General features: G+C 45.0%; 47 protein-coding genes, 1 other RNA gene and 2 pseudogenes (2 of these 50 only partly in view). 33 read left to right on the top strand and 17 right to left on the bottom strand.

Translation table 11 applies throughout. The features are described from left to right. Together MADE_RS08735 and MADE_RS08740 are read left to right on the top strand one after the other, a co-directional pair. Positions 1-389: the 3' portion of a 2OG-Fe(II) oxygenase gene (locus MADE_RS08735; protein WP_012518262.1), read on the top strand. 283 nt of this gene lie to the left of the window's left edge; 389 of the gene's 672 nt are visible here — the last part of the coding sequence; its start codon lies beyond the left edge, outside the window; the stop codon is at positions 387-389. Positions 390-674: 285 nt separating this feature from the next. Next, complete coding sequence (locus MADE_RS08740; protein ID WP_012518264.1) at positions 675-2,360, top strand: response regulator; 1,686 nt, start codon at positions 675-677, stop codon at positions 2,358-2,360. A 128-nt stretch (positions 2,361-2,488) separates the two neighbouring features. On the opposite strand, the gene MADE_RS08745 is transcribed toward MADE_RS08740, so the two are convergent. Further along, positions 2,489-5,080, bottom strand: a complete 2,592-nt coding sequence (locus MADE_RS08745) for an ExeM/NucH family extracellular endonuclease (protein WP_012518265.1) — start codon at positions 5,078-5,080, stop codon at positions 2,489-2,491. 320 nt (positions 5,081-5,400) lie between these two features. Beyond that, entirely contained in the window at positions 5,401-6,729 is a 1,329-nt protein-coding gene (locus tag MADE_RS08750) for a DUF2252 family protein (RefSeq protein ID WP_012518266.1), read from the bottom strand. Positions 6,730-7,040: 311 nt separating this feature from the next. Here MADE_RS08750 and ahpC point away from each other — a divergent pair, with 311 nt between their 5' ends. The 4 genes from ahpC (at position 7,041) to MADE_RS08775 (ending at position 11,732) form a co-directional block, all read left to right on the top strand. After that, positions 7,041-7,598 (top strand): alkyl hydroperoxide reductase subunit C, encoded by a 558-nt coding sequence (gene ahpC / locus MADE_RS08760; RefSeq protein ID WP_431603865.1) that lies wholly within the window; start codon positions 7,041-7,043, stop codon positions 7,596-7,598. Between the two features lie 176 nt (positions 7,599-7,774). Beyond that, positions 7,775-9,364, top strand: a complete 1,590-nt coding sequence (gene ahpF, locus MADE_RS08765; RefSeq protein ID WP_012518269.1) for an alkyl hydroperoxide reductase subunit F — start codon at positions 7,775-7,777, stop codon at positions 9,362-9,364. A 328-nt stretch (positions 9,365-9,692) separates the two neighbouring features. After that, positions 9,693-10,229, top strand: coding sequence for a hypothetical protein (locus tag MADE_RS08770; protein WP_015067055.1), 537 nt, complete (start codon positions 9,693-9,695; stop codon positions 10,227-10,229). Positions 10,230-10,238: 9 nt separating this feature from the next. Beyond that, positions 10,239-11,732, top strand: a complete 1,494-nt coding sequence (locus MADE_RS08775; RefSeq protein ID WP_012518271.1) for a PepSY-associated TM helix domain-containing protein — start codon at positions 10,239-10,241, stop codon at positions 11,730-11,732. Positions 11,733-12,055: 323 nt separating this feature from the next. Here MADE_RS08775 and MADE_RS08785 read toward each other — a convergent pair whose 3' ends face one another. Then, positions 12,056-12,634, bottom strand: coding sequence for a demethoxyubiquinone hydroxylase family protein (locus MADE_RS08785; protein ID WP_012518273.1), 579 nt, complete (start codon positions 12,632-12,634; stop codon positions 12,056-12,058). Positions 12,635-12,866: 232 nt separating this feature from the next. Between MADE_RS08785 and MADE_RS08790 the strand changes: the two genes are divergently transcribed. The 3 genes from MADE_RS08790 (at position 12,867) to MADE_RS08800 (ending at position 16,318) form a co-directional block, all read left to right on the top strand. Beyond that, the gene (locus MADE_RS08790; RefSeq protein WP_012518274.1) at positions 12,867-13,940 is read left to right on the top strand and encodes an SMP-30/gluconolactonase/LRE family protein; all 1,074 of its coding nucleotides are present in this window, start codon (positions 12,867-12,869) and stop codon (positions 13,938-13,940) included. Positions 13,941-14,246: 306 nt separating this feature from the next. Continuing rightward, entirely contained in the window at positions 14,247-15,914 is a 1,668-nt protein-coding gene (locus MADE_RS08795) for a S41 family peptidase (RefSeq protein ID WP_012518275.1), read from the top strand. After that, positions 15,914-16,318 carry a hypothetical protein gene (locus tag MADE_RS08800; RefSeq protein WP_012518276.1) on the top strand — a complete coding sequence of 135 codons (405 nt, stop codon included), beginning with the start codon at positions 15,914-15,916 and terminating at the stop codon, positions 16,316-16,318. Before MADE_RS08795 ends, MADE_RS08800 begins: the two co-directional genes overlap by 1 nt. Before the next feature lie 73 nt (positions 16,319-16,391). Here the strand turns inward: MADE_RS08800 and MADE_RS08805 are convergent, their stop codons facing one another. Beyond that, positions 16,392-18,767 (bottom strand): YgiQ family radical SAM protein, encoded by a 2,376-nt coding sequence (locus MADE_RS08805; protein WP_012518277.1) that lies wholly within the window; start codon positions 18,765-18,767, stop codon positions 16,392-16,394. A 317-nt stretch (positions 18,768-19,084) separates the two neighbouring features. Here MADE_RS08805 and MADE_RS08810 point away from each other — a divergent pair, with 317 nt between their 5' ends. After that, on the top strand, positions 19,085-19,549 hold the full coding sequence (locus MADE_RS08810) for an EVE domain-containing protein (protein ID WP_012518278.1): 465 nt from the start codon (positions 19,085-19,087) through the stop codon (positions 19,547-19,549). Positions 19,550-19,634: 85 nt separating this feature from the next. Here MADE_RS08810 and MADE_RS08815 read toward each other — a convergent pair whose 3' ends face one another. Continuing rightward, positions 19,635-20,045 carry a hypothetical protein gene (locus MADE_RS08815; protein ID WP_012518279.1) on the bottom strand — a complete coding sequence of 137 codons (411 nt, stop codon included), beginning with the start codon at positions 20,043-20,045 and terminating at the stop codon, positions 19,635-19,637. A 166-nt stretch (positions 20,046-20,211) separates the two neighbouring features. Between MADE_RS08815 and MADE_RS08820 the strand changes: the two genes are divergently transcribed. From MADE_RS08820 to MADE_RS08855, 8 genes are all read left to right on the top strand, one after another. Continuing rightward, a complete protein-coding gene (locus tag MADE_RS08820) occupies positions 20,212-22,551 on the top strand; it encodes a TonB-dependent receptor (protein ID WP_012518280.1) in 2,340 nt (779 codons plus the stop codon). 16 nt (positions 22,552-22,567) lie between these two features. Beyond that, positions 22,568-24,721 carry an FAD-dependent oxidoreductase gene (locus MADE_RS08825; RefSeq protein WP_012518281.1) on the top strand — a complete coding sequence of 718 codons (2,154 nt, stop codon included), beginning with the start codon at positions 22,568-22,570 and terminating at the stop codon, positions 24,719-24,721. 29 nt (positions 24,722-24,750) lie between these two features. Then, entirely contained in the window at positions 24,751-25,632 is an 882-nt protein-coding gene (locus tag MADE_RS08830; protein WP_012518282.1) for a DUF547 domain-containing protein, read from the top strand. Beyond that, positions 25,619-26,944 carry an ABC transporter substrate-binding protein gene (locus MADE_RS08835; RefSeq protein ID WP_012518283.1) on the top strand — a complete coding sequence of 442 codons (1,326 nt, stop codon included), beginning with the start codon at positions 25,619-25,621 and terminating at the stop codon, positions 26,942-26,944. The genes MADE_RS08830 and MADE_RS08835 overlap by 14 nt, the downstream gene beginning before the upstream one ends. Next, entirely contained in the window at positions 26,944-28,689 is a 1,746-nt protein-coding gene (locus MADE_RS08840; protein ID WP_012518284.1) for an ABC transporter permease, read from the top strand. The genes MADE_RS08835 and MADE_RS08840 overlap by 1 nt, the downstream gene beginning before the upstream one ends. Further along, the gene (locus MADE_RS08845; protein WP_012518285.1) at positions 28,679-29,317 is read left to right on the top strand and encodes an ATP-binding cassette domain-containing protein; all 639 of its coding nucleotides are present in this window, start codon (positions 28,679-28,681) and stop codon (positions 29,315-29,317) included. The genes MADE_RS08840 and MADE_RS08845 overlap by 11 nt, the downstream gene beginning before the upstream one ends. Continuing rightward, positions 29,311-29,967: a CDP-alcohol phosphatidyltransferase family protein gene (locus MADE_RS08850; protein ID WP_012518286.1), complete on the top strand. Its 657-nt coding sequence runs from the start codon at positions 29,311-29,313 to the stop codon at positions 29,965-29,967. The genes MADE_RS08845 and MADE_RS08850 overlap by 7 nt, the downstream gene beginning before the upstream one ends. Before the next feature lie 139 nt (positions 29,968-30,106). Beyond that, positions 30,107-30,958 carry a sterol desaturase family protein gene (locus tag MADE_RS08855; protein ID WP_012518287.1) on the top strand — a complete coding sequence of 284 codons (852 nt, stop codon included), beginning with the start codon at positions 30,107-30,109 and terminating at the stop codon, positions 30,956-30,958. 67 nt (positions 30,959-31,025) lie between these two features. Here MADE_RS08855 and MADE_RS08860 read toward each other — a convergent pair whose 3' ends face one another. After that, complete coding sequence (locus tag MADE_RS08860) at positions 31,026-31,193, bottom strand: hypothetical protein (RefSeq protein ID WP_020745851.1); 168 nt, start codon at positions 31,191-31,193, stop codon at positions 31,026-31,028. Positions 31,194-31,318: 125 nt separating this feature from the next. After that, positions 31,319-31,894 carry an exopolysaccharide biosynthesis protein gene (locus MADE_RS08865; RefSeq protein ID WP_012518289.1) on the bottom strand — a complete coding sequence of 192 codons (576 nt, stop codon included), beginning with the start codon at positions 31,892-31,894 and terminating at the stop codon, positions 31,319-31,321. Between the two features lie 153 nt (positions 31,895-32,047). Between MADE_RS08865 and MADE_RS08870 the strand changes: the two genes are divergently transcribed. The 4 genes from MADE_RS08870 (at position 32,048) to MADE_RS08885 (ending at position 34,656) form a co-directional block, all read left to right on the top strand. Beyond that, positions 32,048-32,362, top strand: a complete 315-nt coding sequence (locus MADE_RS08870; RefSeq protein ID WP_023559659.1) for a hypothetical protein — start codon at positions 32,048-32,050, stop codon at positions 32,360-32,362. Positions 32,363-32,378: 16 nt separating this feature from the next. Then, positions 32,379-32,750 (top strand): GGDEF domain-containing protein, encoded by a 372-nt coding sequence (locus tag MADE_RS08875; RefSeq protein ID WP_012518291.1) that lies wholly within the window; start codon positions 32,379-32,381, stop codon positions 32,748-32,750. Between the two features lie 241 nt (positions 32,751-32,991). Beyond that, the gene (locus MADE_RS08880) at positions 32,992-33,750 is read left to right on the top strand and encodes a hypothetical protein (RefSeq protein WP_012518292.1); all 759 of its coding nucleotides are present in this window, start codon (positions 32,992-32,994) and stop codon (positions 33,748-33,750) included. A 63-nt stretch (positions 33,751-33,813) separates the two neighbouring features. Next, entirely contained in the window at positions 33,814-34,656 is an 843-nt protein-coding gene (locus MADE_RS08885) for a DUF3307 domain-containing protein (protein WP_012518293.1), read from the top strand. Positions 34,657-34,735: 79 nt separating this feature from the next. Here the strand turns inward: MADE_RS08885 and MADE_RS21185 are convergent, their stop codons facing one another. Both MADE_RS21185 and MADE_RS21190 read right to left on the bottom strand, forming a co-directional pair. Next, positions 34,736-34,984, bottom strand: a complete 249-nt coding sequence (locus tag MADE_RS21185) for a DUF4437 domain-containing protein (RefSeq protein ID WP_417871240.1) — start codon at positions 34,982-34,984, stop codon at positions 34,736-34,738. After that, positions 34,960-35,095: pseudogene (locus MADE_RS21190) on the bottom strand (DUF4437 domain-containing protein); the annotation flags it as partial. The pseudogene MADE_RS21190 and the gene MADE_RS21185, both read right to left, overlap by 25 nt. Before the next feature lie 255 nt (positions 35,096-35,350). On the opposite strand from MADE_RS21190, the pseudogene MADE_RS08895 reads away from it, so the two are divergent. After that, positions 35,351-36,036: pseudogene (locus tag MADE_RS08895) on the top strand (LysR family transcriptional regulator). A gap of 253 nt (positions 36,037-36,289) precedes the next feature. Further along, positions 36,290-37,516, top strand: a complete 1,227-nt coding sequence (locus MADE_RS08900) for a hypothetical protein (RefSeq protein WP_012518297.1) — start codon at positions 36,290-36,292, stop codon at positions 37,514-37,516. Between the two features lie 86 nt (positions 37,517-37,602). On the opposite strand, the gene MADE_RS08905 is transcribed toward MADE_RS08900, so the two are convergent. The 4 genes from MADE_RS08905 to ssrA all read right to left on the bottom strand — a co-directional run bounded on the left by MADE_RS08905 (position 37,603) and on the right by ssrA (position 41,598). After that, positions 37,603-38,913, bottom strand: a complete 1,311-nt coding sequence (locus tag MADE_RS08905) for a DUF3526 domain-containing protein (protein ID WP_012518298.1) — start codon at positions 38,911-38,913, stop codon at positions 37,603-37,605. Then, on the bottom strand, positions 38,910-40,352 hold the full coding sequence (locus tag MADE_RS08910; protein ID WP_012518299.1) for an ABC transporter permease: 1,443 nt from the start codon (positions 40,350-40,352) through the stop codon (positions 38,910-38,912). The genes MADE_RS08905 and MADE_RS08910 overlap by 4 nt, the downstream gene beginning before the upstream one ends. Next, positions 40,349-41,071, bottom strand: coding sequence for an ABC transporter ATP-binding protein (locus MADE_RS08915; RefSeq protein WP_012518300.1), 723 nt, complete (start codon positions 41,069-41,071; stop codon positions 40,349-40,351). The genes MADE_RS08910 and MADE_RS08915 overlap by 4 nt, the downstream gene beginning before the upstream one ends. Positions 41,072-41,238: 167 nt before the next feature. After that, positions 41,239-41,598: a transfer-messenger RNA gene (gene ssrA, locus MADE_RS20205) on the bottom strand. A gap of 385 nt (positions 41,599-41,983) precedes the next feature. Here ssrA and MADE_RS08920 point away from each other — a divergent pair. Next, entirely contained in the window at positions 41,984-43,207 is a 1,224-nt protein-coding gene (locus MADE_RS08920; protein WP_015067082.1) for an NADH:flavin oxidoreductase/NADH oxidase family protein, read from the top strand. Positions 43,208-43,309: 102 nt separating this feature from the next. Here the strand turns inward: MADE_RS08920 and smpB are convergent, their stop codons facing one another. Further along, a complete protein-coding gene (smpB, locus tag MADE_RS08925; protein ID WP_012518302.1) occupies positions 43,310-43,789 on the bottom strand; it encodes an SsrA-binding protein SmpB in 480 nt (159 codons plus the stop codon). Positions 43,790-43,934: 145 nt separating this feature from the next. Between smpB and MADE_RS08930 the strand changes: the two genes are divergently transcribed. After that, positions 43,935-44,366, top strand: coding sequence for a type II toxin-antitoxin system RatA family toxin (locus tag MADE_RS08930; RefSeq protein WP_012518303.1), 432 nt, complete (start codon positions 43,935-43,937; stop codon positions 44,364-44,366). Beyond that, positions 44,363-44,710 carry an RnfH family protein gene (locus MADE_RS08935; RefSeq protein WP_012518304.1) on the top strand — a complete coding sequence of 116 codons (348 nt, stop codon included), beginning with the start codon at positions 44,363-44,365 and terminating at the stop codon, positions 44,708-44,710. The genes MADE_RS08930 and MADE_RS08935 overlap by 4 nt, the downstream gene beginning before the upstream one ends. Positions 44,711-44,782: 72 nt before the next feature. Here MADE_RS08935 and MADE_RS08940 read toward each other — a convergent pair whose 3' ends face one another. Together MADE_RS08940 and MADE_RS08945 are read right to left on the bottom strand one after the other, a co-directional pair. Continuing rightward, positions 44,783-45,259 (bottom strand): MarR family winged helix-turn-helix transcriptional regulator, encoded by a 477-nt coding sequence (locus MADE_RS08940; protein ID WP_012518305.1) that lies wholly within the window; start codon positions 45,257-45,259, stop codon positions 44,783-44,785. 32 nt (positions 45,260-45,291) lie between these two features. After that, entirely contained in the window at positions 45,292-47,262 is a 1,971-nt protein-coding gene (locus tag MADE_RS08945; protein WP_012518306.1) for a BCCT family transporter, read from the bottom strand. A gap of 323 nt (positions 47,263-47,585) precedes the next feature. Between MADE_RS08945 and MADE_RS08950 the strand changes: the two genes are divergently transcribed. The 3 genes from MADE_RS08950 to MADE_RS08960 all read left to right on the top strand — a co-directional run bounded on the left by MADE_RS08950 (position 47,586) and on the right by MADE_RS08960 (position 52,902). After that, positions 47,586-50,297 (top strand): TonB-dependent receptor, encoded by a 2,712-nt coding sequence (locus MADE_RS08950; RefSeq protein WP_023559660.1) that lies wholly within the window; start codon positions 47,586-47,588, stop codon positions 50,295-50,297. A 164-nt stretch (positions 50,298-50,461) separates the two neighbouring features. After that, complete coding sequence (locus MADE_RS08955; RefSeq protein ID WP_012518189.1) at positions 50,462-52,420, top strand: tetratricopeptide repeat-containing sulfotransferase family protein; 1,959 nt, start codon at positions 50,462-50,464, stop codon at positions 52,418-52,420. A 269-nt stretch (positions 52,421-52,689) separates the two neighbouring features. Then, positions 52,690-52,902: a hypothetical protein gene (locus MADE_RS08960; protein WP_012518190.1), complete on the top strand. Its 213-nt coding sequence runs from the start codon at positions 52,690-52,692 to the stop codon at positions 52,900-52,902. A gap of 74 nt (positions 52,903-52,976) precedes the next feature. Here the strand turns inward: MADE_RS08960 and ppsR are convergent, their stop codons facing one another. Beyond that, on the bottom strand, positions 52,977-53,789 hold the full coding sequence (ppsR, locus tag MADE_RS08965; RefSeq protein ID WP_012518191.1) for a posphoenolpyruvate synthetase regulatory kinase/phosphorylase PpsR: 813 nt from the start codon (positions 53,787-53,789) through the stop codon (positions 52,977-52,979). Between the two features lie 272 nt (positions 53,790-54,061). Between ppsR and ppsA the strand changes: the two genes are divergently transcribed. The 3 genes from ppsA to MADE_RS08980 form a co-directional block, all read left to right on the top strand. Then, positions 54,062-56,434 (top strand): phosphoenolpyruvate synthase, encoded by a 2,373-nt coding sequence (gene ppsA, locus MADE_RS08970; protein ID WP_012518192.1) that lies wholly within the window; start codon positions 54,062-54,064, stop codon positions 56,432-56,434. A gap of 325 nt (positions 56,435-56,759) precedes the next feature. Next, positions 56,760-56,909, top strand: a complete 150-nt coding sequence (locus MADE_RS20575) for a hypothetical protein (RefSeq protein WP_023559661.1) — start codon at positions 56,760-56,762, stop codon at positions 56,907-56,909. 545 nt (positions 56,910-57,454) lie between these two features. After that, a protein-coding gene (locus tag MADE_RS08980) for an IS110 family RNA-guided transposase (protein ID WP_012518857.1) crosses the window boundary here: on the top strand, positions 57,455-57,671 show its beginning. 821 nt of this gene lie beyond the right edge of the window; the window shows 217 of its 1,038 coding nt (coding positions 1-217); its start codon is at positions 57,455-57,457; its stop codon lies off the right edge, out of view.

The raw sequence follows: 57,671 nt of genomic DNA on the forward strand, positions 1-57,671 counted from the left end.
TAGCATGGTGTGAAGCAATGCAGCAGTATATAAACCGTTCACTTTTTATGGGGCTTTTTTCGTTTGAAAGTCATTTCGCCTGCTACGGACCGGGTAAATTTTACAAAAGACATGTAGATGCGTTTAAAGGGCAGGGCAATCGCGTGCTTTCACTGGTCGGGTATTTGAATGAAGATTGGCTGGAGGAGAACGGTGGAGAACTGGTCATTTACAATAGCAGTGATGACGTTGAAGGTACCAAAGTCTTACCGAAGAAAAATACCCTTGTCGTCTTTTTGAGCGAACAGTTTCCCCATGAAGTACTGCCTGCTACACGTACCCGTCACTCTATTGCCGGTTGGTTTAGAGTTAACGGCAGCGTTAACGATAACATAGACCCACCGCGTTAAAACTTATGGGGCAATGTTCAGCATGTCTGGTATCTAAAACATAATACTTATGTATAATAACTTCACGCTATCTATCTACAGATAAAGGGTGTAAAACTAAACCTTCACTAGGGTAATATGCTCTAAATGTTTCGTTTTAAAAGCCTTGCTCTTAATGTGGAAGTAAAGTGCTTTTAACTGACGCTTTCCCAGAACGTTTTGTTGATATGGTAGTGCAGTCCACAATAGCATCGCTTAAATGCCTATTGTGCCGCTTAGGGAAAAGACGTAAGAAGTGATTGGTCAATGCTGGAAAAAATACCTGCCCCCACCCCAAGAGAAGAACTCCATGTACTGGTTATCGATAATCAGGGGCTTGTTCATGATGTCGTAGCATCTGCATTGCATGAAATTGGAATAAAGAATGTCAGCAGTGCATTTAACGCATTTCATGCAAAGCGACTATGTGAAGCGCGACAGTTTGATTTTGTATTATTGTCGTTTAACGTAAGCCACGATAAAGATGGCTTTCACCTCTTTGAAGAATTAAAGCACCTCAATCACATCAATGACACAACAACTGTCGTGTTCTTAAGCGCCGAAACATCGCCCGAGCTCGTCAATTGTATTGTCGAACTTCAGCCCGATGATTTTTGGGTAAAACCCCTACAGCGTAATAAAATTGAGTCTCGATTAGACTATTTAATACAAGTGCGCCTTAAGCTGCACAAAATGTTGTACTGTATGCAGATAGGCGACTATTCCACTGCGATGTATTATGCCGAAAGGCAGCTAAAAGACGCCTTGCTTTCTGAGTATCACACAAGAATAAAGCGCTTAATTGGCGATTGCTTATTGCAGCTTCGCGATTACGAGACCGCCGAAGATTATTTTAGGGGCTTATTGCAGAGTATGGACCACGCATGGGTTCATATTGGCTTAACTCGCTCCTTACTTAGACAAGACGAATTAGAAGAAGCCCAGCTTCTTGTCGATGATTTGTTACAAAGGCCTGATACGCGGTTTTTAACGTACGATTTACTGGCGCAGTATTTTATAGAAAAAGAGCAGTTCGATATTGCTTATGAGCAGATGAAAGAAGCGAGTAGGCTTGCGCCCCGTAATATTGAGCGCAACAAGCGCCTATGGGACCTCGCTCGACTTAATCACGACAAAAAAGGCCAGCTTTCTGCCGTTCAAAACATGGCAAAATTTGCTAAAAACTCTATTCACGATTCACCTCAGCTCACGTTAAACGTTATCCGTTCTACTATTGACCTTGCTACTAGCCTGGGCAATACAGAGACAGAAAGGTATTTGCAAAAAGCCGAGTCCGAACTGGAAGAGCTTAAACAGCAAAAAGGTATGCAAAGTCAGCTTGGTGAACAAATTGACGTGGTGAAAGCCCGCGTGCTTTGTCTAAGAGATGATAAGCGTAGTGCAGAAAAATTGATGAAAGATCGCTCAGCTTCTACAGAAGGCTTGTCGATGGAAGACAGTCTGGACAAAATGAAGGCGTTTCATGAACTGGGAATGCGCGAACACTGTGTCAGTATTTTAGATAAGCTACGTAAACAGATTGAAGGCGATACCTTTACCTCGCAAGTGGTCAATGAATACTTAAATCAAGAGTCCATTGAACGCAGTGAGATTCAGTTTACCACCAAAGAACTGAAACAGATGGCAACGGTAAACTATAAAGAGAACCGATTGAACCCCGCCTACAATAACTTGCTGCAGGCACTGACATTGTCGCCTAAAGATAAACAAATTGCGTTGAGTTTATTGAAAGTTATTACCCAAATTCACCTTGACGATAACCTATCTGATGAACAAATGAAGTCGGCAAAGCGTGCAGCAAAGGTACTGTTATCTAGTGAATTATCGACAACGCAAGCGGAGAAGCGGGACCAGTATATTAAGCGTATTGGTATCGAAGTTGACGATACTAATGCCGCTGACTTAGTGGGTATGGTAGTGTCTAAAGCGTGAACGCCTAGTGGTGTGTAGAAATAGAAAATTATGGTGATGCGCCATTGAAAAAGCTGCCTTTAAAGGCAGCTTTTTACGTTTGCGGGTCACATTTTGTTAATGTGAACGGCGCTGGTTATTTTTCAACGTTAGCTTTTCTTTTCAACATTATGCTGACGACGGCGAAAACCTACCATTGCGGCTAGCAATGCGAAAATTCCTCCCATCGCTCCTCCTGAGCTATCCTTGTTGTCATCTTCATCGTCTTCAACTACGTCCGCTTGTAAATCGAATGTGGCGATGAATGGGTCATGGTCCGAGCTTCTAAACGGGCCAACGTCGGTAAATGCGTAGCCTTCTTCTTCAGGATAGAAACGAAGCGCTTGATCGTACTGTAGCTGATACGCTTCCACTGAGTTAATATTCCAGTGCGCACCATCAATAGCGTCTGCAAGCATGGCGTCACTTGCTAACACGTGATCTAAACTACCCACTTGTTCAGTGCCGTAGAACCAATATGAAAAGCCTTCTGCGTCGAACTCTTCGGCTAAATTGTGATAGCCAAAGCTAGATTCAACGTCAACCGAAGCACCTTCGTCCATGCCCGTGTTTATAGCAGTAGCGATGGTGTATCCACGTGATTCAGGTGTGTAATCGGTAAGTACAGCGACAGGGTCTTCAGCACTGTATGCATTTAAGTCGCCCAAGATGACCTTACGCTCAGGCAGGCTCTCATCGCTCAATGCGTTACCAAGCGTGATCGCTGCCGATACGCGAAGTGCATTACAGCTGCCTTGAATTGTCGTAATTTCAGACGGTGCTTCTGCTACGTCCTCAGCACACTGCGAACCTTTAGATTTAAAGTGATTTACCGCAACAAGGAACGACTTGCTACTTTCGTTATGAACGAACGACTGAAGAAGGCTAGGGCGCATACGTGCCAGACTATCTTCATCAATTTGTTGTACTGGCATATCCACAATCATTGCATCGCTTTCAGGTGTCACTACAGACGCCTTATATAGTAAGCCTACGGTAATGGCATCGGTACCTATTTCGCTACCGTCGCTGGTAGCAACAAATGCGTATTGTTCGGTTTCACCTAATTCAGCATTAATGGCATTAACAAGAGACTGGATAGCGCTATCGTCGCCAAAGCCATCATTCTCTATCTCCATTAAGCCAACAACATCAGCATTCAAATTAATAATGGCTTCGACAATACGGCCTTGTTGTAGGGCGAAGGCCACGTCGTCTGACGCACCGCGATTGTTGTCATAATCAAAGGTCACATCGCCGTTTTCATCTACTTCGCCATTGAAATAGTTCAGTACGTTAAACGTCGCGATTGAAAGGTTACCTTCAGCAACAACAGGGTTGGCTTCGCGTGTTGAAGCTACTTCAATGATGTCACTTGGATTTATTCTGTAAGTACCAAAGCTATAGTTTAGCGGGCCCGAGGCCGACACACTGTCGCCAATGCGAATGGCGTTCGCATAGCTGAAAGTAGGGAAGTAATTAAGTGTATCAGGATATTGTGAGCCACTATTGTCTTCAATAGTGAGTAAGCTGGTTTCGCTTGCTTGCTCTGCTGCAACGTAGTCTTCTGACAGTGGAGCTGCAACGTCGCTCGGCTGACGCTTAATCGTGTCACTAACGACAATCTCACCGAAGCGCCACAAGTTATTCGTGCTTATTACGGTAGCATCGGTAACGCTTACTACCATGCCTTCCAGTGTTTCTAAGTCAACTTCATAAGGCATTGAAAGGGCTACGCTCGCAACCGATTCCGCTTCGCCACAATCTAACGCTACCACAGCGCTGTCCATAACCAGCGTGGTCATGCCGTAATTTTCTTCAACTTCTCCGTAAAGACGAACCAGGTTGCCTACTTCAATGTCTATATTACCTTCTACCAACAGGCCTTCAGACGTTGCTTCATTAGCGTCGTAATCTGCCGTTTCTTCTTGGATAAAGAATCCGCCATCTCGCGTACCTGTTACGATAGCTTCTACAATAACCTTATTGCCCACCTCTGCAGAGCTATTCTCACTACCTTGAATAGTACTGATAAGCACCGCGTCATCGCCACAAACCCCTAGCTCAACGGCCGGTACTTCAGGTTCATCGACTACTTCATCTCCACCTTCAGTTGTGAAAGTACCTGTTGGGAAAGGTGTCGTTGCATCGGTATTTGTTGTTGCGCCATCTAACGCATCCACACCGCTGAATGTCCAGTTAGCTGAATCGAAGTTGCCGCCGTTAGCGTTTTGGCCTGAGGTACGGTAAGCCCACCCATCAAGGTATTCCCACGCGGTGCCGTTTCCATCGGTATTAATGTCGCCAAACGTATCAATAACACTACCGTCTTTGAAAAGTTCAATAGCATCGTCGCCATTAATGCCCATTGACGAGCTATCATAGTCAGGTGCTGAACCGAAAAACGCGGTAAAGCCGTCTATTTCAGATGCAACGTAAATATAGGTTCCCGCACTTGCAGATACGCCAGTTGGGAAGGTGAACTCTTCGCCATCTGTGCCACCACCATTATTGGCAGAGCCAACACCATAAGCGGACAAGTCGGCAATGTCGTTGACCACAAAAAGTTCAACGGCTTTGGGTACACCGCCACTTAGCGGCCCATCAATGACACCACTAATGACCAAATCGTTAGCATTAACTGCTGTGGAAGAAAGCGCAGAAATTATCCCTGCAGATAGTAAAGTTAATGATGTTTTCACGTCATTTTCCCTTTGTAGTTTTCATTATTTTTCTAATTCACATCTTTGTGTGTGCTCGCAGGTGTGCAAGCCAGCAATAACCAGGCCCAATGCCATTTTGCTATTGCGAGTACTACCGTAAAGGGATTTCGCGTGGGTAGGAATGATTTAAGCTTATTCAAGCTGTATTTTAATAAATTTATATACAACAGGTACTTATCTTTTATGGGTAAGTTTATTTATGCCTTTGAGTTGTAACAAAGCGCTTAATTATCGCTTAAGTAATTCTATTCGGTGAAGTGTTTAAACCGCTAACGCAAGCTAGGGCGTTACCCATCAATTCATTTGTTTTCAATATGTTGTTTAAATAAAGCATGATCGTCTATTACTTGCTCAGCATACAAATTTGCAACTTTTACCAGTAGGGTCTTTACAGATTCAAATGTTTTAGCCGCAGAAGAGGAGAAGCGGGTACTGCGGCGGTCTCCCCGGCAGTGTGCTAAAGCAAGGCTGTACCCACAAAGTTCAGCAAAGTAATTAAAACCCTTTTCGATGGCTTTTTTGCCCATGGCGATATCGTGCGGGGCAACCCCAACTTTAGCGTGATGGCGCGAGCGCACTAAATAGTGTGCGCCAGCATATTTTACCTCATCGAGCACTAAGTCTGGCCTGCGCTGCATTCGGCGTTGACAGCGGGCGGTAAGATGCGCCGCGTTCAGTCGATTAACCGGGTTAAGCGCTTTAAAATAGTGAATGGGAGCGGCTTCACGCTGCTGCTTCACTTCTACGATATGGCAATGTGAGAAGCTTTCGGCGTTATGCGGTTTGGACGGGCCCACTAAAAAATAATAGCGGTTCATATTAACCGAGCCCGTACCGGCATTTAGGCGTTTAACGATATCCACAACGGCGTCATCCATATAAGGGGCAAAAGCGGCCAGTAACGCTGAATATTCTTGCCCACTTAGTTTAGTGAACTTCTCGCTGTTACGCTTGAAGGCTAATGTGTCGCCCTGTAGTTGTACTGCTTTGGCTAACGCACTTTTTGACGTGAAATCTTCACCACCTGCACTACGCGCCTTTGCTTTGTTATAGAGCTTAGTTAATTTACTGGGAACGGTGCTAGGGCAGGTGTCTATTGCTTCGTTCAGTACTGAAGCGTTTGCTTTAACGCGCTCACATGTCTTTATATAGCTTTCTATAAAACGATACTGAGCTTCAATCACATCCTGATGGCTAACGACCGGCTTCGAATGGTTGATGGCGTCATCTTGATATTTACCTTTAATCACACCAGCGCAATGTGCTCTGGCAAGATGTAAAGACGTGAGATAGCGAAGAACGTCCCATTGCGCTTGTCCTACGCATGCATCATCGAAATCGTTGGGTGAGAAAATAACCGTGTCGCCATGGGAACCCTCTTCGGTAAGAAAACCGAAATTTGAGGTGTGGCAATCGCCCATTACGCTTGTAAGGGGAATTGAGTCACATTCTTTTGGGAAGTTGATGACCCCAGATAGAATATCGGCATAAAATAGCTGGGCACTTCCTCGATAAAACACAAAAGGGCTTGAAGCCATCTTTGTGTGCTTAGCTAGCTGTAAGCTTGGTGTTTGCCCGTCAATGCGTTTGACTGCATCTATGATATGTTGAAGCCGATTGTCTAACATGGTTTTCCTCACCTATTCACGTGGCAAACGCTGAGCTTTGAAGTGCGAGTATTGCAATGCAATTAATCAATTTGGTTCTATTTTCATCGTTCAATTCAATAACCTGATTAAGCGATTCATTTTTACCAATTAGTTTTTTAAAATGATACGCGCTATTCTTATCACCAGTTTCGAGAGACATGAATTTTTCATTAGTGAATAAGTTCACAAAAGTGTAAAACCATGTCGTCACTATAAACGTAAAGTTTGTATTCGCATGCTACTTGCTTGCGAAGATAATTTAAAACCAAAATGGAGAATTAAACATGGCATTGATCAATACTGCTATCAAACCTTTCAAAGCGACTGCATTTAAAGACGGCGAGTTCATTGACGTAAGCAGTGAAGACATCAAAGGTAAATGGGCAGTTTTCGTATTTTACCCAGCTGATTTCACATTCGTATGCCCAACTGAGCTTGGTGACATCGCTGACAAATACGAAGAGCTTCAGTCTCGTGGCGTAGAAGTTTTCTCAGTATCTACTGACACTCACTTCACACACAAAGCATGGCACGATTCTTCAGACACGATCAACAAGATCAAGTTTGCAATGATTGGCGACCCAACAGGTGAAATCACTCGCAACTTCGATTGTATGCGTGAAACTATGGGCCTTGCTGACCGTGCAACATTTGTTGTTGACCCAGAGGGTATCGTCCAAGCAATGGAAATCACGTCTGAAGGTATCGGCCGTGATGCAGACGACCTAGTACGTAAGGTTAAAGCTGCTCAGTACGTAGCAAATAACCCAGGCGAAGTTTGCCCAGCTAAATGGAAAGAAGGTGAAGAAACACTAGCACCTTCTCTAGACCTAGTAGGTAAAATCTAAGCGTCTTGCTTAGAGGCCGATAATGCCGTTGGCGTTAGCTAACGGTAAGCATTGGCAACGTTTATATAGGGAGCGGGTCTCCGCTCCCTGATGTTAATTCCCAATTTCCGCTTATGTAGTTGACCTCAGAAGAAGGTTGGCGGGGATCGGCGTGTCGAAAATAAGGCAGAATAACCGTGTTAACTAAAGAAATTTTACAAGCATTGAAGTCTTATGCTGAAACAATGCAAAAAAACGTAACCTTTGTCGTACAGACCGGTGAACATAGCAAGCGCGACGAGCTTGTGAAGTTTCTGTCCGACATTGCATCAGTAAGCGAAAAACTTAATGTTGAAGAGCGCGACACTAATGGTGAACTCCGCAGCGCTATCAGCTTCCTATTAGAAGCTGACGGTGAAGATACGGGTATCCGTTTCTCAGGCATTCCCGGTGGTCACGAATTCAACTCTTTAGTCCTTGCCATGCTGCACGCAGCAGGCACAGAACTGAAGCTAGATGACAGCGTTAAAGCGATGGTAAAAGCTATCAATGAACCGCTTAACTTCGAAGTGTTCATTAGCCTTAGCTGTCACAACTGCCCAGAGGTCGTTCAGGCGTTAAACCAATTTGCATTGGTTAATCCAAATATTAAAGCTGAAATGATTGATGGCGGTTTATATCAAAACTTAATTCAAGAGCGCGACATTCAAGGTGTACCAAGTGTGTATCTAAATGGCGAGCTATTCGCAAACGGTAAAGTTGACGCTTCTGTGCTTATCAACAAACTTATCGAACGCGACCCAAGCCTTAAAGAAGCGAATAAAGGCGACGCGTTACCGCTGCAAGATGTGACGGTAATTGGCGGTGGCCCAGCTGGCGTAGCATCAGCTATCTACAGCGCTCGTAAAGGTTTGAAAGTAGCAATTGTTGCAGAAACATTTGGCGGGCAGGTTAAAGATACGATGGGCATTGAAAACCTAATCTCTGTGCCTAAAACCACAGGCCCTGAACTTGTTGGCAACTTGATGGAGCACGTACGTGACTACGACATTACACTTAAAGAGCATGTTCGTGTAGATAGCATCGAAAAAGGCAACATCAAAACGATTACGTTGTCTTCTGGCGAGCAAATCCGTACGCGTACGGTAATTGTCGCTACTGGTGCCCGTTGGAGAGAGCTGGGCGTACCAGGTGAAAGAGAAAACGTAGGGAATGGCGTAGCATATTGCCCACACTGTGACGGCCCATTCTTTAAAGGCAAAGACGTGGCGGTAATTGGTGGTGGTAACTCGGGTATTGAGGCTGCACTAGACCTAGCAGGTATAGTGAAATCGGTAACGGTATTTGAATTCATGCCAGAGCTTAAAGCCGATCAGGTATTAATAGACCAAGCTGAAAAGCGCGACAATATCACTATTATTAAAAATGCAGCGACCCGTCAGATCACTGCAGAAAATGGCAAAGTGAATGCGATTGAGTACCAAGACCGTAGTACTAACGAGATTCATACCCGCGAACTAGCAGGTGTATTTGTTCAAATTGGTCTTGTTCCAAACAGCCAGTTCATGAAAGATACGGTTGAAATGACACAATACGGCGAGATTGTGGTAGACAACAAGTGTCATACATCTGAGCCTGGTATATTTGCAGCGGGCGATGTAACAACTGTTCCGTATAAGCAAATTGTTATTTCAATGGGCGAGGGCGCTAAAGCCTCATTGGCAGCGTTCGAGTATTTACTAAGCCACGAAGTCGTTGAATCAGAAGATGAAAGCGAAGCAGCTTAATTAGCGGCGCTTCCTTTACCTACCAATCAAAAAGCCGAACTGACCATGTTAGTTCGGCTTTTTTGTTTTCCTTTTCTAAGTCATCAAATGTATCGTCCTAAATAGTAATGATAGTAGTTTTCATTTAACTGTCAATTTGTTAAATTAGCACCGTTAAAGTAGAAAGAAGTAGAGCGCTCAGCAGTTTTATCCTTCTTTTAGAAACGCGCATTTATGCGTGCTCGGGTGCTTTACCACAAATAAAAAACCTACAAAACATCAAAAGGCACTTTCATCGCTAACGATAGTATTAGCGTTGCCTTTTATGTTCTTACTTCAAGGAATAGTTATGCTTTCAGTTGCAGCAAGTGGTCTGTCACTTGCGGCCTTAGCGGCAGTTTATAAAAGTTGGCGTGGGCAGGCGTCTACTTATTTATACGTGGGGCTTGCTGTTTGGTTGGCTTCATCCGTGTGCTGGTCTTATGCTCAAGGGTGGGAGTTCGGTGTGCTATACGCGCTGTGTATTCCCGCGTTGTTAGTGTGGCCTTTTATCGCGTTAAATCAAACCCAATTACCAAAGCCAAAGAATAACCCCCAGCCGAGAAGCGTCGATTTTTCTCGCAAAACTCTGCTAGGTAATACGGCGAACTACGTGGTGATATTGGTTGTTTTGTTAGCGGTTAGCGTATTTCTAACCCTTGGTATATGCGCGCTACTTCCTTTTTCAATAGCAGGGCAACTCGCCACAGGCACTGTGTTCTTGCCGGTATTGTGGGGGATGATTGTTTATCACTACCTCGCCACCGTTCACAAATTTAAAGTGGTGGGTGCTTACACCGTTCTTGCGGGTCTATGCGTGCCTGTACTTACCTTTATGCCGATGTAGGTGAAAATAATGGATAAAATAACCAAACAAAATGCATTAAATGCACATACGTGGGTAGGCGTGTTTCTGAGCGTACTTCTTTTTCTTGTGTGTTTGTCGGGAACCATTGCTGTATTTCATTTCGAGTTTGAGCGATGGGAGCAGCCGCACATTACCGAAATGGAAAATGTGTCGCCAGAAGTCGTTGAAAAAGCCATGGATAGCTTTTTGTCGCGGCACACCGAAGAATCTCATCACCTCTTCGTGGTGTTCCCTACATCAGATATTCCGCGACTGGTTGTTGAAAATGATCATGTTGCTTACTTCGCCGACAATGAAGGCAACTTGATTGAAAAGGAAAGCGTATCTTTTACTCAAATGCTGGTGGATTTACACCTTTATTTAAATTTACCACACAGTTGGGGGATGATTTTAGTCAGTGCGCTAGGTGCAGTTATTTGTACGCTTGTCATCACAGGGATTATTGCTCATAAACGTATCACTAAAGATGCATTTAAGCTAAGACGCGGGGGTAATGGTCAGCAAGCCCAAATAGACCTGCATAATCGCTTTGGCCTTTGGGCATCGCCATTTCATTTAGTTATCGGTATTACCGGCACCTACTTTGGGCTGGCGGGCATTATTCTTATTGTCATTGCTACGCTTAATTATGGGGGGGACAGAGATGCCGTAGTGGATCAAATATTCACACCAGACCCGGTCTTAGTGCCTCAAGAAGGCAAACCGGCTATCGGCAAAGCATTTGCTCAAATGGAAACCTTGGCCCCTGAGAAATCCCCTATCTTTTTAACCGTACATGAAGTGGGTGAGCCTGAGCAATTTATAGAAATCTACGCGAAGGCCCCTAATCGAATGATTTACGCTGAAGGCTACCGCTTTGATACCGCGGGTAATTATATAGGCGTTGCGGGTTATGAAAACGGAGAATGGGGTAAGCAGCTATTGTGGTCAATGTACCGACTACATTTTGGTGACTTCGCTGGACTGGTCAGTAAATGGCTTTACTTCGTCTTGGGTGTAATGCTAACGATGTTATGCGTATCGGGCATGGAGATTTGGCTGTCTAAAAAAGCACATCCACCGCTGGCTAGTCGCCTTTGGTACGCAACGGTTTGGGGAAGTGTAAGCGCATTAGCATTTACTGCCATTGCAGATATGTTTTTCACGGGGTCTTTAGTAGCGGTGTTTTGGTGTTTAATGCTATTAAATACTGGGGTAACGGTGGCGGTTAAGTCGTTAACTAAGCCTATGTGGCTATTGATATCGGGGCTTAGCGTACTCATGCTGCTTGTTGCTTACGTGGCGGTGCATGGTAGTGCAACATTTACTATTGCTTCGTTACAGCTGAATATTCCCATGGCGGTTTACGTCATCTGGAGCGTATACCGTGCCCGCACATTAATAAAACGTGCTAGCACTGAACAAGCAAAGGTGAAAAAAGACAAAACTGGCAGCGCGGGGCAGGCTAGTCAAGGCAATAGCGCAGAGGGTGCGAGTGCTTAAGTAGCGTTAACGTTAACCGCGCAGTTAGCGTCTGCCCGTGAGAACGCGTAGGCGCTAATTGCGCTTTTTTCTTTTCCATGTTCCACCGTAGAGATAATCCGCGCTACTTGCTGCCTGTTCTTGGCATGTTTTACACACTATACGCCAGTTACCACTCTCGTTTGTTTGAATTCTAAATTGTACGTCTGCTTCTTTACTGCATATATCGCAAGGCTTTGGTGGTCTAATTCTGTCTTTTTTGCCCATTCATTCTTTCCATGATGCTGAGAATTAGGTAATTATTTTAATCTATCATGGTTCTATTTAGTGCGTGGATTATTCCTCTAAATAATCTTCGCGATTGTAACTGCGGCCGATGAACCTACGCGTACTAAGCGCCCCCACAGTTTCATAGGCAGCGTGACTTTCGTTGCGATTTGAGATTGTGCCTCGTCTCTGTGATGCTGTTCGTCCATCTGACACCGTTTGAACCGGTTAATGACGTTTGATGGCGGGTTCGGTTGCATTACTAATTTGCTACATTGCTTTTCGTAATGGGTGTCGACAAATTTCTCTACACTGTAAATCGTATAGAAAAACCAATTTTTACCTAATAAGCGAGGAACAAAACCTGTAATAAAACCAGCCGCTACCCATAGGGGCAGAATAAAGCTTCCTCTGAAAAGCGGCATTTCCGTTTCAAAAAGATTCAGGTGTTGCTTTTCAGTTTTTAGATGCTCTTGAATGAAGACCTTGGTAGCCCCTGTCGAGCGCATAATATTAAAAAAGCTTAGGATGAATTCGGCAAATATCGCGCCTCGGTATATCCAAACCGCACCGGTTTCACCAGCATGGCTTGCCCGTAACTCTCTGTCTATCTGCTTTGCATACGAAGCTTCAAGTGTTTTTGAATAAAATGACATGATGCACCTTTACAGCATTTTATTATGAAACGCGCGAAACCTGTTTATAGATGTCACTTTACGAATTTGTAATGCGCAAAAAGCATTGTCATATTAACCCCTTAAAAAACAGCTATTGAGTAATAGTTCATTATTCAAAAACGAAAGGGGCGTGTTGAAAGTTTGCTTGCTATTGTGGGGAAAACCTAAGCGCAAGCTAAATAGAAAGCGTATTAATATGGGGAGAGTGCTAATGAAAGTGGCTTGGTTGATCGGTGTGTTAATTGCCCTTTACCTACTGTTATGGCCTGTACCCATAGCGCCAGTTTCATGGCAATCACCTGCCAATAATGGGTTTGAAGGTGAATTCGCCGAAAACACGCGGCTTTCCGATTTAACCCTTATTGATCTGGGCGACGACTATGGGCCAGAGGACTTTGCGTTAAACCATGAAGGAACCTTGGCGACATCGAGCCATTCAGGTGCCATTCTGTTAAAGAAAAAAGGCGAGCGTACCTTTTCTCCCTGGGTAAATACGGGCGGTCGCCCCCTAGGCATTGAGTACGATAGTAAAGGAAACCTTCTAATCGCCGATGCTCACCTTGGGTTACTTAAGATAGATACTGCTGGCGTACTCTCTGTGCTGGTTGATAGCGTAAACAGCACCCCTGTCGTTTATGCAGATGATGTGGATATCGCAGAAAATGGCAAGGTGTACTTTACCGACGCGACCACCAAGTTTTCAGCCAAAGCGTTTGGTGGCACCCTAAATGCAAGTTTGCTTGAAATTTTAGAGCACAGAGGGAATGGTAGGCTAATCGAATACACCCCTTCAACGGGTAAAAGCAAGGTCATTATGGATGGTTTAGTCTTTGCTAATGGAGTAGCGGTTAGCCATGACCAAGCGTCAGTTTTAGTTAATGAAACGGGAAACTACCGGGTGCTACGCTATTGGCTAGGTGGGCCAAGGTCCGGTCAGGTTGATATCGTCATTGATAACTTGCCCGGCTTTCCCGATAACATAAGTGCGGCAAGAAACGGTGGCTATTACGTGGGGCTGGCATCACCGCGTTCAAGCGCCGTTGATAAACTCGCCGATAGTCCTTTTTTACGGAAAATAGTGCAACGACTTCCTAAGCTTCTTCGCCCACAGGGGCAAGCATACGGCCATCTAATAAAAATAAGTGAACGCGGAGAAATAGAGCTAAGCTTGCAAGACCCAACAGGCGCATTTCCTTTCACAACGGGCGCAATTGAAACCGATGAAGAGCTGTACATTAGTAGCTTAACAGCCACTGCTGTGGGCGTGTTAGGTCTAAAAGAGTAGTGCGAACGCGCCATGAGTATAGCGCCTATACACTGTAAACATGCGTTGTAGGTTTAATAAAACCAAGGCAAAAGGGCGTTAGCTACGATGATGCAGGCATAGTTCGTTATTGAATACGTAAATGAATACGTTATTGGGCCGAGCAGCAACCCCTACCTACATTTTACATTTAGAAACATTTTAAACATTTGTTAAGTAGTTACCCTTTCTAGGTTGTGTCAATATCGTCTATGCTAAAAAAAATGCGTGTAGTACTGTTTTACTATTTTAGGTTAGCCGTATTTAAAAAAGGACATTTTTCTGAACATGAAAGCGTATACGTATTCTTCGGTGGCATTGGCGGTAATGGTTACTCTTCTTGGTGGCTGTGGTGGCGGGGGAGGCTCGTCTAATAATCCTCCTGTGGCCACTACGCCGACGACGCCTGTCACGAGTGAGCCAGAGTGGGAAGCGGGCGTTTACGAGCCGCAATCCCAATTTATTGCGAAATGCGAAACCCCTCGAAGCGGCATTGACCCATTTACAGGAAGCGCTTACCCCGATACGCAAGGCACAGCAATGGATGAAAAGTTATGGCTGCGCTCTTGGACTAACGATACTTACCTTTGGTATGACGAAGTAGACGATAACGACCCGGAAAATTTTTCGGTTTTAGCCTATTTCGATCAGCTAAAAACCACCGAACTTACACCAAGCGGTACGCCAAAAGACAACTTTCATTTTTCGCAAGATACAGCAGAATACAACGAATTATCTCAGTCGGGTATATCGTCGGGTTACGGGTTTGATTGGGAATTCGGGTCAACTACAGTACCTAGACAGCTAACCGTTCGTTTCACCGAGCCCGGGTCGCCCGCCGCTTTGGCAGAAGTGCCGCGAGGGGCCAAAGTGTTAAGCATCAACGGCGTTGATTTTGTTAATGATAATACCCAGCAAGGCGTGGATGCTATTAATGCCGCTCTGTTTCCGGATGACGCGGGCACGACAGCCAATTTTGAATTCGAGTTGGTTGATGGCACCACAACCTCGGTGGAAATCACCTCGGGTGATATAAGCGTAACGCCTGTTCAAAATGTTAAAGTACTAGAGACCGAAAGAGGAAAGGTAGGGTACTTCCAATTCAATACCTTTATCGTTACTGCGCAAGAAGGCTTAATTAATGCCTTCGATACTTTCGTGGAGCAAAACGTAACAGAGTTAGTTATGGACTTGCGCTATAACGGAGGGGGGCGTTTGGCGTTAGCGTCACAGCTTTCTTATATGGTGGCTGGGCCTAATCAAACTAACGATGCCATTTTTGAAACCTTGCGATTTAATGACAAAAACCCATCGACCAACCCTGTTACAGGGGAAACTATCCGTCCTACACCATTTTACAGCACAGAAATTGATTACGATGCAGGTTTACTTACCGATACGCTATTGCCTAGCTTGTCGCTAACGCGAGTGTACGTTATTGCAACCGATGCAACCTGCTCAGCAAGTGAAGCGGTGATGAATGCGCTTCGCGGTATCGACGTTGAAGTGGTACAAATTGGCTCGACAACTTGCGGTAAGCCCTATGGTTTCTATCCTACCGATAATTGTGGCGAGACGTATTTCACTATTCAATTTCAGGGGATAAATAATAAAGGTTTTGGCGACTACGCCGACGGCTTTATGCCCACCACCACACCAAACTTCGACTTTGAGTTGCCGGGGTGTGAAGTGGAAGATGACTTTACCGCAAGTTTAGGTGACCCAGATGAAGGAATGCTGTCTGCTACGTTACAGTATGCCGCTACGGGGTCATGCCCAGAGGTGGTTGCTTCAAGCGCTGTTGCCAATATCGAGGCGTTAGGCTTTAATCAAAGCGAGAGCCAAAGCGCGCAGGCAGGACAAAAGCTTATTGCCATCGATAAGCCACAAACACGCAAAGAGACGTTTGTTTTACACAATAAAATAAATCAACCAGTTATAAAGGAACGCGAGTGATGCCGTTTTTTGTAAATAAAAGGGTGATGGTGGCGACAGCTCTATTCACATCCCTTGCGCTAACAAGTGGTTGTGCAGCAACCCAAGGCGATGATATGCAAGAGGCCCGAGCGACGTCTATCACGGCCAGTCAAAAACAGGCTATCGAAAACACCATTAGCGAGTGGTTTGGCGGCGTTAAGATTACCGTTGCCGATGACGTGTTTAGCCAGTCTTCGAAGGTGACTATTGAGCGAAAAGCGCAGATGGATAGCAGAGGTCTGCCCATTGATGGCAGGCACAATAACCCGATATTTAGCTTTACGCTTTTAACCAATGGTAAACAGTGCTTATTACGCAACGAGCAAACCGGTGAGCTAGCCACCTTAGATAATGTTGCGTGTGAGGCTGCACCCAAAGTCTAACCCAAGTTTGCTTTATAAATGCAAAACGCCCAGCGTTGACTAACGCTGGGCGCTTTTTTAGCTGCGTTGTTTACTAGCGCTTTTGCATGCTTGGCTGCTTTTGAGTGCGATTACGCTTATTGCCCGTACCGCTATTTGCCTTGCTAGTATTAGCACGATTTCTATTGTCACTGTGGCCGTTACGACTTTCAGGTCCGCCGCTGCCAGTCTCCTGTTTGCGTGAGCCTTGCTGCTTATTGCTGCCGTTATTTCGGCTGTTTTTATTGCCTACATTACGGTCTGAGCTTTTCCCTTTCCCGTTTTTGCCTTGAAACGAGGGGGGAAGCCCGGTGTGTTTGGTTAGCGCGCGTTCGCCCCGACGGCCTTTTTGCGCTTTTTGACGCTTCTCATCTGCCGTTTCTGGTGGAACGAGGTGCTGAGGACCGCGACCAATTAAATCTTCGCGCCCCATACGCTTAAGCGCTTCACGGATTTGCGCAAAATTTTTCGGGTCATGATAACGCAACATCGCTTTGTGCAGTCTGCGGTGAATTTCACCTTTAGCAGATGGTACGTCTTCACTGTCTTTGGTTACTTTGCGCAGTGAATTCACTTCGGTGTGGTACATGGTAGTTGCCGTGGCCATTGGCGACGGATAGAAGTTTTGCACCTGATCGAGTTTAAATTTGTTTTCTTTAAGCCAAATCGCAAGACTTAACATGTCTTCGTCAGTGGTCCCCGGGTGCGACGCAATGAAGTACGGGATCAGATACTGCTTTTTACCTGCTTCCTGTGAATACTTATCAAAAAGCTCTTTAAAGCGGTAGTAGCTGCCCATGCCCGGTTTCATCATTTTAGATAACGGGCCGTCTTCGGTGTGTTCTGGAGCTATCTTCAAATAGCCTCCTACGTGGTGAAGGGCAAGTTCTTTCACGTATTCTGGGTCTTCTACCGCTAAGTCGTAACGTACGCCCGAAGCAATCAGGATTTTCTTAATGCCTGGCAATTCGCGAGCACGACGATATAAGTCGATAGTTGGCTTGTGATCGGTGTCCATGTGCGCACAAATGCTGGGGTAAACACACGAAGGTCGACGACAGGTTGCTTCTGCTTTAGGGCTCTTACAACGAAGGCGATACATGTTCGCCGTTGGACCGCCTAAGTCTGATATAACGCCAGTGAAACCGGGTACCGTGTCGCGAATTTGTTCAATTTCGCGAATGATGGAGTCTTCAGAACGACTTTGAATAATGCGCCCTTCGTGTTCGGTAATAGAGCAGAACGTGCAGCCGCCGTAACACCCGCGCATAATGTTAATGCTGAAGCGAATCATGTCGTAAGCGGGAATTTTAGCATCGCCATACACTGGGTGCGGAACACGCTGATAGGGTAGGTCAAACACCGCATCCATTTCTTCGGTTTCAAGAGGCATCGCCGGCGGGTTAATCCAGATGTGTCTATCAGCATGGCGCTGCATTAAAGCGCGGGCACAGCCGGGATTGGTTTCTTGGTGCAAAATACGCGAGGTGTGCGCATATAACACCTTGTTGTCTTTAACTGTCTCAAAAGCAGGCAGCTTAACGTACACCTTCTCCCAAGGCTTACGCTTTTCTTTTTCTTTCTGCGGCGGCTGAATTACAATAGGCGCAGCTTCTGGCGCTTCGCTACTTTTGGTGTCTTTGTCTTGTGAATCGCATTCAGGCTCCATTTGATAGGGGCTTGATATTGGGTCTATCTTGCCAGGCCTATCTAATGAGGTAGAGTCCACGCCTTGCCACTCTGGCAGTGCTTCTTTAACGATAATGGCAGTGCCACGAATGTCGCGCAAATCGGCAATATCTTCGCCTGCCGCTAAGCGGTGAGTGACTTCAACAAGCGGGCGCTCAGCGTTACCGAAAAACAGCATGTCAGCTTTAGAGTCGAATAATACCGAACGGCGTACTTTTTCGCTCCAATAGTCGTAATGAGCAATACGGCGCAAACTCGCTTCAATGCCACCTACAATAACCGGAACACCTTTAAAGGCCTCGCGGCAGCGCTGCGAGTAAACGGTAACAGCGCGATCGGGGCGCTTACCACCTACATTGCCAGGCGTGTAGGCATCGTCGTGGCGAAGTTTTTTATCCGATGTGTAGCGGTTAATCATGGAGTCCATATTGCCGGCGGTAACACCAAAATACAGGTTTGGCTTACCTAACTTCATGAAGTCGTCTTTGCTCTTCCAATCGGGCTGAGAAATAATGCCTACTCTGAACCCGTGGGCCTCAAGTACACGACCAATAACCGCCATGCCGAAACTAGGGTGATCGACATAGGCATCACCGGTTACCAAAATAACGTCACAGCTGTCCCAACCAAGGGCATCCATCTCTTCCTTAGACATAGGTAAGAATGGCGCAGTACCCAAACAGTGTGGCCAATATTTAGGGTAAGAAAACAGGCCGCGGTCGGCCTTAATGGTGGCTTGCATAGTAATCACATCTAGAAAAAACAGAGAGTTGCTGAAGCGCAATTGAATTGCGACACAGAATAATGGCGTAATTATAGCAGTCTTGGGACAGGTACGGTATAGCACTGTCATTAAATAAAAGTGCTTTGTATACTTGTACAAAATTGCAATGTTGCAGCACGGCGATTATTGCTTGGGGTTTCGTATGTGCGTACCTCAATTTTATGTAATGCCAGACTAGGTAAGAGCGCTAGTTGCCGCTTCTTGAAGTGAACCCGTTGCTTAGGCTTTCACGAGCAAAAACCTTTTTAAATAAAACTAAGAGACATTTTTATAACATGGCATATTGGCTATTTAAAACCGAACCCGATGCATTCTCTATTGATGATTTGGCAAACCGTCCTGAGCAAACTGAACCATGGGATGGCGTAAGAAACTACCAAGCCCGTAACTTTTTACGTGATGGCGTAAAGCTAGGCGATAAGGTGTTTATTTATCACTCCAGCTGCAAACTAGTTGGTATTGCAGGCGTTGCAGAAGTGGTGAAAGACGGGTACCCAGACACCACACAGTTTAACCCTGAGTCAAAATACTACGATCCTAAATCCAGCGAAGAAAACCCGCGTTGGTTTCGTGTGGATGTGAAGTTTGTAGAAAAGTTTTCCAGCGTACTGCCACTTTCTGTGATTAAAAGTATGGAAGGTATTACTGAGCTACCTTTAGTTAAAAAAGGCGGAAGGTTATCAATAATGCCGGTACAAGAGGGCGAGTGGCAGCAGCTGTACGCTGCTGCGAAAGGCTAAAAAGCCCGGTTCAACGCTTTGAGATACATCGTGGCAAGGGCAACTTGCCAACACGATAATGCGCAGTTGCCCTAACTAATGCTTACTATTTGCCAAAGGCAAGTTTAGTGTCAGCATCGCGCAACAGGAAAAGTGCAAAGCACGCGCCCCACATAGGCCATGCGGCAAAAAACAGTAAGTGATTAAAGGCATCTAAATACTGCGGGAAAGAAGAAAGGGTAGACCCGCCGTGAAGAATGAAAATAAGACCATAGGTGTACTTTTTAGCTAGCCCTGCTACAAAGGCTAAAACTAAGGCTAGTTGCAATGCACCCATTACGTAGACAGCCATTTCAGGCACGCCGCCAATGCCATAAAATTTTTCAAAAATGGCCATGCCGTGTGCGGGGTTAACAAATTTGTCTAGGGTCCAAACAAACATAACGATAAAAATAGTGACGCGAAGAGAAAGTAACGACCATTCCAGTCGCTTTTGAATATTGGTGTTGTTTTGCATAAATGCTCCAAAGATATAATAAGTGAAAGCATACTAGAACGACCGTTCAAAACAAAAATTTCAATTAATTTTGTTTTATTTGATATTTATTAAAAATTAAATGTACTGAAATTTTTTCTTATGCGTATCGGTCTTGTCGAACAAGAAATATAAAACGGACTCGTTAATGAAAAAGATAACCGGCCTTGCCGTTAGCACACTCACACTTGCAATAAGTCAATCTCTGTTTGCCCAAGACGTGGCAGACATAGAAGTCGTTGAAGTTAAAGGGAACCAACAGAGCCTGCGTACGCTAAATCCAGGTGATAACACGTTAAAAGGTATATTTGGTGACAGTTTAACGGCAGCACAAACGCCACGTGCTGTTACATCGCTTTCGGCCGAGGCCATTGAAGCACTGAATATTAACGACTTACACGATATTGTGAAAGCGGCGCCTAATGCCTATGCATCCAGCGGATTTGGTACGCCAAGCCTTCCAAGCATACGAGGGCAGTTAGGTGAACTCTTTCAAGACGGCGTGCGTCGTCAGGCCGGTAATAATGGTTTTGGGTTGCCATTGTCATTTAATAGCGTAGAGCAAATTGACGTAGTGAAAGGGCCATCGCCGGTGCTGTTTGGAAGTACACAGCGCAATGGCGGCTTTGTTAACTTGCAAACCAAGGTTGCGCCTACTAGTCAAAGTAGCGGTAAAGTTACCCTTCGCGCCGGGCGCTGGGATCAGTATTCAGCTCAAGTAGACTACGGCACGGCGATAGAAGAAGGTAAAAGCGGTATTCGCTTCAGTGCGGAATATTTAGATCACGGCAGCTTTTATGACTTTGCCGAGCGTGAAAGTACCAACTTGTTCGTGGCCTACCGCTATACCCCAAGCAATGCATTAACGTGGGATATCAGTGCGGAATATTACGATACAGATTATCCAGATAACGCAGGCATCAACCGTCCAACTCAAGACCTTATCGATAATGGGGTTTATATTACAGGGCAAGGCACTCAGCCAAATGGCAGCACAGTAGCTGGTGCAGGGGCTATTATTTCACCTACGGGTGAAGTAGTTATTCCTCGAAGCCGTGTATTTACCAACCCAGATGACATTAACGGTGCTGAAACTACGGTTATCCGAAGTAACGTAGAATACAAACTGGCCGATAACGCGACCCTTCGCAACATTACGTATTATCAGTACTTAGAGCGCGAAGAGATTGCGCAAAATAGCTTTGTGGAAATTATTGACGGTGCCGATACGTTTGAAAACCGCACTGAACTTGATTACCAGTGGAGCGATAGCCAACTTACTACCATAGGCTTGGCGCTTCGCTATAACGACGTGCTGGGCTACAGCCAATTTACCACCGAAGCTGACAACCCTATTGATTTAACTGGCCCGATTTCAAACCGAGTTATACCGCTTACCGATGCACAAAAAGCCCGTTTGGTTGAATTACGCCCAGGCGTATTTGTGTCGCCTGGGGCGCAATATGACCTCGATGGCGATGGTAACGGCGATTTTAACCTGTCAGACACCACTGATTCTACATCGTGGCAAACTGGGTTGGCGCTACAGCAACGCTCTACATGGACAGACAAGTTCTCAACCATTGCTGGCGTTAGAGTAGATTATTACGATGTTGAAGCCCGCGACCCTCTAGCGCCTGAGGGAGTAACGGCAGCGTCTGATACCTATAGCGATACCTTAACTAGCTATCAGTTAAGCGCAGTTTACAAACTCACCGGTGACATCAACGTATATGCTGCGTTTTCCGAAAACGATGCTACGTCAAACAGTATGGCGGGGGGCACAGTATTGGGCGGTAATAATGAAATTAACCCGCTTAATTTTGCTACCGAAAATACCTTGTACGAAGCAGGGGTAAAATACGCGCCAAACAGCCAATGGTATGCTGAAGCGGCAGTGTTTGAGCAAACCCGTAGCTTACGCAATCGCGATGGCAGCAATAGCGGGGTTAAGACCAGCGGCTTTGAACTGCAAATGTTCTATCAAGGCAATGATATATGGGTAAATGCTGCTTACAGCTACTTAGACGCTCGCTTCGATGACTCTGCAGCGTTTCAAGGCACGGCTCAGGTGATAGACGCGTTTGATAACAGTCGCTCAGATATTATTGAGGGGACGGGAGTGGGATCGCCGACGTTTGCCGCGTTTCCTGCATCAAATACTCGCGTACAAGGTATTCCGCCTCAAATCGCGTCTATTAATGCCGGCTGGCAAATTACCGACAGTTTCCAAGTGGGTGCCAGCGCGCTTTACACCAAATCTTTCCCGTTAGACTTTTTACAAACCGTGCATATTCGCGACCAATATACGGTTGATTTAAACGCCGACTATCAGGTTACCGATGCGCTTCGCGTTCGCCTAGATGTAATGAACATCACCGACGAAGAAAACTGGCAGCCACTTTTTGAAGGCGGGTATTTTGGTGCGACTCTAGTCATGCCAAACGTGCCTCGTCACGCTCAAATTACCATGCAATACGCGTTCTAAGCGCTAAGGATTATTGATGTTTAAAAAGATAGCGCTACTAGGGGTTATTGCAGCCGCCATTTTTAGTTTTTTTTATTTTGATTTAAATAGCTATTTAACCCTCGAGGGAATGAAAGGTTCCCTCGATACGTTCAAAAGCCAAATTGCAGACAATCCGGTTTTAAGTATTGGGGTGTTCTTTGCTATTTATGTCGCAGTAACCGCACTTTCACTGCCAGGTGCAGCTATTCTAACTTTGGCCGCGGGTGCGCTTTTTGGTCTTGTACAAGGTTTAGTTATTGTGTCGTTTGCTTCCAGCGTAGGGGCTACGCTGGCGTTTTTAGTATCCCGTTTTATCCTGCGTGACACCGTACGCAATAAATTTAAAGAGAAGCTAAAGAAAATAGATGAAGGCGTTGAGAAGCAGGGGGCATTTTACTTGTTCACTTTGCGCTTAGTGCCCGTATTCCCCTTCTTTTTAATAAACTTATTAATGGGCTTAACCTCCCTAAAGACCTGGACATTTTACTGGGTAAGCCAGATAGGCATGCTTGCCGGCACCGCTGTTTATGTAAACGCAGGTACGCAACTGGCCCAAATTGACAGCCTGTCAGGCATCGTATCGCCTGGACTTATCTTTTCGTTTGTATTGCTAGGTATCTTCCCGTGGATAGCTAAAGGTATAGTGGCGCTTGTTAATCGTCGCCGTGTTTACAAAGGCTACAACAAACCAAAGAAATTTGACCGTAACCTAGTGGTTATCGGTGCCGGTGCAGGTGGATTGGTTACCAGTTATATTGCGGCAGCGGTGAAAGCGAAAGTAACGCTGGTAGAGGCTGGGGAAATGGGGGGCGATTGTCTTAACTATGGCTGCGTACCCAGTAAAGCCATTATAAAAACCGCTAAAGTGGCGAACCAAATGCGTCATGCCGATAACTATGGTTTGGAGCCAGTATCGCCTGCGATGTCCTTTAAAAAAGTGATGGCACGTGTACACGAAATAATTGCGGCTATTGCGCCTAATGACAGTGTAGAGCGTTACACCAGCTTAGGTGTTGATGTAGTGAAAGGCTATGCAAAGATCATCGATCCCTGGACAGTAGAGATTAAAAAGAATGATGGCGGCACCCAAACGCTAACCACGAAAACCATTGTTGTTGCTACCGGTGCTGCGCCTTTTGTTCCTGACCTGCCGGGTATTGAACAAAGTGGTTATGTTACGTCTGACACCTTATGGTCTAAATTTGCTGACCTTGAAGAATCGCCAAAACGGTTAATCGTGTTGGGTGGTGGGCCTATTGGCTGTGAGCTGGCGCAGGCCTTTTCTCGCCTGGGTAGTAAGGTTACGCAAGTTGAACGTGCACCACGGCTAATGGGTAAAGAAGACGCTGATGTTGCTGAATATGCAGAATCTGTACTTCGTGAAAGCGGGGTAAATGTTCTGACATCCCATGATGCCCTTCGTTTTGAGCGACAAAACGGTGAAAAGGTGTTGGTGGTGGCGAAAGAGGGGGTTGAAAGCACCATCGCTTATGATGAGGTAATTATCGCGGTGGGCCGTAAGGCCCGTTTAAACGGGTTTGGTCTTGAAGACTTGGGAATTAAGTTTGACAGAACTATCGACACTGACGAATACCTGCAAACGCTGATGCCAAATATCTTTGCAGCAGGTGATGTGGTAGGACCGTATCAGTTTACTCACGTGGCCGCACATCAGGCATGGTACGCGGCGGTTAATGCACTTTTCGGCACATTTAAGAAGTTTAAAGTGGACTATCGCGTTATTCCTTGGACAACCTTTATCGACCCAGAAGTGGCAAGGGTAGGTCTCAGTGAGCGAGATGCTGCAGAACAAGATATTGATGTGGAAGTAACTCGCTACGAATTTGCCGAACTCGATCGAGCCGTGGCCGAGAGTGCGCGTAAGGGTTTCATTAAGGTGCTTACGCCGCCAGGTAAGGACAAAATACTGGGCGTTACTATTGTTTCTGAGCACGCTGGTGATTTGCTTGCTGAGTTTGTTATTGCCATGAAACACGACCTAGGGTTAAACAAAATACTAGGCACTATCCACGCCTATCCAACTTGGGCTGAAGGCGCAAAGTACGCAGCGGGGAATTGGAAGCGGGCTAATGCACCTGAAAAACTTTTAGGCTTTGTTGAGAAATTCCACACATGGCGCAGAGGGTAATAGAGGTGAAAACTACTCTAACCACTTTTATGCGTAAAATCGCCCTATTGTTACAAGGTATTACAGTGTCACGTGGTATTTCAGCATCGCGTAGAATTGCAGCAGGCAGCATAGTGCTGTTTGCTGCAAGCGTAAGTTTTTACGCTAGCGCTGAAGAAGGTTTGCATAGCACGTTCGATAATTTGTTAAGTAAGTATGTGACGCCGATTTCCAACGGCGCAAGTACACAGGTAAATTACGATGGGTTTAAAAAAGAGCAAACAAAGCTTAACGAGTATTTAGCGCGCTTATCTAAGGTAGAGCAAAGTAAATTTGATTCGTGGGATAAGGATAAACAGCTCGCTTTTCTTATTAACGCTTACAACGCCTATACCATTGCGCTTATTTTAACTGAGTATCCTGATATAGCGTCGATACGGGATTTAGGAAGTTTCTTTTCTTCGCCTTGGAAAAAAGAAATAGCGCCGCTGCTTGGTGAAACTCGCACGTTAGATGAAATTGAACACGAACTTATTCGCGGCACAAACCAAACCACAAAAACTTATAATGAGCCTCGCATTCATTTTGCGGTGAATTGCGCCAGCGTAGGTTGCCCGGCGCTACGTGAAGAAGCATACACAGGGAATAAACTAGATGAACAGTTAGAGGCGCAAACAAAACGATTTTTGTCTGACAGCGCTCGTAACAAAATGAGTGGCGACACACTCTATTTGTCTAAAATATTCGACTGGTACAGTGAGGACTTTGAAGGTAAATACGGCGAGTGGCGCGACACGTCAACGCTCAACGAGTTTATCTTGCTGTATAAAGACGCAATGCGGTTAACTGAAGCGCAAGTTTCAGTGTTAAAAAATAACACTGCTGATATTGAATACCTTAATTATGATTGGGCGCTTAATGTTGCACAGTAGCGTTAACAGTAGTGCCCTGAATGGCTCCCAATTGAGTACAGGGGGGCAGGCCGAGCTGCAGTTTCGTACAAATAGCCCGTTGTTCTTTTCCACTATGCAGGTATTCCTTTTTACCTGCATAGTCATTTTGTCTGTGCTTGTTGTAGCTCAACCTGCAATGGGCAACACCAACGATGAAACACCCTCAGAAAACTCACCTCTTGTTCGATTTCATGCCTGGGGTGGTAGCGCCCAGGTTAATGGCTACCTTCAGTGGGTGGCACTTCAAGTTAAAACCCGCTTTAACATAGAGCTTCAACACGTGAAGCTAGCTGACACCAGTGATGCAGTGTCTCGTGTACTGGCAGAAAAAGCAGCGGGTAATCATAACAATGGCAGTGTGGATCTTATATGGATAAACGGCGAGAACTTCGCTGCAATGAAAAAGCACGGATTACTGAGTGCCTCGTGGGTAAGTGAACTTAATAATTTCAGTCTCACTAATCCTGAGGAAAACTCCGCTATGACCACAGACTTTGGTGAGCCCACTTTAGGCATGGAAGCACCTTGGGGGAAAGCGTCTATGGTGTTTTACTATCGTAGTGAACACATGAAGTCGCTAGGGCTTATGGCGCCGAAAACCACTGAACAGCTTCTACGATTTAGCCAAAAAGCCCCGGGTAGATTCACTTACCCTGTACCTAGCGACTATTTGGGCATCAGCTTTATTAAATATGCTGCGCTGGCGCTAAACAAAGACAAACACAGCGTGTTTTATCAACCGGTAAGTGAGGCATCGCTAAAAACTGTTTTGCCCCCTTTATGGAAGTACCTGGATGCGCTACACCCTACCATGTGGCAGCAAGGCGATCATATGCTAAGACACGCCTCTCAGCTCCAGCGATTGGTGGGGGCGGGCGAGCTTTCATTGGCTTTTTCTTTTACCGCATCGGAAATCCCCTCTGCGGTCACACGCTTCGATTTACCTGAAGATGTGCGCACTTACGCTATGCAAGACGGAAGCTTAGCAAACGTGCACTTTGTAGGGTTAACCTATAACTCGGGAAGCAAAGCGGCGGCGAAAACCGTTGTGAATTTCTTGATTTCACCCCAAGCACAAGCCAAGAAGCAGGAAATAACCGTATGGGGCGATGACACCGTGCTCGATATGACGACCCTCACTAATGCCCAACAAGCATTATTTAAAAAAGAGGCAGTGCATCCATCGGCACTCGATAAATCGAAGCCGACCGCTCTATTGGCCGAGCCTCATGCAAGCTGGACCGACGCGCTGCGTGATGCATGGTACGAACGTTACGGAGCGCGTTACTAATGTTCGCGCAATTTACGCGCATTATGCGCTGGTGTTTACTGCTATTGCTTTGCATACCCGTATTAGCAGGGCTTGTGGGCGTAATTTTTCCTGCGTTAGGTTATTTCCCTGCCATAGGCGCGAACAGCTTTTCACTAGACGTTTTTAGAACGCTATTTGCTCTTGATGATATTTGGCACATGGTGTGGCTTTCGCTTTTCACCGGGGTGGGGTCAACATTGCTGGCGATGGCTGGCGCGTTTTTATTATTAGCTACCTTTTATCAGTCTTCGTGGCTTGAAAAAGTGCAAGGGTTGCTTAGCCCGTTTCTGGTGTTTCCTCATGCGGCAGCGGCCATTGCTTTATTGTTCGTATTAAGTCCTTCAGGTATTTTTGCTCGTTTCATGGTGCTAGGCGGTAATGACGGCCCCCATATAGCAGGCAGCAGCTTTTTCCCTTATGATGAGTTCGGCTTTAGCGTACTGTTGGCGTTAAGCCTTAAAGAGTTGCCATTTATTATTTTAATGGCCCTTAGTGTGATGTCTCAGCCGCTAATAAAAAAGAAACTGTTGGGCTACGTAAACGTGGGGTCTTCCCTTGGTTATTCACCCACAGCAAGCTTTTTCAAACTTGTAGCACCAAGTATATTTACGCAAATCAAGCTGCCCATACTTGCGGTGTTGGTGTTCGCCACCTCAAACGTTGAAATTCCGCTTATACTTGGCTCCAATAACCCGAGTACCCTAGCCGTTGCCATTATGCATTGGTTTAATCATATTGATTTGTTCATGCGCTTACTGGCCAGCGGTGCAGCGGTGCTTCAGGTGGCTGTGAGTGGGGTAGCGTTACTCTTATTTTTCGCCGTTGAACATTTTTTTATGTACTTAGGCAAACAGAGCCTGATGAAAGGCCGCAGGCACGGTGCCGATGCCCTAGTTCGAGGCATTGGATACGGCATTGTTTCACTCTACGTGATATTGATAAGCACAGTGATCTACGCGGTTGTAATGTATTCAATAGCAAAACATTGGTCTTTTCCTGCGCTGCTGCCTGAAGGGGTTACTTTCTTACACTGGGGCACCGCGTTAGAGGCACTGGCAACACCGCTTGTAAATAGCCTATTACTTGGCATGTTAGTGAGCACATCGGCAATGTTACTGGTACTCTTTACGCTAGAAAGTGAACAGCTAAAGCCGGCGGCTAGACATGCCAACAGCGCGTTTTCAATATCGCTTTTTTTACCACTATTAGTGCCCGGAGTGGCATTTTTATACGGGTTAGTGTGGTTCCAGCAGCTTGTTTTGCAAAACGCCGTATGGTTTCACACCTACATTGCGCACATGGTGTATGTTGTTCCCTATGTGTTTTTGTCTATGGCGGTAGCCTATCGCAAGTTCGACAATCGCTATGCCATGGTTGCGCAGAGTTTAGGGAAAACGCCGTGGCAGGTGTTCTATCGCATTAAGCTACCTCTAATGCTTAACGCTATATTGGTGGCGTGGGCATTAGGGCTAGCTATAAGTTTTAGTCAATATTTACCCACCTTGTTAGCTTCGGGGGGCACCATTGCGACTATCACGACGGAAGCTGTCGCCTCGGTATCGGGTAGCAGTACACGCTTAACCGCCGTATACGTTATTATTCAGGGGGCAATGCCTTTGATTGGCTTTGTGATTGCGTGGTATTTACCTGGCGTTTTAATGAAAAACCGCGGCGCTAGTATCAAAGAAAAAAACAAACGTAGAGCAGTATTACATGGCACTTAGTTTAGAAAAACTGGTTATCTCTCGTGCAGACAATGTGCTGTTGAACGTAAACGCATGCGTAGAAAAAGGGCAAGTTTTAACAGTGATGGGGCCAAGTGGAGCGGGCAAGTCTACCTTGCTGCAAGCCATTGCCGGGCAACTTTATGAGCCATTTAGTGTTAGCGGCATTATTAAAATCGACAATAACGTGATTAACCGTAAACCCGCCCATTTGCGTAAAGTGGGCATGATGTTTCAAGACGCCTTGTTGTTTGAACATATGACGGTAGCTGAAAACATAGCGTTTGCCATGCCAAAAACTAGCCACAGTAATCCGCACGCTAGGATGGAGGCCATTAACACCATGTTGAGCGCTGTCGAATTAGAGAGCATGGGGCAGCGTGGTGTAAATACGCTTTCAGGCGGGCAGCAGTCAAGAGTGTCGTTATTAAGAACGCTAGCTTCGGCGCCGGATGTGGTTTTGCTAGACGAGCCCTTTAGTAAGCTTGACCTTGCGCTTCGTGGGCAAATTCGAAGCTGGACATTCGAGCAGCTTAAAGCGCACAATATTCCCGCCGTGCTGGTTACCCACGACAAAGAAGACGCCATTGCTGCTGGCGGCCAAATAATTGAGTTATCGCCATGTTAGATGCAAAAATTACCCCGTTTATAAAGCCACTATTAAAACCCCTGATTAGCTTTCTTGATCAACAGGGCGTTGCGCCGAACCACGTGACCCTTGCCGGGTTTGTCCTTGGCTTACTGGCTGTTCCCTTTATTATTCTTAACTGGTGGTGGGGGGCGCTTTGCTGCATCATTTTCAATCGCGTTTTGGATGGTATAGACGGCGAGCTAGCCCGCTACCAGAAAAGTAGTAGTAGCGCGGGTGGATATTTGGATATCTGCTTAGACTTTCTATTTTACGCGTCGATACCTTTGGCGTTTGGCATCGCAGACCCTATCAACTGGGGTATCCCTGCTATGGTGTTATTAGCCACGTTTATTGGTACAGGAAGTAGTTTTTTAGCTTTTGCTATCGCCGCAGAAAAGTTTCAGATAGCCAGGCCTCAGTTTGCCAATAAAAGCTTTTATTACATGCAAGGGCTAACCGAGGGAACTGAAACTATTTTAGTGTTTTTGGCATTTTGCATCTGGCCGCAATATTTCGCTGAAATGGCTTATATTTTTGCAGCAGCCTGTGCGGTTACTGTGGTGACGCGTATTGCAGGAGGGTTCAGCACCCTCGATAAGGTAGAGCGCAGCGTAAAGGCTAAAAACGCTCGCGAGCATCAAGCTTAATAAATATAAACTGCGTGTAACCGTGAACTTTGTGTTATGGCCGCTTAAACACCTTTTTATAATGGCAATGTGTGAAGGGTTAGAACGCGTATTGTTGAAAAAGTATTATGATAGAGTTTTATGACAAAGAGAGTATACGTTGGATAATACATCAGCTATTCGCTTAAGCATGTTTCTTGGCATATTCATGTGCATGGCGCTGCTAGAAGCGCGTTATCCAGCGCGTAAAGCGGTGCTCGATAGAAAAACACGCTGGGTGGGTAACTTGTCTATGGTCGTGTTGGGCGCATTGATATCTCGGGTACTGTTGCCCGCCACTTTAGTCGGTGTGTCGGTGTGGGCGCAGCAAGAAGACTTTGGGCTTTTTAATGTAATGTTAGGCTATGCGCAAAGCGGGTCATCGTTAATAGGAATAAGTGATGATGTAGAAAGCAGCGGCGTCGTATTCGCCGGCATAGTGACTTTAAGTGTAATACTGCTAGATATGATCATCTATTGGCAGCATAGGCTGTTTCATACCGTACCTCTATTATGGCGTTTTCACAAAATGCATCATGCTGATAGTCATGTGGATACCACCACAGGCCTTCGCTTTCATCCCGTTGAAATTGCTATCAGCCTAGGCGTAAAGGCCGCTGCTGTGGCACTGTTAGGCATACCTGCTGTTGCTATTGTTATCTTTGAAGTGGCACTTAATGGCTTTGCGCTGTTTAATCATGCCAATATACGACTATCGCAAAAGTGGGATGACAGAGTGGGGCGGGTCTTAATAACGCAACGCCTTCACCGTATTCACCATAGCCAGGCCAAAGCAGAGTCAAATTCAAACTATGGGTTCAGCGTGTCGTGGTGGGATCGCTTGTTTAATAGTTTTACTCCACGGGCACAATACAGCGATGAAACGTTACCTATTGGGCAAAAAGACGTACCTGCAGTAAAAGGAAATGCGTCTATTAGGGCATTGCTAATACAGCCATTTAAAAATAAGTAGGGCGTTAACCACCTTACAATATTCATCTTTAGCGTTATCGCATAAGCCTGAGTTGCTTGCAGTCAGCTTAGCTACATCCAAGTTGTAAAGAAAGGCCACCAAGTTTGCCTTCTACACTGCTTTCACTTTCTACTGGCAATATGGGCATGATATCAAGACCAGTGCGGGCCTCTACCTCGTCAACGGTTACCTCAGTGAAGCAGTAGTCATCGCGGCGGGACGCATTCTGCTGCATGATGAACGCAGATGCTTCGACCAGGCCATTTACTTCTCTAACAACAACTTCAAAGTAACCTTGAATAAAACAAAGAGCTTAATGTTAAAAAGTGAATAGTAGCCGTGTAGTCGTGCGCTAGAGCGCTACATCATGCCAATAGCTTTAAATACCAGATAACCTGTACCTAGCTGGAGTAAAATGCCAAGGGACAGAAACACGCCGTCACGGTTCGCCATGCCTAGCGCTGTTATGCAAAGTGCAAAAGCGGGCAAAGCGACAGCGAAAGGAAGTGCTTCAAGGGGGATCATACCAAGGGCTGCAATAGCACAGTATCCCGCAATGATATTTTTAGCGGGGGTGTGAGAGAGAAAAGTCATGCGGGGCTTAAGTAGCTTTTCGGTCTTTTGGGCGTAGGGTTTTGCTTTATCAATTGCGCTTTCTAGCTTATCAGAGCTTACTTCTTTCTCTTTTAGTACTTTGGGGAGCCATGGGCTTTTTCGCCCAACAGCCACTTGTATACAGATAAAAAATAACGTTAAGCCGCACAGGGTTGGTACGCCCGGTATAGCCCCTGTGGGAAGCAAAGCAATAAGAGCAGGCATTAAGAGGAGTGGGCCAAAGCCTCTATCTTCAAAGCGCTCCACTACTTTGCCTAATGACGTCTTTTCGCTTTGTTCATCATACATCTCATCTAATAATTCAACGATTGAATCGCTCATGATTAATGCTTCGTTCCCGTTTGAAATTCCTTATCCCTTTTTGAATACGCTGTCATCTTAAATAAGTTTAATAAACCAATAGGCGAAATTTTTTATGAAATGCGTGAGGCCAAGGAAATCGGCATATTAAGTGCTACATTTAAAGAGTATCGAATGTCGAGAACTGTTTCGAATAAAAAAGAAGCCCTTTCAATTTTGCGTCAAATGCCATCGAGTATTTTGTTTAAAAGTACTGATAGCAATAAGGTATACGCGAGCGAATACTTTGAAAAAGATTTTGGAATAATCGAGCCAAGTGGTATTACAAGCAGCTCTCTTACGTTTTACGACCCGTACTCAAAGAAAGAGATGCTTGGTCGTGCTGACCCTTTTCTTCTTGTAGAGTCTGGGGAACAGCTTGCCAAGCAGTGCCGGCTTCAGACTCAATCACGTACGATGAATTGCTATATTGAAGGGGGAATGGTTTAACGATTGTTACGGTCACGTGGCGGGGGACGCTGTACTTAAAAGCGTTGCCGAAACCTTGTCAAATAGCTGTTTAGGAAGTGACGATTTAATTGCAAGGTATGGAGGAGAAGAGTTCGCAGTCATCCTTCCAGGTACAACTTCTGATTCACTTGCGACAATAGCCGCGAGAATACTTCGAAACGTAACCTATTTATCGATAGCACATGAAAAATCTCAATGTTCAAAAACGCTCACCGTGAGTATTGGTATGGTTTGCCTTGATTGGAGCGAAACCGAGCCTGAATCTATGCGAGGGGAGACCAAACTAAGCGCGACCTCCTTTCTTGAAAAAGCAGATGCGGCGCTATATCGGGCTAAGAACGCCGGCAGGAACTGCGCTAAATTTTAGCCTTCGAGGCACTCAATGAAGCATTCAGTAAGGTTAACAAACCTTAAGCACTCACCCTCCAATATGAGTTTTCTTTATCAGCGCGTTAAGTTACACCACTTTAAATAGTCACATGTTATTTTGTGATTAAAAGTAATCACATTTTAATATGTGATTGTTTTTGTATTTTATGGGTTGTTGTGTATAGTAAAGCGTTAGACCCATTGAAAAATGATGGTGACATTAAGAACGGGAGCCGCTCATGGTACAGTCAGGTAAGCACACTAAATCGGGAAGTAGTGACACACGTCAAGACGCTGCTAAGCGGTTAAATGACGTGCAGCTGAACGATAAAAGTGACCACAAAGCAGGTGTGCTTACTGGCGATATATCCCAGTCTCAATCATTTTCTGATGACGATTTTACTTCTATTCTAGCCACCCTCAAGGCGCTACTCTCAAAATACGCTGACCAATACAGCGGAGACTTTGATGTTTACAGAGGGGACGCGTTTCAGTTAGTCGTTAAGCAGCCTGAGCACATTATGCTGATTGCTATTGGGCTACGGCTAGCGCTAAAAGCCCTAAACCCGAGCGTAGATGTTCGAATTAGTGCTGCCGTGGGGGACGCACAGTTTCGCGCAAAAGAGGTGAAAACGGGAACGGGGGAAGCCTTTGTGTTGTCAGGCAGAGGGCTTGACGATATTAAGCCTTACCACCTCGCTTTTCATACGAGCCATCAAGCGCTTGAAAACAGTACACAGTTAATCACGCGTTTCGCTGATGCTCACCTTACAGGGCTAACGCCTACCCAATCTCAAACCTTATTGGCCTATATCGAAGCGTCAGACAAAAGCCATGAAAACGTGGCTGCCATATTGAATAAAAATAGAAGCAATGTGAGTAGAATTCTAAATGCCAGTAATTACAAACTGGTAGCAGAATACCTAAGCTACATGGAGCAGGAAATTAACGTGTGGAAACTTGGCCACCGGCCATTGAGTAACGCGCCTGTAAAATAATAACGCGGTCATTACGCCTTGGGTGTAAACATATTAAAAGCGAGCTTGTGAAAGGAGCGAGAAATGCTAGCTGATAACCTAGATACCAGCATGGTGACGACTATAGAGCAGCCCGAATTGCTGGTGGGGCTATTATTGGCACATATCCTTGCTGACTTTTATTTTCAGCCCTTTGCATGGGTAAAGCAAAGAAATGAACGCCATGCTTTAGCGTTACCTCTATACATACACACCCTTATACACGGCGTTTTTGCTGGAGCTGTACTGCTACTGTTATCTGAAAATATAAGCTTAACCACAATAGGTGTTGGCGCTATTATTATCGCGGTATCACATTTTAAAATTGATGTTATCAAATCGTATTGTGTGCAAAGCACGACAGCGTTTGTTATTGACCAAATAGCGCATGTGGTCGTTCTTTTAGGCGTATTTTTATACGCTACCGATCAGTGGCAGTATGTTCTTAGTGCGTTAAGGCAGCTTAGCGCTGGCGACTTGGTGATAACGTTGGCGTATCTGGCTGTACTTAAACCCAGCTCCATCGTTATTAAACAGCTGTTATCGCCGTGGAGTAGTGAAGTATTATCGAGCAACACACAAACCACTCACCCCAACGACCCGCCAACCATTAGCACCGAAGCGCAGCAAACCCTGTCTTTAGCTGGGCAGCGCATAGGGTATCTAGAAAGGGTATTAATGCTGACTTTTGTATTATTAAACCAGTTTTCCGCAATTGGATTCCTTATTGCTGCGAAATCTATTTTCCGCTTTGGCGATCTCACTAAACACCAAGACAGAAAGCTCACTGAATACGTGCTGCTAGGCACCTTTACTAGCGTAGCAATGACCCTTGTTATAGGTTTACTATGCGCTGCCGCATTAGGGCGATTACCCATTAAACCCTGAAAAGCATTAATTCGTTTATAAAAGCTATGTTACGAACCATGCTGTTTGATGAATCGAATAATGGGTATTTCAAACGCTATTATCTACTCACTAAGTCGTTAACCTGGTACTTAGACGACGCTCTAACGTAAACAATAGTCTCATCGTCGCTTATATTGCGAAGGCGGTGCTTAGCCGGTGTAGAAGACGCAACATAGCTGCCTGCGTTAAGCGTTCGCGCATTGGATTTATTCTCGTCTATGTAACTCAAACTACCTTGAATAACTACGGCTTTAAACTCATCACCGCTGGATGTTATCGAACCTTCAATGCCTTTGTTAAAGCGCACCAGCATACCGGTGGCGGTGTCTTTTGTTCTATCTCCCCACAAATCAGCTGCGCCAGGGCTTTTATCGCCTCGAGCAGGGTTTAAATAACCCCAGTTAATATCTTCTGCCGTAGTTACTTTTGTTTCAGCCTGCACGCTGGGCGCAATGTAAACACTTGCGCTAACCAGTAGCGAAGCTATCGTTAATTTAGCGAGTTTCAGGTGTTTCATACAATCTCCAATTCGTTGGTTGTCGGCGTCGCTTATTTGATAGTTTCAGTTTATTCGTTAGAAAAAGGATAATAAACGACCAAACGCGCGAAAGACTGTCCCGAAAACAAGGATAGTAAAAATGATACACACTAATTCAGAGCGCTCGAGTAAAGTATGAAAACAGAAGACTTACAGGTTTTTATAAAAGTCGCAGAAGTAAATTCTATTACCCTTGCGGCCAAGAAGCTTGATTTAAGTTCATCTGCAACAAGCGTGGCCATTAAGCGAATTGAAGAGCAACTTGGTGTAGAGCTGATGTTGCGCTTCGCGCTATGACAAAGGAAGCGGTAAAAGAGTCGCAGATGTATGGGTTTAAAGTGTGTAACATTCCCCATGTTATTTGTGCGTCACCGCATTATTTAAGCGAAAACAAAGCGCCTGAGGAATTAAGTGACCTTGCCCATCATAATACGCTGCTTTATAAGTTATATGACCAAACGCACAATGCATGGGAGCTGACTAAAAACGGCGAAAAATTTCGAGTAAAAGTGCAAAGTAATCGCGCAGTAAACGATGGGGATATTGTTAGAAGGTGGTGTGTTGACGGGGCAGGTATTGCAAAAAAATCTGCTATTGATGTGGCCGAAGATTTGTTAAACGGAAAACTTAAGCGCGTGTTAACGCAGTATACGGTTCCGCTAACAGAAATGTGGCTAATGCTTCCCAGCCGCCATTTAATTACTCCAGCCGTCAGATTAGTTAGAGATGAATTGAAATTAGTTATAGAAGCGCGTCGGCAAAAACTAATTGAGAAAGGCTTACTTACTGAAAATGAATGGCCGAGTTTGAATAGCCTTTGATACCAGCTTAACTACACCCGAAACACTAAAATAGTGCTAAGTGGCTAAAATTCATACTTTTTGTGCTATTTCTAGATTGAATTTGAAGGCCGAATATTTTCTAATAGTGCTTGCAAAGGAATGCGACACATAAGTCTTATAATGCACAGTGCGGGATAGCGCTGCCACAGTATCACTTCGTCTACCTTCCTTTGTTTTCATAAAAAAGCTTCAGCACGAAATATTCTGCCCGAAGCGCAATAAGAGAAAAAACATGAAAGCAAAACTATTAGTTCCATCTTTAATTGCCGCCGCCCTTATCAGTGCTTGTGGAAGCACACCTCCCACACCTGAAGAGCGAGCGATGGCAAATCAAATGCAAAAAGCATTTCTCGCTAAGCTACAAGGCATGACAGTTCCAGCTGCTGCGCAGCAACAAGCCGCACCCGCCGCTAAACCGGAAGTATTGCTTAGTGCAGCCGAACTCGCTGAACAAAAGCAAAAAGTTGATGCAACAGGCGGCCCTGCTATTTTCTATCGCAAAAAAGATGGCATCATGATCGATGGGCAGATGTTTAACGATTTCGAAGGGCAAGTAGCGAACTTTGGTGGCAACCGATTTACTGGTGAATTTACCTACGCGGTTGAGAACTTCGACGGGTCTTTTACCCTTAAGTATCACAAAGCACATTCCTCGGAAGCGCCTATCAAGATTGGTACGGTGTGGAAGCGCGGTGGTCAATTTGAAGTGCGAACAGTAACTGGCAAAAAAGCGACGGGCAATAGTGTTATACCTACGTCAGATGGATTTATTGTAGGGCGTTCTGGTTCAGCTTTCCGTTACTTTATTGATGGGGATAGCGTTAAAAACATCACTCTGTTAGATAACTACCACATTGCCGAGCATCAAAAAGGCGACGCAGCATCTACCGGTTTTATCCTGCTAGAAAAAGACCCTCGTGATGAAAACGACAAAGTAGGAGGGTTGTTAAACTCGTTTAAAGAGTTAGGCAATACCTTTGGGCTTAATAAGTTCGATGATTATGTACTTGTAAGCATCGATGGCTATACCACGGTACCTATGGACGTGGGCTTAGGCGGTAAAAACATCGCAGAACACTCTAACTGTAAACGTCAAAATGCAGTGATGAATAAGTGTGAAAACGTTGAATTTAAAGAGTCACTTTATACTAAGTTAGGTTTGCCAAACTACAGTCATTATTATTGGTCAATCGACTGGGTTCAAACTCAGTCAGGTCCAATGGCAATTTACAGAACCTCGACCAAAGTTAAAATCGTAGATATCAACAACAAGCAAGTTCACACCGTGTTTTCACGTACACTAGGCGTTAACGACTTTGTTGTGATTGAAAATGCTGACGGAACAACCGGTATCCGAGCTCGCCTAGGCTTTAGTAAAGAAGAAGTAAAAGATATTGAGTCGTTCATCAGAAACAATACCACTGATATAGAGCCTATGCAGACCCTTCAATCGTCGTAGTATTAGCTTGATTTAGTTTTAACGCGAGAGAGGCTTACTGTTAGTAAGCCTCTTTTTTTTACCCGTTTTTACAGCCTAGTTCTTCATTAGTTTTCCTTGTTGCTTTCGCCTAACGTTCTCATGTTTGGTGTAAATTGTGGCAGTGCTTCAAAGCTCTCCTGAGAAAATTCAGGGTCTTTGAAAAGGTGGTAATAATAAAATTTTCGTAGCGCCTTATGAAAAACGCGTACATCATTTTCATAGCTCACCATCGCGCTTACGTTAGTATCAGCAGCGCTTGATAATAAACGCTGCGTAAGCAAGGAAGGAGAAAGCAAGGCTACGTAGCTTGCAATGGTGTCTTTTTGAAGCGTGGCAGTCTGATAAGCTTTCGACAAGTCACTGGCAGTTTGATCGCCCACCTGTTGGAACGCGTAGTACCATTTCCAGTTAAACGAGCTATCTCTTTCAGGGTCAAATATTGTGTAATCGGCCCACTGCGGATGAGTGGCTATGAATGCGCGCCACGTCTCTTCAACGGGCTTATCCCAGGCACTATTTACCGCTTCACGTTGGGTAAGCACAATATCGCCACCTTCAGGTGTTTCTACCACCGCATTAATTACCGTGTGTGCGGTCACGGGCACAATAACAGTGGTAACAAGCCAGACGCCTAGCATAATAGAGGCAAGATGCGTTGCACTGAAACTTGCAAAACGCTTTGCGGCGCCAATTACAAGAACAATGGCACTCCATATTGCAATGTTACCTATTACTATCGCGCAAACGGTTAAAATAGAGGGCAAAGATGCACCATTAATTAACCCGAACACAACAAACGGAATAAGCGTAACTAGGGCTAAAGGAACTAAGGTGACTATAACTCTTGCCGTCCATATCGCATGGGCGTTGCGTGCGGTTACATTAAGTAAATCAAAGCGGCGAGCTTCCCGCTCTTTTGCTTTTAAATCGTAGAGCAGCAATATGATAAATAATGGCAGCAATACACTGGTCACAAAGGCAAAATCAAAACGCCCTAAAAACGCCAGTTCTGGGTTATCTGCATCGGTTTCATAAATTTGCCCTTCTAATGCAAGCATGCGTATACGGTGCTTCCAAGGAAATACATCTCTTTCGCCTACGGCAGCAAAAGCCAGCGGGGAAGGGGGTGAATACGTTAAGTGAAACGTATAGTACGCAGCACTACCGTAATTCGACTGATGGGCGAGCGCGCTATCTCTCTCGGCTTGGTCTTTCTCTAACAGTCGTTCAATGGTGGCCTGTTGTTCCTGCATTTCTGCGAAGCCTGTCCACAATGACACCACACTTAAAAAGAAAACGACTAATAACGTAAGTTTTATTTGGCGGTGGCCGAAAATAAAACCCGCTTCACGTTTAAGATCGGTAAAACGCATCATGGGTTTAACCTCCTAACAGCCGCTTTTAAAAGCAAGGCGGTAATGCACACCCAAAACAGGAGTTGTAGGAAATAAACAAGCGCATGTGAAATGCGTGTATTTGCTGCCTCGGGCGTAAAGTTAAACTCTGATAACAACGCCCAGTTGTCTGCACCTACAACTGCTTTATCAGCGGCTTCTTCGCTTGCGTTGCGCTCCATATCCAGCTTGTAATCCAGCTTTTCAACATGCACTTTATTTAGCCCTTGAACAAACTCTAAACGCAGGGCCTCTGCTTCTCTTAAAAAGCGATGATGGGTTTCAAGGCTGGTACCCGCTAATATTGTAGAGATTGCGCGAACGGCGACGGTAGGGGATAGCCAACCAAACTGACGTGCGATATGTGCTTGTTCTAACTCTTCACCCATTCTGTTTTCGGCGAATTCATCAAGTACTTTTGCCTGTCGGCCTTCAGAAAATTGGGCAACAACTCCGCGGAAATTAACAGGAAGGTCGTCCACGGAATCTACATTGTATTTTGCTAATAAATCTTCTTTTAGCTTTTTAAATGCAGGGTCGTTAACGTCGTGACCGTCGCCCAAACTACGAAGCTTTTCTTCTACTTTAAAGTCCGCTTCAAGTTTGCCCATAGAGGGGGCTGCATTCGTTGCGACGCTGCTGCCTAAGCGAGGAAGTAACACACATGCGAACATCCAAATAACAATAAGCGCGGTGAAGCTAACGCTACTTTTCTCAAATAACGCTGAACACGCAGTTACAACGGTAGCCCATAGCAAGAAGTAAACGGCGTAACTTAAGCAAAATAGCAGCACCACAAGCGGGCTTTCGCTTGAAAAAGCGACATATAAGCAGGCTAGAAGCAGAGGGAGTAAGAACAAACCGCTAGCTGCAATTAGCGCTAATAGCTTACCTAAGATTAGCTGCCAGCGAGTCGTACCTTGTGACAACAACAACGTAAGTGTTCCGGCCTCGCGCTCTCGCGATACACTGCCGTAACCAATAAGAATAATAAACAGTGGTGCAAGCACTAACGCAAGAAAGCTAGGGGTTAAGCTACTAAAACGCGTAAGCCCAGCCGATTGCCGCTGCTGTGCAAACATGGCGCTATTTTGCCGATGGCCTTCTAGGAAAATAGCGTTACCTGTGTAGGTGTCGACGCCAGGCTCGATTACGCTTAATGGCGTAGGGGCACGAAAAACGTAATGACCGTAATGCACCATGCGGTGAGGGTGCTTATCAGGCTGCGCTTTAAAGCGCGCTTCTGCTTCAGTTTGAAGGTGCTCTCTAGCGTGAGCGGCCTCTTCAATATGAAATGCATTTACGACTAGGGCTGCAAGGGTCAGTATGGCCCCTAACAACAGTACCGTAGCGGCGACTTTTGTGCGCAGCCAATAGCGCCACTGATCTGCACAAATGGTTTTTGCTACACTAAATATCATGCTTTGCGCCCTGCAAATGCTGCGTGTACGGCTTCAGTATCAATGGGCATATCGCCAATGCGCTCGAAAGAACCAGTTAGTTTACCGTTGCTTAAAAGCACAATGCGGTGAGCGACTTGGCAAGCGCCGTATACGTCATGAGTAACCATAAAAATGGTAGCGCCGTTGGCCGCTAGCTCAGACACCAACGCATTAAACTCGTCAATAGCGGCAGGGTCTAACCCTGATGTAGGCTCATCTAAAAACAGCACGGGTGCATTGCGCAATAGGGCAAGCGCAATCGCGGTTTTCTGGCGCATACCTTTCGAGTAGTTCGATAACGCCTTATTCCATGAATCTTCTTGAAGAGCTACTTTGCGAAGTGCTGCAAAAATGTCTTCGTCTGATTTTTCTACACCAGCTACCGAAAGAAAGTAGCGGATATTTTCCAAGCCTGAAAGATGACCATAAAGAGTGACCGATTCTGGCAAGTAAGCGACAGATTTTTGAACATCGTTAGGGTGAGTAGTGGCGTTATGCCCTAACACAGTAGCGCTACCGCGAGATGCTTTCATCAAACCTAAAAAGGTTTTAAGTGTAGTAGATTTACCGGCACCATTTCCGCCTAAAAGCGCGAAAACTTCGCCCTTACCAACGTTGAAGTTTAGATTATCTAAAAGCGTGCGGTTTTCAACGCGCACGGTCAACGCATCTGCGCATATTACTGAATTTGTTTGCATTATTTGGAAAAGCCATACCTTAAACTTGTGTTGTAATGTTATATTATTACCATAAGTATGGGAATAGCTTTTATTTAGGTAGTGTGTGTTTTGTTTTAATTCGAAACAATTTACAAATTTCGGAAGCTGAAACGAACAAGGCTTGCCGAGTGGCAAGCCTTTGAAAGTGGTGGAGCTGGCGGGATTTGAACCCGCGTCCAGAAAATGTCTACCTTTGGTACTACATGCTTAGTTTGTCATTTATTTAACTGCTTGGAACTCCGACAAACAGGATTTCCTTGCAGCTGGCCTGATACTATTTCGCGGTTCACCCTCAGACAAGGTTCCCTCGCTATCCTACTTGGATGACCTTCCGAATCCCCGCTAGCAGGAAAAGACTAGGGTGGAAGGGCCTATACCGGTTATTAAGCGGCTAGTGCGTAAGTTTCGTCGTTTGCGACTATTTAAATGCGGCTTTTTTAAGAGGCCAACCGCTCCTCTGCATGCACCTCCGGCTTCCTAGATCCTGTCGAATCCTAATCAGCCCCGAGTGTGATTTTCAATAATAACACAAATGTCTCAGTGTTAAACGGTTTCTTTTTAAAATTGCTATAAATTTTAAGGGTTTGGCTATATTTCAAACAAAAAATATATCTAGCAATTCAACCGCTTACCGCCTCAAATTAAACGCAAGTTCGCGACTAGTGTTCACTTGGCTTACTATCGAATTGCTTTATATATAGGGGCGATGGCGTATTTTTCAAGGGGTGCAGTATGCAAACTGTATAAAAGGCAGGTGTGTAAGCTACAAGTTGTGCACTTGCTGTCGAAACTTTTAGCAAATTATTTAGGGCAAAAGTGCGTGTGCAAGGATGCAATTAGCGCTAATAACCATTAAAGTACGTGAGCATAAACAAAAGGCTAGTAGTGTAAATGTCTTCAGAATCCATATTGTATTCCCCCTATAATTTGCCATGCGGCGTAACGGTGCGTAACCGTCTTGTTAAAGCCGCTATGGAAGAAAACATGTCGAGTATGGGTAATTTACCCGGCGAGTCGCTCTACGCTTTGTATCGATATTGGGCTCACGGCAATTTGGGTATGGTGATCACTGGGAATGTGATGGTCGATAAGGCGGCGATGACAGGGCCGGGTGGCGTTGCACTTGAAAGCGAAACCGAACTTGCGCCATTTGAAAAGTGGGCAAAGATTATTAAGTCGAACGGCGCGCTTGCCGTAATGCAAATTAATCACCCAGGCCGGCAGGTATTTAAAGCGATGAAGGGAAAAGCGATAGCTCCTTCAGCGGTTCCGCTTGATATGGGTAAGCATTCGAAGCTCTTTGCTCAACCTCGCGAAATGACTTGCCAAGATATCCACGACGTGTGCAAACGCTTTGTACAAACCGCTAAGCAGGCCGAAAAAGCAGGGTTTGACGGTGTGGAAATTCACGCTGCTCACGGTTATTTACTTACTCAGTTTTTATCTCCGCTAACCAATCAGCGTCAAGACGAGTGGGGCGGTTCTATAATCAATCGCGCTCGTTTATTAATAAATATCGTCAGCCAAGTACGTGCAGTGTGTGCCAAAGATTTCATTGTAATGGTTAAGCTTAATTCTGCTGATTTTCAGAAGAACGGTTTTTCTTTTGATGATGCGTGTGAGGTGGTTAATCGCCTTGAAGCGCTTGGAGTGGATGTGGTTGAACTTTCTGGTGGTAGCTACGAAGCGCCAGCGATGCAAGGTCAAACCCGCGACGATACTACATTGGCACGAGAAGCCTATTTTCTTGAATTTGCGCATGCACTGGAAAGTAAAACCGACATTCCACTTATGACCACAGGTGGTATTAAGCGCGCTGAAGTTGCCGAGCGGGTAATTCAGCAAGGCTGCGAACTGGTAGGTTTAGCCAGTGCGCTCGCCATTACGCCTGATCTTGCAAAGAAATGGCAACAGGAATGGAGTTATTCAGGCATTATTCCCCATTGCGCTTGGAAAGATAAATCCCTTGCCAGTCTTGCCAATATGGCTATGGTGCGAAGACAGTTAAGGCGTTTAGGAAATAATTTAACAACGCTAAGAAACCCTTCTCCGCTGTGGAGCCTTATTCTAGATATGTTGCACCGCAAGAAAATGACAAAGCGAGATGTGAATTAATGCAACTTAAAGGCACACTCGGCTGTTAGTTGATTCGCTCCGCCAAAAAGAAAACCAAGGGCTTAGTGATTTATTTGCTACAGCGAATAGAAAAACACAGCGTTAAACGCTGTGTTTCATCATCCGTTCTTTTTGGCGCTGCCAGTCTTTGTCTTTTAAGGTGTCGCGCTTATCGTGGGCGTGCTTACCTTTAGCTAAGTGAATTTCTAGCTTTACCCAACATTTCTTCCAATACATGGAAGTAGCGACAATAGAGTAACCCTGGCGGTCTCGAGCACCCATTAAGCGATCTATTTCACGTTTCTTTAGCAGCAGTTTGCGGGCGCGCTCTGGTGCAGCAACCACGTGGGTTGAGGCCTGATTCAACGGACTAATTCTACAGCCCACTAAATACGCTTCGGCGTTTTGAATAATAATGTACGCGTCAGTGATATTAACTTTACCTGCGCGAATACTTTTAATTTCCCACCCCTGAAGCTCCAGACCTGCTTCGAACTTGTCTTCTAGAAAATAGTCGTGACGCGCCTTTTTATTTTGCGCGATATTTCCAGAGGTGTTTTTGTTGGCTTTGTTCTTTTTCATACTCGCTATTATACTGATTGTTCGGGGGAATGTCTTTAGTTGTCATTAATAACTCATATGGGGGCATTTGGTTCAAAACCGAATACAAGCGAAGCAATTTTTCTGTGATACAATGCGGCCAATAGTTTTAATAGTAGTGGAATCAATGCCAAGTATTCATAGAAGCGCGCTGGTAGCACATAGCGCAGAAGCCATGTTTAACTTAGTAAACGATGTAGCTTCTTACCCTGAGTTTTTACCAGGTTGTACCGATAGCAAAATTCTCGACACATCTACGCAAAGCATGAAGGCTTCTTTATTAGTGGCCAAGGCAGGTATAAAACAGTGGTTTACTACCCACAACGTGTTAGAGCCAGGCAAGAGCATTCAGATGCAACTTATCGATGGGCCGTTTCGCTCACTAACAGGTGGATGGACGTTCTCTGCGCTTTCTGAAGAGGCCTGCAAAATTGAACTTAATTTAGAGTTCGAATTCAGCAATAAGTTGGCTGAAATGGCGTTTGGAAAAGTGTTTAATAGCTTAGCCACAAGTATGGTTACTGCGTTCACTGAGCGTGCTAGGAGCGTTTACGCATGAGCAATAAACTCATTAATATTGAAGTTGCCTATGCATTGCCCACCAAGCAAGCCATTGTAGAAGTGGCTATTCACGAAAACGCGACGGTTGAAGAGGGGATTGCTGCTTCAAACATTACCGAGCAGTTTCCAGAAATTGATTTAAAGGCCGCTAAAGTTGGCATTTGGAGTCGCGTGGTTAAGCTTCGCGATACCCTGTCAGACGGCGATCGTATTGAAATTTATAGACCCCTTATTGCCGACCCGAAAGAGATACGCAAGCGCAGGGCTGAAAAAGCAAAGGAAGAGGGCAGGGCTGATAAGGTAACGGGCGGGAAAGTAAACCCGCTTAAGGCGAAGTCTTAATTGCTTTCTAATTAACAACAGAAATAAAAATGGCCTTCAAATTGAAGGCCATTTTGTTAAGAAGAATACTATTTAGCTTTTTTCTGAAATGCTGCCTAGTTCCAAGAAAGGTGAGGCGTCGATGTCTTCTGCATCCATCATGCTAGCGATACGCTGAACGGTTGCTACCATTTGGCTTTGTTCCCATTCTTTTAGCTGAGAAAAGCGCTCAACGAAATGCTCTTGTAACGGACGAGGTGCATCCACTACCGCTTCCTTACCGCGTTCGGTTAAGAAAACGCCGACCTTTCTTTTGTCTTGCGTACTTCTAATGCGAGTCGCTAAGTCCCGTGATTCTAGCCTATCCAGAATATTGGTAATGGTTGCAGGGCTTAAGTTAATATTCTCTGCAATTTCGCGCACCATAATACCAGGGCGCTCTTCGATGTTCTGCATAACCAATAGCTGCGGGCCTGTTAGCCCCACGTGTTTGCTTAGCTGCTTGCTGCGTAGGTCTACAGCGCGAATTACGCGCCGTAGTGCCACTAATAGTTCTTCTTCTTTTCGCATGTTACTTCCAACAAATGCGCAACCCTTTAGGGTTACTTAAGCAAATGAATAAAATGTTGGTGTTTATGATAGTGATCGATCACGTCATTAATAACCGAAATTTTCGACCAGCCCATAATGTCATAGTTTTGACCACCTTCACTTAGGTGTACTTCGGCGCGATAGTACGTGGCCTTTTCGTTTTCGTCCAGTCTTGGTGTGTCAGTTGGACCAAATTCAGGCTGTTCTGTCGACGTTGGATACACCGCATAAACGAATTCCGGGTCTCCTCCTAATTCCACTGTTAAGGTAAGAGCTTCCTCGGTATCCTCAATTCTTACATCGAATTGCTGTTCTTTAAACTCTTCACCAACTTCAGTCATGGCAGGTTTAACCACCTTGTTGATGTAGCGTCTTACCGCTTTCTCATCTGGGAAGGTAACAATGTTTTCTAATCGTTCTTTCCAGTTTTTGTCAGAGTCACTATGCTGTGGCGAGCCTGCCAGCACCATTAAGCTTTCTCGCTTATAAGATTCTATACGCAGTGCTTTCAATAGCCCGGATATGGCAATAAGCAAGACAATAGCAAATGGCAGTGCAGCGGCAATAGTCATGGTTTGAAGTGCACCTAATCCGCCAGCATATAGAAGTATAGAACTCACAATACCTACACCAACTGCCCAGTAAACACGTTGCCATAGTGGGGTGTTGTTTTCACCGTGTGAACACAGCATGTCGACTACCATTGCGCCTGAATCACACGAGGTTACAAAGAATATAATCACCATAAGTACGGCGATAAAGCTCAGTACTGAAGAAAAAGGAAACTGTTCTAAAAATACAAATAGTGCGACGGAGGTATCGTCGTTAACCATTTGAGCAAGTACATCTTTTCCTTGTACCAAAACTTGGTCGATAGCACCGTTACCGAATATGGTCATCCAAAATAGGGTAAACGCTGAAGGGATAAGTAGTACACCGATAACGAATTCGCGAATAGTACGGCCGAATGAAATACGCGCTATAAACAGGCCTACGAAAGGCGCCCATGCTAACCACCAGCCCCAGTAAAAGATGGTCCAGCCACCAATCCAGTCAGTTTTCTCATAGGTGTATAAGTTAAAAGTGTTTCTCACAATGTCAGACAGGTATGCGCCAGTATTTTGCATAAAGGCCTGTAGCAAAAATACCGTTGGACCTAAAAACAACACGATTAACAGTAGGATAATAGCCAGCACCATGTTGGTTTCTGAAAGGCGACGAATACCTTTGTCCAGTCCAGTGGTAACTGAAATTACTGCTAAGCCAACCACACCGGCCATAATGGCAATTTGAACGCCTGTATTAGAAGGCAAACCAAACAAATAGTTAAAGCCAGCATTAACTTGCGATGCGCCAAAACCAAGAGACGTTGAAATACCAAATACCGTCGAAGTAACGGCAAATATATCAACCACATGGCCTGGCCAACCGTAAATCCGGTCGCCGATAAGTGGGTACAGCGCAGAACGAAGCGTTAGAGGTAAGTTCTGTCGGTAGGCAAAGTAGCCGAGTATAAGCGCTACCACTGCATAAATAGCCCAAGCGTGAATACCCCAATGGAAAAAGGTGGTTTTCATGGCTTCTCGTACGGCGTCTATACTTTCTGCCTGTGCAGTGGGCGGGGCCATAAAGTGCATTAATGGTTCAGCTACACCAAAGAACATGAGTCCGATACCCATACCTGCAGCAAACAGCATACTAAGCCAAGTGCCAAAGCTAAATTCTGGCGTAGCGTGGTCAGGGCCCAGTTTAATTTCCCCGTAGCGAGACATCCCTAAATACACTACTGCGAGAACAATAATCGTAACCGTTAATACGTAAAACCAACTACCGTTAGATACGATTACATCCTGCAATTTTTGGAAGATACTGTCTGCTAGTTCAGGCGTACCAGCAGCGAAAATCAGTAAACAGATTATTAAGGCAGACGATGTTAAAAACACCGGCTTGTTGAGTGGAGATTTATTTTCTGTCTCAGTCACGCAGTAATTTCCTTTCACCTTTGTTTGAATTTAGGTTAATACGTTGAAATATACAGCATGGAGCACTTTTTATAAACATCAGATGAAATAATTCGATTTGTATGCATTTGTACTGCACTTATCCATCAAACTTAATTTTGGGTGAAGAAAATGCCTTGTTAATTAGACTTTGGGTTATGTTTTCGCAACTTTAGGTTAATTATTAATCGTTAGAGTAGAAATTAAAATTAGTTGGTGTATTGTAATATATGATCTTTTTGATATGTGTATTAACTAAACACAATCCGAAGAAATAAGAAAACAACTGAAGGAAACACACACAAATGCGAAAAACTCAGCTTAGCTGTGCAATTGTCGCTGCACTGGCATCCACCTCTCTGGCGGCGCAGGATACGGGCGCGCCCGCTAAACTTGAAACCATTGAAGTTACCGCCACAAAACGAAGTGAATCAATTCAAGACGTACCTGTTGCGGTTTCTGCACTTGACGGAAAAGCGCTAGAAAATCTTGGTATTGATAACTTCCAAGACTACGTAGAGTTTTTACCTAACGTTGTATTCCAGGGGACGGGCCCAGGCCAAAACGAAATTTACATTCGCGGCGCTGCTACCACCCAATCAAGTATTACCCTTTCATCGGTTCAAGCGCTTCAGCCGTCTGTCGCTTTCTATCTTGATGAAATGCCTGTTTCCATGGCCGGTCGAAACTTAGATATTTTCGCTACCGATGTAGAGCGTGTAGAAGTACTCCCCGGGCCACAAGGTACGTTATTCGGCGCCAGCTCACAGGCAGGTACTGTTCGACTTATTACCAATAAACCCGACCATTCTGGTTTCGCCGCTGGTTTTGATACCAGTATTTCCACCACCAAAGGCGGAGATATGAGCAATACGGTTGAAGCGTACTTTAACGTTACGCCAACCGACAACTTAGCCCTTCGTGTTGCTGCGTATAACGAAAGCCAAGGTGGTTGGATAGACAATATCGAAAACGATCCTAACAACGGTGGCTACATTGGAAGTGCCGTGGTTATCGACCGTATATCAGGTGGTGCGCTTCAGGCTCAAGGTATAGACCCAGCCGATATGGATGCACGTCGTGAAATTAACGGCTTTAATCGAAGCGAAGCTGCGGTAGTAACGCCAAGAAACAGTGAGCATGTAGAAGATAACTTTAACGATGCGGTTTATTCAGGTGCGCGTTTCGGCTTGTCTTACATTATCAATGAAGATTGGGATTTGTTGGTTCAGCACACCGAGCAAACGCTCGACACCGAAGGTGTATTTGCATACGACCCAACGGTAGAGGGTGAAAGCTCTGCAATTCGCTTTCAAAGCGATGAAAATTCTGATGAATTCGGTTTAACAACGTGGACGCTGAACGGCCGCCTTGAAAAACTCGATGTGGTTTACACCGGCGGTTACTTAGATCGCGAAATTGACACCCTTACCGACTACACGGGTTACACAAACGGTGGTTTGTTTTCGGCATATTACGTGTGTACGCATTATGAAACACCAGATAATCCAGATGACGCACGTTGTCTTGACCCAAGCAAGTATTACAAAGAAGACACCACAAGCACTCGTTTAACCCACGAGCTTCGCTTCAGCACAACCATGGATACACCATGGCAGTTAACCGCAGGTGTGTTCTACGATGAACAAGAAGTGGGTTCAGTAGGTCAGTTCAAAATTGCTAGCCCCGAGATTTTCGAGAACTTAGCAAGTTCGTGGAACGCGCTTGCAGGCGATCGCGGTATTAACAGCGACGGCGGTCCTTTCTCGCCAGAAATCAGTTTTGTTAACGACGTTACCCATACTATTGAGCAAATCGCAGTATTTGGTCAATTGGGTTATGAAATTACCGACACAGTAACGGCTACCGTTGGTGCTCGCTGGTATCAGATTGATGATATTTACCGTGGTGCAACGTCTACCCGTGACGTAACAAGTCGTTTAGAAGCCTATGGTCAAGGCGTTTTGGACCCAGCAGTTTACGATGACCTAGGCCTTGACGGTCAAGGTGTTGTAGACGCAATTCAAGACGGTTCTTTAGATATTGGCTTGTTGGGTGACGACGGTGTGTTAACCGTAGACGACACTATCTTTAAATTTGGTCTAGATTGGAAAGTAAACGAAAACGTATTGTTATTCGCAAACTATTCAGAAGGTTTCCGACCACCGGTAACCAACCGTTTAGGTGGTGACGCAGCAGCGAATAACACGGGCGCGTTTGCAGATTTCCGCGTGCCGGTTTATTCAACCACAGATACCCTTGATAACTATGAAATTGGCCTTAAAGGTGATTTCTTAGACGGTATCTTGCGTGTCAACGCAACCGGTTATTACTCAGAAATTTCAGACTTGCAGACCTCTCGCTTCGACCCTACCAACATCAGCTTCTTGGTATTTACCGATAACGTAGGAGATGCAGAAGTTAAAGGTATTGATGCAGATATAACGTGGTTGGCCTCTGATAACCTTATTATTAACGCAGCGTTCAGCGTGTTAGATACTGAACTAGTCAGTATCAACTCTGAACTTGAAGGCATTGCAGCAGGGGTTGGGAGCAAATTACCGTACTCTGCAGATTTCTCTGGAAACATTAGTGCTCGTTACTTCTTTGAGCTAGATGGCGGTAAAGAAGGTTTCGTTAATGCATCACTTACGTACACTGGCGATCGCCTTGCTGGCATGGTCATGAATGCCTACGCCATGGAAGATGCCACGCGCTTGATTTACGGTACAGGTTCTGGATTGAAGATTGAAGACGAAGGTGAAGTGTTTAACGGTGCGACCTACCCAGGCGCAGACGGTGAAACCATTCGCGGTGGTCGTTATATCCAAGAAAGTTACGTAATTGGTAACGTTTCAGTGGGTATGTCGTATGAAAGCTGGAAAGTTGAAGCGTTTATCGACAATGTTTTCGACAAGTCGGCTATCTTAAATATCGATACCCAGCAGTACACGCCTAAAGTCGTGACGAATCGTCCACGTACTATCGGCTTACGCTTCTCTTACGATTATTATTAATAGTAAGCTATGATTAATAGTATAAATTAATCATGTAAAAGCGTTTAAACGGCAGACTTTACGTCTGCCGTTTTCATTACTAATGCTTGAAGAATTAGGTACTATTAATTTCATCGAATTAACAGCACTGCAAACAGGCGCTACTAAGAATTATAACGAAGGCTATGACACCAGAAGATATCCAACATGAAATACGCGCTATTAAACAAGCGCTGCAACGCGCTCAATTCTTATTAGCCAATGAACGCGTTGATCACCTATTGTCCACGTCGCTTAGCGAGCAGCAACGCTTAGAAGTCCATTATCTTGCAGCGGTTACACATAGAATGGCAAAGCAATATGATGAGGCCTTTCGTCATATCGACGTACTGCTTTCACTTTCTCCTGATTACGGCAGGGCGTATCAAGAGCTTGCTTATTGTCATGAAGCGAAGGGTAACGGTAAAGAAGCGTCGAGCGCGTTTTTTAAAGCAACGCATTTTAATCCCGCGCTGATCAGCAGTTGGAAAAAACTGCTGTCAATTTATCAACGTCACAATGATGTCACTGCGGTACAAATGGCAACCAAGCAAATAGCGCACTTGCAGTCGCTACCAGCGCCTGTATTAGGGGCTTACGACCTTATGTACGAAAAGCAGTTCGCTGCTGCAGAGCAGGTATGCCGGCAGTTTCTGACCAAGCACAAGCATCACCCCGAAGCAATGATGCTACTTGCTGAAATAGGCATGCAACTCAAGGTTTATAGCGACGCTGAGTTTCTTTTAGAAAGCTGTGTTGAGCTTTATCCAGATAATGAAAAAGCAGCCTTAGCCTATCAAAATGTGCTGTCTAAGTTAGGCAAGTTTCCAGAGGCGGTACAAGTGGCCCGCCAAAGGTTAGAGCATAACCCCACTAGCTTTAGTATAAAAACCAGCTTGGCCCATGCGCTTGTTGGTGTAGGGCAATTAGATGAGGCCATTACTGTTTACCGTGATGTACTTGCAGAAAACCCGGATAGACCCAAAGTGTGGGTATCGCTTGGCCATGCGTTAAAAGCAAAAGGGGATACGCCTGATGCGGTTAGTGCGTACGAAAAGGCCATAGACTATGCCAGTGACTACGGCGACGCCTATTGGAGCCTCGCAAACACGAAAACCTATAAGTTTAGTGACGCACTACTTGCGCAAATGTCTGAACAGCTAAACAGCAATGCTATAAAGTTAGAAGATAAAATACATGTGTGCTTTGCACTAGGTAAAGGGCTTGAAGACCGGGGAGAGGCTAGCAAAGCCTTCAATTATTACCAGCAAGGTAACAGCTTAAAGCGCAGCACCCTTCAATTTGATATTGCAAGGACAGAGGAAGCGCTAAACGCACAGCAGCGCGCTTTCTCAAGTGAAGACTTTAATAAAGTAGAAGGTTGCCAAGCGCCTGACCCTATCTTTATTGTCGGCTTGCCGCGTGCAGGCTCAACGTTATTGGAGCAAATTCTCGCGTCACACTCAAAAGTCGATGGCACCATGGAGCTTCACGATATATTGGGCATTGCTTCATCGTTAAGTCATCAAAAGACGCCTTATCCATTGAACGTTAATGCGTTAGATGGAGAAACGCTTGAAAAGCTTGGCGCGCGTTATATCGAGCAAACTCGTGCTTACCGACAAGGCGCGCCATTGTTCATCGATAAAATGCCCAATAACTTTATTCATATTGGCCTAATTAAGAAGATACTGCCTAACGCTAAAATTATCGATGCGCGAAGAAATCCTATGGACTGCTGCTTTAGCGGCTTTAAGCAGCTATTCGGTGAGGGGCAGGAATTTAGTTACTCGCTTTCCGATATTGGGCGCTATTACAAAGCTTATGAAAAGCTTATGGATCACTGGCACGCGGTGCTGCCGGGGGAGATTCTTACCGTACAGCACGAAGAGGTATTAGACGATTTAGAAGGCCAAGTCAGACGTATCTTAGATTTTTGTGGGTTAGACTTTGAAGAAGCGTGTTTAGCATTTCACCAAACCAAGCGGGTTATTAAAACGCCGAGTTCTGAACAGGTTCGCCAACCTATCTACAAAACAGGAATGGGGCAGTGGAAACCTTTTGAGGTATATTTGTCGGCGCTTAAAGAGGCGTTGGGTAAATAACTTACAATAGAGTGAATGACCCGCAAATCATTGAATAAAGGGGCCTGGTTAATCTTAACCAGGCCCTTTTTTTATCCAAAGCTTATATCTAGCGCTTTTATCTACAGTATTCGCTAGCAACGCAGGGCTTCAATGGCTAAGAAGTACACGAGAGCTAAAATATAGCCAAATTTTAAAAATAGTTAATAAACCCATAATCTAATCCTTAACCCCTTACGTTTAAATCCTTAGAAGCGTTTTTACCTTACAGAAAGGAGTTAATACGGGGTATGAAAAATCAACACGACAAATCAGACAGTAAGAAAACGCCCAAAGGTGAGACAAAAGAGGAATCAGGTCACACCAACCAGGTTTCAGAGTCGGAAGCGGAAGCGGCAAGCCCGTACGCTTCGTCAGTAGCCGGGGAAGAAGACCCAGGCGTTGCACTAGAAGAGTGGGTTAAGAGTAACGGACCGTCTAAATCTAAAGCAGATAAGCCATAGTGGATAAGCCAATAAGTGACGTGTCTCACCAAATCCTAAGAAGAACTTGGTGAGACGAGCTGTTTAGGGTTGGCTTAGTATTTGCGACGTTTAAGCCCTGTTTCCGCCAAGATCTTCGCTGAAATCTCTTCTATGGAGTACTTGGTACTATTTAAGAATGGAATTTTTTCCTTTCTGTATAAGTTTTCAACTTCCCTCAACTCCATCCTACATTGTTGAATAGACGCATATTTACTGTTTGCTCTTCGCTCTGAGCGTATTTGGTGTAGACGGTCGGCGGCGATGGTTAAACCAAACAGCTTGTGTTTATAGCGTCGAAGGGTAGGAGGAAGCTTTAACATGTCGCCCATGTCTTCTTCAGTAAACGGGTAATTAGCTGCTTTGATTCCATACTGAAGTGCTAAATACAGGCTTGTTGGTGTTTTTCCAGAGCGGGAAACACCGGTAAGAATGATATCTGCCTCATCGTAGTCTTTTAAGTTCGAGCCATCATCATTGGCCAATGCATAGTTTACGGCTTCAATTCTAATGTCGTAAGTGGTTTCGTGGATACTGTGAGTGCGGTGTTTTTCTGGTTTTGATGGAACACCTAATACTTTTTCGAGCGGAGCAACGAACTGATCGAGGAAATTGTAATTAATGCCCACCGATTTCGAAATAATCTTGCGAACATCTACATTCACAATTGTATAAAAAACGAGCGGCCGCTCTCCGGTGTCTTGAAAACTTTCAGAAATTTGCTGCAACACTTTGTGAGCTTGTTCCTCAGTTTCAACGAAAGGAATGGTGTTGTGATTAAACGAAACGGGGAACAGAGAAAGCAGGGCGTGGCCAAAGACCTCTGCAGTGATGGCAGTACCATCTGAAATATAAAAAGCTGTACGCACAACATATCCTTAACATTGGTGTAATTTTATTACAAAAGTAATAAAGGGTTTACATTCTGAATTTCCCCATTCTAAGATGATTTCGTCGAAAAGCTACACGGTTCTTGTGAATGATGGCAATTATCAACAGGTTTGCTGTCAAACGTAATGGACGGCGTTATGGGTGATAACACCCACACCTCGACAACAATTTGATTTGTTTCAGGCGATAATAAGCACAAACCTGGAACTTACCTCATACCCTACACATAAAAAAGCTGGAGGCTTGGGCTGTGCAAGAATACGTACTTTGGTATCAAGAACTGGGCATGCATGATGTGGGTCGCGTAGGCGGCAAAAATGCATCATTAGGCGAGATGATTTCAAACCTGGCTAACGCCGGTGTGCAGGTGCCGGGTGGTTTTGCTACCACCGCCGAAGCATTTAACGAATTTCTAGAGCAAAGTGGCCTAGAAGCTAGGATCCATGAAGTTTTAGATTCATTAGACGTAGATGACGTGAATGCCCTTGCTGAAGCGGGCAAGAATATTCGTCAGTGGATTATCGACACGCCATTTCAAGGCAAGTTAGAAGAAGAAATCAAAACGGCATTTGTTACCCTCCAAGGGGATGCGGGTGAAGAGGCGTCATTCGCGGTGCGCTCTTCAGCCACGGCAGAAGATATGCCTGATGCGTCATTTGCCGGTCAGCAAGAAACTTTCCTAAATGTTAAAGGTTACGAGTCGGTTCTTGTGGCGATTAAACACGTGTTTGCGTCACTGTTTAACGACCGAGCGATTTCTTATCGCGTACACCAAGGTTACGACCACAAAGGTGTGGCGCTGTCTGCGGGTATTCAGCGCATGGTGCGCAGTGATATCGCTTCATCAGGCGTTATGTTTACTATCGATACAGAGTCTGGTTTTGAAGACGTTGTATTTATTACCAGTTCATTCGGTTTAGGTGAAATGGTGGTGCAGGGCGCAGTAAACCCTGATGAGTTCTACGTGCACAAACCTACGTTAGACAAAGGGCTTCCCGCCATCGTACGTCGTAACCTAGGTAGCAAGCTTACCAAGATGATTTACTCAGACGACGAAGCACACGGCAAACAAGTGTCCATCGTTGATATTGATGCTGCTGATAGCAAAACGTTCTCGCTTAACGACGATGAAGTGATGGAACTAGCAAAGCAAGCGCAAATCATTGAAAAGCATTACCAACGCCCTATGGATATCGAATGGGCGAAAGACGGCGTAGACGGTAAGCTTTATATCGTTCAGGCACGCCCAGAAACCGTGCGCAGCCGAGAAGACTCACAAAGCATTGAGCGCTTCCAACTAAAAGGCCAAAGCAATATCGTTGTTGAAGGCCGCGCAATTGGTCATAAAATTGGTGCTGGTGTAGCTAAAGTGCTCGACTCAATTGAAGAGATGGACAAAATTCAAGCCGGCGACGTACTGGTGACTGACATGACAGACCCTGATTGGGAACCTATCATGAAGAAGGCGTCTGCCATTGTTACCAATCGTGGTGGACGTACCTGTCACGCGGCTATTATTGCTCGCGAGCTTGGTATTCCTGCGGTAGTCGGTTGCGGTAACGCTACTGACAGTATAAAAAACGGTGACAAGATTACCGTTTCTTGTGCAGAGGGCGATACGGGTTATATTTACGGTGACGAGCTTGAGTTTGACGTAGTCACTTCGCGTATAGACGCTATGCCAGATTTACCGTTAAAGGTAATGATGAACGTAGGTAACCCAGATCGCGCGTTCGACTTCGCTCGTCTTCCAAATGCAGGCGTAGGCCTTGCGCGTCTTGAATTTATTATCAACCGCATGATTGGCGTTCACCCGAAAGCATTGCTTAATTTCGACAGTCAGCCTGAAGAGCTGAAAGAAGAAATTAGCGACATGATTGCAGGCTACGCGTCGCCAACGGAATACTACATTGAGAAGCTAGTGGAAGGTATTTCAACCATTGGTGCGGCGTTCTCACCTGAAAAAGTTATCGTTCGTATGTCAGATTTTAAATCTAACGAATACTTTAACTTAGTTGGCGGTTACCAATACGAGCCAGACGAAGAGAACCCTATGCTAGGTTTCCGTGGCGCTAGCCGTTACATATCTGAAGACTTCCGCGACTGCTTCGCCCTTGAATGTGAAGCCATAAAGCGCGTACGCAATGATATGGGCCTTACTAACGTAGAAATTATGATTCCGTTTGTGCGTACGTTAGATGAAGGGCGTCAGGTTATCGAATTGCTTGAAGAGCAAGGCTTGAAGAAAGGCGAAAACGGCCTTCGCGTTATTATGATGTGTGAGCTTCCTTCCAATGCGTTACTTGCTGACAAGTTCCTCAATATTTTCGACGGTTTTTCTATAGGCTCTAATGACTTAACCCAGCTTACATTAGGGTTAGACCGAGACAGTGGCGTGATTGCCCACCTATTCGATGAGCGAGATGAAGCGGTTAAAGCACTGCTTTCAATGGCAATTCAAGCTGCGAAGAAGCGTGGTAAATACGTGGGTATTTGTGGCCAAGGGCCGTCTGACCATGAAGATTTCGCAGCTTGGTTGGTAGAAGAAGGTATCGATTCGGTATCGCTTAACCCCGATACTGTGGTTGAGACATGGCTATACCTTGCTGAAAAGCACGGCTAAACCAATAGGTCTAATCCCAGACTAAGTGGGCAACGATCTAACTTAGACACAATGCGAACGCGAGGGTTAAAAGAGACCTTTCGATTAATGCCAGTCAGTTAAGCTGACTGGCATTTTTCTTTTTTGTTTCCCGCTTACATCAAGCGGAGTAGCGGTTTAAAACAGATCTGTGCCAGCAGTATATTCCTTAAAAAAACGATGGTTATTTAGGAAAAATATGGGTTTTTAGCCGCTAATAGCATGACTTTGTGTAATTAAAAATGTAATATTACAAAGTGGCTTTCACATCAAATTTCAGATTAATAACTAACTTGGTTGAACTCTTATGGCACATAATGACAGCACGGTTTCAGTAAATACTTCCGAAGAAAATGTTATGCAATCAGGCTCTGTGGCAGAGCAGCTGGCGCAAGCCCAAAAAGAAATTAACGAACTAAAAATGCAATTAATGTGGATGGAACGCAACTACGAATAAGTGTTGTGTCGCATAGAGCTAGAATTGAAACGGTAGTTTACTTTCAAAAATGATTGAGATTTATGAAAGTTTACACGTGGGCTTTCATAAAGGCTTTTATAGCGTAATCTACAACATGCGTGGCGCATTTAGCTAAAAGCTTATTGCTACTAGCGCTGAGCATTATCGCATTTATATGCTATCGTGATTAGTATAAGAACGCGGTGAGAGAGAGAATGGCGTATCAATTCAAGTTTTTTGCACAGCCGGTAATTAGTAATATAAGAACCTTCTGTGAAGCAGCGCTAGTTGAATTCACAATTGGCTTGATTTGCGCAGTATTTGCGTATGCAAGCTATGGTATTTTTATTCATCTTTTTGTAGCGTGCGTCATCATATCTGTTGCTTGTTTTTGCCTTAGTATTTACAACCTTTATAGTCTTCTCTCGCACCCATAGCAGCTTTTCGCAGTGTGACCTTAAGTTAGCTAGATAATTGGACTCCCCCAACTCAGTGAGCTGGGTTAATATTTTAGTTCTCACACAAAAAATATTATGGAGTCCAACATGCACAATATAATCACAGGTGTTGATTTAGCGAAAGAAGAAATTCAGGTTTGCGTTTGTAAACGCAACAAGGTGCAGTCTAATCAGGCGATGACACCGATAGAATTTGGTTCTTGGCTAGCGTCGTCAAAACCAATGACAATTGTTTTTGAAGCATGTAGTACATCAAACTACTGGAAGCAAAAAGCGTTGGAATATGGGCATGATGCTCGATTAA

The organism is Alteromonas mediterranea DE (genome assembly GCF_000020585.3).
Lineage (GTDB): Bacteria > Pseudomonadota > Gammaproteobacteria > Enterobacterales > Alteromonadaceae > Alteromonas > Alteromonas mediterranea.

Excerpts from the sequence above, each read along its gene's own strand:
- MADE_RS08740 (WP_012518264.1), top strand. The coding sequence starts at position 675 with ATGCTGGAAAAAATACCTGCCCCCACCCCAAGAGAAGAACTCCATGTA.
- MADE_RS08750 (WP_012518266.1), bottom strand. The coding sequence starts at position 6,729 with ATGTTAGACAATCGGCTTCAACATATCATAGATGCAGTCAAACGCATT.
- MADE_RS08770 (WP_015067055.1), top strand. The coding sequence starts at position 9,693 with ATGCTTTCAGTTGCAGCAAGTGGTCTGTCACTTGCGGCCTTAGCGGCA.
- MADE_RS08775 (WP_012518271.1), top strand. The coding sequence starts at position 10,239 with ATGGATAAAATAACCAAACAAAATGCATTAAATGCACATACGTGGGTA.
- MADE_RS08785 (WP_012518273.1), bottom strand. The coding sequence starts at position 12,634 with ATGTCATTTTATTCAAAAACACTTGAAGCTTCGTATGCAAAGCAGATA.
- MADE_RS08790 (WP_012518274.1), top strand. The coding sequence starts at position 12,867 with ATGAAAGTGGCTTGGTTGATCGGTGTGTTAATTGCCCTTTACCTACTG.
- MADE_RS08795 (WP_012518275.1), top strand. The coding sequence starts at position 14,247 with ATGAAAGCGTATACGTATTCTTCGGTGGCATTGGCGGTAATGGTTACT.
- MADE_RS08800 (WP_012518276.1), top strand. The coding sequence starts at position 15,914 with ATGCCGTTTTTTGTAAATAAAAGGGTGATGGTGGCGACAGCTCTATTC.
- MADE_RS08805 (WP_012518277.1), bottom strand. The coding sequence starts at position 18,767 with ATGCAAGCCACCATTAAGGCCGACCGCGGCCTGTTTTCTTACCCTAAA.
- MADE_RS08810 (WP_012518278.1), top strand. The coding sequence starts at position 19,085 with ATGGCATATTGGCTATTTAAAACCGAACCCGATGCATTCTCTATTGAT.
- MADE_RS08815 (WP_012518279.1), bottom strand. The coding sequence starts at position 20,045 with ATGCAAAACAACACCAATATTCAAAAGCGACTGGAATGGTCGTTACTT.
- MADE_RS08820 (WP_012518280.1), top strand. The coding sequence starts at position 20,212 with ATGAAAAAGATAACCGGCCTTGCCGTTAGCACACTCACACTTGCAATA.
- MADE_RS08825 (WP_012518281.1), top strand. The coding sequence starts at position 22,568 with ATGTTTAAAAAGATAGCGCTACTAGGGGTTATTGCAGCCGCCATTTTT.
- MADE_RS08830 (WP_012518282.1), top strand. The coding sequence starts at position 24,751 with ATGCGTAAAATCGCCCTATTGTTACAAGGTATTACAGTGTCACGTGGT.
- MADE_RS08835 (WP_012518283.1), top strand. The coding sequence starts at position 25,619 with ATGTTGCACAGTAGCGTTAACAGTAGTGCCCTGAATGGCTCCCAATTG.
- MADE_RS08840 (WP_012518284.1), top strand. The coding sequence starts at position 26,944 with ATGTTCGCGCAATTTACGCGCATTATGCGCTGGTGTTTACTGCTATTG.
- MADE_RS08845 (WP_012518285.1), top strand. The coding sequence starts at position 28,679 with ATGGCACTTAGTTTAGAAAAACTGGTTATCTCTCGTGCAGACAATGTG.
- MADE_RS08850 (WP_012518286.1), top strand. The coding sequence starts at position 29,311 with ATGTTAGATGCAAAAATTACCCCGTTTATAAAGCCACTATTAAAACCC.
- MADE_RS08860 (WP_020745851.1), bottom strand. The coding sequence starts at position 31,193 with ATGCAGCAGAATGCGTCCCGCCGCGATGACTACTGCTTCACTGAGGTA.
- MADE_RS08865 (WP_012518289.1), bottom strand. The coding sequence starts at position 31,894 with ATGAGCGATTCAATCGTTGAATTATTAGATGAGATGTATGATGAACAA.
- MADE_RS08870 (WP_023559659.1), top strand. The coding sequence starts at position 32,048 with ATGTCGAGAACTGTTTCGAATAAAAAAGAAGCCCTTTCAATTTTGCGT.
- MADE_RS08880 (WP_012518292.1), top strand. The coding sequence starts at position 32,992 with ATGGTACAGTCAGGTAAGCACACTAAATCGGGAAGTAGTGACACACGT.
- MADE_RS08885 (WP_012518293.1), top strand. The coding sequence starts at position 33,814 with ATGCTAGCTGATAACCTAGATACCAGCATGGTGACGACTATAGAGCAG.
- MADE_RS08900 (WP_012518297.1), top strand. The coding sequence starts at position 36,290 with ATGAAAGCAAAACTATTAGTTCCATCTTTAATTGCCGCCGCCCTTATC.
- MADE_RS08905 (WP_012518298.1), bottom strand. The coding sequence starts at position 38,913 with ATGATGCGTTTTACCGATCTTAAACGTGAAGCGGGTTTTATTTTCGGC.
- MADE_RS08910 (WP_012518299.1), bottom strand. The coding sequence starts at position 40,352 with ATGATATTTAGTGTAGCAAAAACCATTTGTGCAGATCAGTGGCGCTAT.
- MADE_RS08915 (WP_012518300.1), bottom strand. The coding sequence starts at position 41,071 with ATGCAAACAAATTCAGTAATATGCGCAGATGCGTTGACCGTGCGCGTT.
- MADE_RS08920 (WP_015067082.1), top strand. The coding sequence starts at position 41,984 with ATGTCTTCAGAATCCATATTGTATTCCCCCTATAATTTGCCATGCGGC.
- smpB (WP_012518302.1), bottom strand. The coding sequence starts at position 43,789 with ATGAAAAAGAACAAAGCCAACAAAAACACCTCTGGAAATATCGCGCAA.
- MADE_RS08930 (WP_012518303.1), top strand. The coding sequence starts at position 43,935 with ATGCCAAGTATTCATAGAAGCGCGCTGGTAGCACATAGCGCAGAAGCC.
- MADE_RS08935 (WP_012518304.1), top strand. The coding sequence starts at position 44,363 with ATGAGCAATAAACTCATTAATATTGAAGTTGCCTATGCATTGCCCACC.
- MADE_RS08940 (WP_012518305.1), bottom strand. The coding sequence starts at position 45,259 with ATGCGAAAAGAAGAAGAACTATTAGTGGCACTACGGCGCGTAATTCGC.
- MADE_RS08950 (WP_023559660.1), top strand. The coding sequence starts at position 47,586 with ATGCGAAAAACTCAGCTTAGCTGTGCAATTGTCGCTGCACTGGCATCC.
- MADE_RS08955 (WP_012518189.1), top strand. The coding sequence starts at position 50,462 with ATGACACCAGAAGATATCCAACATGAAATACGCGCTATTAAACAAGCG.
- MADE_RS08960 (WP_012518190.1), top strand. The coding sequence starts at position 52,690 with ATGAAAAATCAACACGACAAATCAGACAGTAAGAAAACGCCCAAAGGT.
- MADE_RS20575 (WP_023559661.1), top strand. The coding sequence starts at position 56,760 with ATGGCACATAATGACAGCACGGTTTCAGTAAATACTTCCGAAGAAAAT.